This is a genomic window from Sporosarcina sp. SAFN-010 (assembly GCF_059415065.1).
Genome location: NZ_JBPFDS010000016.1, coordinates 1 through 57,671, shown reverse-complemented (window position 1 = coordinate 57,671; position 57,671 = coordinate 1). Strand labels below are relative to the sequence as shown.

Sequence of the window (57,671 nt, the reverse complement as noted above, 5' to 3'; positions counted from 1 at the left end):
ATCGGAAATCAGTGGTAATTGCGATAAATAGTTATCTTGTCTATATCGTAATCGAGTCATGATATTGCAATAGTTAAAATTTCAAATAAGTAATAAAAAATGAGGAGGACATAAAATGAAGCGAATGCCATTTGAACGTTCAACTAACCATTATGAAGAACATCTTTTACCTATTGATGAACAGATTTGTGCTTTATTAAAAAAACGTAAGGATTTGTCAAACAACAATCCAGGTTTTCCATCTGATGATGCTATCTCTAACTGGGCTATAAAGTACGATCTTTATGAAGATTATTTAAGTTCATTCTTCCAGACACTGAGAATGGAAGATTTTTTTAAACCACGTGTTGAACCGACTGGATTTAGAAAGCATTTACCTGTTTTAAAATCAGTTGAAATAGATGAACGTTTATATTCGATCACGTTTATACGACAGTACGAAAATGCTAGCGTTATAAATCTTAATGTCGATTGGGATGGTACAAATGATTCGCCACACCTACATGAACACTGTGATTTTGGGTTGTTTATAGGAGATGAGTACGATTGTCGGCAGGATGGTGGTGGGGGTTCTACAGGGTATTTCAAGTACAACTACATTGTTTCACCACCGCTACCTGACGATTTTTCAGGACTGGATTTAGTTGTTAGAGAATATAGTGACCACTTTAGGGAGGAGCCAACAGGTATCGAATTTGTAATACATTTATAATGATTTTAACTAACGGAGGCAATTTTGATAGATTTGGTTATTCAGAATTGAAGTCAATATTTTTGTATTAGCTGTTATCAATCTACAAAGGTGGTATAATTAAATAAGCAGTTACGTGAGCGGATTGGCAGTTTGGAACTCTCTTGAGAAGTAAGGCAGACTAAGAACGCCGCCGTCCTGCGGCAACGACTTCATGACCCACTTACTGTGAAATTGTGATTTCATGGTGACATACAATGCAATAATCATGTTATACTAAGTTGGATTTTTCCTCGTAGCAACAGCCGTCGCTGCGAGGATTGCTCGTTTTATCAACAGAAAAAAGTAACCACTCCGCTATTGCTAGGAAGCGGAGTGGTTACTTCTTGTAACACCTGATGTCTTTTACTGGCCAACCGCATTTCATGCGGATGACAGCTGTCTGAGCTAGGTGTTAGCGAATCTGGTATTTTTTGGTGTATTCTTAATTTATCATAGTTAGACTAAAAATACACATTTTGAAAAAAACCGGTAAGAATGAATATATTTATTATAAAGGTGTTTCATAATTAGGCACATTGCTTCAATATCACAATCATGCCAAATAGATTCTCTTTTAAAGATAAGAAAAGGAGGCGAATAGCATGGGGAAATATCAATTGGATTACAAAGGCATGCAAGCTGTGTCAAAGTATCATGAAAAACTCAAGCCTGCCAAATTTGATAAAAAGCAGCAACTTGAAAAAATTCGTACGGCGTATTTGGAAAAAAAGCAAAAACAAACAGATAAATCGTCTGAATGAAAAAAAGATTATATGTGAGCATGCTGTTTTCAAGTTATTTTTAACTTTGTGCATAAGTATAGTAGGGATTTTATCGGTTTGGGTATTACGAGAAATAAAAGATGAAAGTCCTGACTTATAATTAGGAGACTATTCTTTAATTAGACCTGGCGTCAGTATTATACATAATAGCCATTGTTAGAAAACAGAGGTGATCGCTTATGGGAATTATCTTGTTTGTTGTATCTTACATTTTGTTGAGTATGATTTGTTCAGCGCTATACGTTGGATTCTTACTTTTGTTGTTTAAAGTCATGAAAAAGACTTTAAATATGAATGAAGAAAAATGGACAGGACTTTTTAAATATAAAGAAGGTCAAGGGTTGCGTTTTATGATGATATTTCCTTTCCTAATTACAAGCGCTGTAATGTTTCCAGTAAGTATATATTCGTTTAACTTAATAAACTTTGAGTATACGGTTTTAGGATATTTAGCTGTCATCATATTGCCAGCGACTATTCTGACCTTTAATTTACCTAAGCTAAAAAGCATAGAAAATACCTTTTAGAAAAGTTATTAAGCAAACAGATAGATCAGCACAAATTTTGCATCGAATTGTAAAACTATTTTATTGGGAAAATTCGTTCCTCGAATGTTTATGGGGAAGATGGTATTCGATACCCGATTTGTTCTTTACAGATAAAAAATGAGATTCTTATATACGAAAAAGACCATTCATTGTTGAATGGTCTTTTTCGTATATTTTTATTTACACATTGCGGCTCGTTTTCTCAATGATTAGTAAAAACGGAGGATGATTTTGTTGGTTGACGACTTCATGCCGAACGACCTGATACCTTTTTGCATCTAGCTGTTGAACGAATCCTACCACAGCATCTCGTTCTTCAGGTCCGCCCGGATGACCATCATACACCGCGATCGTTATCATCCCCCCAGGCTTTAGCAACGTAAGTGTTTCTTTAAGCGCTTGTACAGTAGTTTCGGGATGAGTAATAACGGCGTGGTCTCTTTGGTTAGGTAAAAACCCTAAGTTGAAGACAGCAGCCGTTATTCCTTGAGGAACGTATTTATGAATAGTTGAATGACTGTCTAGGATTAATTCGGTCCGGGTGTAGAGATTGCCAAGACGTTCTTTTGTAGCCTCGAGTGCTTGTTGTTGAATATCGAATGCGTATACTTTTCCAGTTGGACCTACGGCTTGTGCTAGAAAAACCGTATCATTGCCATTACCCATTGTGGCATCGACCACAATGTCTCCTTCTGAAATCACTTCTTTCAGCAGCTCTTTGGAGTGTGGCAAAATGCGCCGCAATCGGAAGCCGCCGCCCTTCACAGGGGAGCGACCACTTTCTGATAATGCTTACCTTGCCAGCTGTTCCGACGTTCCAGTTCACGTGTGATGTCGTTCAATACATCCCATTTCGTGACACTCCACATTGGACCAATAAGTAAGTCGATCGGACCGTCACCCGTGATGCGATGAACAATCATTTCAGGTGGCAACATTTCGAGCTGATCCACTACCAAATTAACATATGTCTCTTGGTCCAGGAACTCGAGCATCCCTTTTTCATACTGCTTGACCATCGGTGTGCCTTTTAATAAATGAAGCAAGTGTATCTTAATGCCTTGTACATCCAGTTTAGCCACTTCACTCGCAGTTTCTTTCATCATATCCAAATCTTCACCAGGCAGTCCGTTAATAATGTGTGTGCATACGTTGATGTTATGGTTGCGCAACTTTTGGACGCCTTCTTTATAAAGTTCGAAGTCATGGGCACGATTGACAAGTTTTGCTGTTTTCTCATGGACCGTTTGCAATCCAAGCTCGACCCATAAATACGTACGCTCATTTAGCTCTGCCAGATATTCAACAACATCGTCAGGTAAACAATCTGGACGTGTTGCGATGGACAAAGCAACTACGCCTTCTTGTGCGAGGGCAGCTTCAAATTTCTCTTTTAACTTTTCAAGAGGTGCATGTGTATTCGTGTAGGCTTGGAAATAGGCCATATACTTACCGCTCTTCCATTTCTTATGCATACGATCACGGATTTCGGCAAATTGAACATCAATCGGATCCACGCGATCTCCTGCGAAATCACCAGATCCAGCAGCGCTGCAAAACGTGCAACCGCCGAACGCTACGGTGCCATCACGGTTCGGACAATCGAATCCTGCATCGAGTGCGACTTTAAATACTTTGAAACCGAATCGATCTTTTAGGTGACGTGACCATGTATGATAGCGTGTCCCGTCAGACGGAAACGGATAGTTGTTTTCTTCCATTGAAACCACTCCTTAAAGTGATAGTGTACCATCTTTTTACGGACAATCGTCATCTGAATAATTGAACATCATTTTTCATCTTGTCATTTAGCAAAGATAGGCATAAAATCATACTGAGCTTGTAAGATAGGAGGCGAATATTCTTTGCCTAGGAAAGTATGGCTTTTAATCATTGGGATGTTTGTAAATGTAATCGGTAACTCATTTTTGTGGCCGTTAAATACAATCTATATGCACGATTATTTAGGAAAGACTTTGTCCGTTGCGGGTTTAGTATTGATGGCGAATGCGGGAGCAGGAGTCGTTGGTAATTTACTTGGCGGTTTTTTCTTTGACAAAATTGGCGGTTATAAGTCGATCATGGCGGGGATTCTCATTTCAATTGCTGCATTAATCGGATTGGTAATTGACCATTCGTGGGGACCATATGTCGTTTTGTTAACCGTTTTAGGATTCAGTGGTGGGATTATTTTCCCGAGTTTTTATGCGATGGTCGGAACTGTGTGGCCGGAAGGCGGGAGACGGTCATTTAACTCGATTTACTTGGCGCAAAACGTCGGGGTTGCAATTGGACCTGCACTTGCTGGATTTGTCGCTTCAGTCAATATCGACTTTATCTTCACTGCAAACTTAGCTTTTTATGTACTTTTCTTCTTTATTGCGTTTTTCTTCTATAAGCAGATGAGTATAGATCCAGAAGTTCATACGTCGATTTTAAAAGAAAATACAGGTATTAAGAAAAAGGCTCCGTTCATTGCGTTATTGATTGTTATGATCGGTTATTTGCTGACATGGCTCGTGTACTCTCAGTGGGCAACCACAATTTCGACTCATGCTACATCTGTCGGGGTCACTTTGACGCAGTATAGCTTCATATGGACAATTAATGGATTGCTGATTGTAGTAGGACAACCGTTCATTAAACCAATCATCACGCGTCTCGAAAACAAAGTAAAGACGCAAATCTTGTTAGGACTCTCTATTTTGTTAGTATCGTTTTTCGTAGTCAGCTTCGCTAACACTTTTAACGTATTTATCATTGCGATGATTATTTTGACGTTTGGTGAAATGATTGCATGGCCGGCATTCCCGACGCTTGCAGATCAGCTTGCGCCGAGAGGAAAGGAAGGATTCTATCAAGGGATTGTCAATTCGGCAGCAACTGTTGGTAAAATGATTGGGCCAATTGCTGGTGGTATTCTTGCGGACTTATATGGTGTGCAAATTGCGCTTTGGATTTTGACAGGACTGATGAGTTTAGCAGTCATCCCGACACTTCTATATGACGTCCCACTGAAACGCAGTGGTTATGTACCGAAAAGCCGATGATGCTTTTCGGTTTTTCTAGTTAGTTTAATTGCAAAATACGAAATGGTCTGATTAAATAAAGAGAGAGATTCGTAGCAAAATTGTATGTGTACAGGAGGTCTGTCAGATGAAAACGATTTATAAATCGGCACAAGAAGCTGTCGAACCCATTCAAGATGGAATGACACTAATGGTTGGCGGATTCGGTCTTGTTGGGATTCCGGAGCAGCTCATTTTAGCGCTTGTTGAAAAAGGCGTCAAAGACTTAACGATTATTTCTAACAACTGCGGCATCGATGAATGGGGACTCGGTCTTCTATTAAAAGAGAAGCAGATTAAGAAAATGATTGCTTCGTATGTAGGTGAGAACAAAGAATTTGAACGCCAAGCGCTGTCTGGCGAACTAGAAGTGGAATTGACTCCTCAAGGAACACTCGCTGAAAAAATCAGAGCAGGTGGAGCAGGTATTCCCGCATTCTTCACTCCCGCTGGCGTAGGTACTGAAATTGCTGAAGGCAAAGAGATTCGGATATTTAACGGTAAAGAATACGTACTAGAAGAATCATTAACTGCGGACTTTTCACTTGTACGCGCGCTGAAAGCGGATACATTCGGGAACTTGGTTTATAACAAAACGGCGATGAACTTCAATCCAATGATGGCAGCTGCAGGGAATGTAACGATTGCGGAAGCTGAAGAGATTGTAGAGGTTGGGCAGCTTGACCCAGGGTTCATCCACACACCGAGCATTTACGTTCAAGGACTTTTGCAAGCGGAGCAGGAAAAACGTATTGAACGATTGACGACACGATAAGGGAAGGGGACGAAAGATAATGACAACAGCGAATTCCAGAGAACTAATTGCACGACGAGCAGAAAAGGAAATAGCAAATGGAGACTATGTCAATCTCGGAATCGGCATGCCGACTCTCGTTGCTAATTACATATCCCCAGACAAGACGGTCGTGTTGCAGTCGGAGAATGGGTTGCTAGGGATTGGACCATTTCCAACAGAAGACGAAGTGGATCCGGATCTTATTAATGCGGGTAAAGAGACGGTGACTGCGAGTATAGGCGCGGCTTACTTTAACAGTGCGGAATCGTTTGCGATGATTCGTGGTGGACATATCGATGTTGCCATTCTCGGTGGCATGGAAGTTTCTGAAAAAGGGGACCTTGCGAACTGGATGATCCCCGGTAAGGTGATTAAAGGGATGGGCGGGGCAATGGACCTTGTTCACGGTGCAAAGAAAATCATCGTGATTATGGACCACGTGTCTAAAAAAGGCGAGCCGAAAATAAAAAAACAGTGTGATTTGCCGTTGACCGGTAAACAAGTTGTGAATAAGATAATTACAGAGCGTGGGCTAATTGAAGTGACACCTGACGGACTGGTTTTAAAAGAGGTGTTTGAAGGCTATACTGTCCAAGAGGTCGTAGATTCCACAGGAGCGGACTTGAAGATTGATGTTAAAGCATGAGGTCTCCTCATGAAAAGCTTGTCATTACCCATTCATTCCAGTAAAATGAATTTCAATAGAGTTTGACGTTGACGGAGAGTAGTAGGCAGGAATGACCTTTTCAGAGAGCTGACGATGGCTGCGAGTCAGTAGGGTGTCCTGGTGAACTCAACTTCCTGAGTCTGCACGTGAATGATCGTGCCGTTTTTTCCGCGTTAAGGAGTCAAGTTGGGCGGTGTATACCGTCAATTTGGGTGGTACCGCGGGAACCTGTCTTCACTCTCGTCCCTTGTTTAGTGGGGACGGGAGTTTTTTTATTTTGAATAGGAGGAACTGAATTATGAGCTACAAGCATCTTCAGATCGAACAAAAATGGCGTGACTATTGGAAAGAAAACCAAACTTATAAAATGACGGATGATCCGTCAAAACCGAAATTTTACGCATTGGATATGTTCCCGTATCCGTCGGGTGCTGGACTTCACGTCGGTCACCCACTTGGTTATATTGCTACAGATATTTTGAGTCAGTTTAAGCGCAAGCAAGGTTACAATGTATTGCATCCAATGGGGTGGGATGCGTTCGGTCTTCCAGCTGAGCAATACGCACTTGATACAGGAAACGATCCTGCTGAATTCACAGCGAAAAACATTGCGACATTCAAGCGTCAAATGGATGAGCTTGGATTCTCATATGACTGGGATCGTGAAGTGAATACGACAGATCCAAAGTATTACAAGTGGACACAGTGGATCTTTATCCAACTGTATAAGCGCGGACTTGCGTATATGGACGAAGTGGCAGTGAACTGGTGTCCTGCACTTGGTACAGTACTAGCGAACGAAGAAGTTATCGATGGTAAATCAGAACGTGGCGGACATCCTGTAGAACGTCGTCCGATGCGCCAATGGGTGCTTCGTATTACGGAATATGCGGATCGCTTGCTTGAAGATTTGGATGATCTTGATTGGCCAGAAAGCTTGAAAGATATGCAGCGCAACTGGATCGGCCGTTCTGAAGGTGCACAATTGACGTTTGCTGTTGATGGTAGCGAGCAGTCATTTGATGTCTTTACAACACGTCCAGATACAATTTTCGGTGCAACATATGCCGTACTTGCACCTGAGCACAAATTGGTAGATAAAATCACGACTCCCGAGCAAAAAGACGCGGTTGCTGCGTATTTGGATAAAGTGAAGTTGAAAAGTGATCTCGAGCGCACAGATCTTGCGAAAGAGAAAACAGGTGTATTCACAGGTGCGTATGCGGTGAACCCAGCTAGTGGCGAGAAGATGCCGATCTGGATCGCAGATTATGTTCTTGTTTCTTACGGAACAGGCGCAATTATGGCGGTTCCAGCTCACGATGAGCGCGATTACGAGTTTGCGAAAGAATTCGGCTTGACGATTACAGAAGTGGTTGCTGGCGGAGATATCGAGAGTGAAGCTTATACAGGCGAAGGCACTCATGTGAACTCAGGTTTCCTAGATGGCCTAGGGAAAGATGAAGCAATTGAAAAGGCGATTGCATGGCTTGTTGAAGAAAGAAAAGGCGAGAAGAAAATCACGTATCGTTTGCGCGATTGGTTGTTCTCTCGCCAACGTTATTGGGGCGAGCCAATTCCAATTATCCACTGGGAAGATGGCACAATGACTGCTGTTGACGAGTCAGAATTGCCACTTGAACTTCCTGTAACGGGCGATATCCGACCAAGTGGAACTGGTGAATCTCCACTTGCCAATATTACGGAGTGGGTCAACGTAGTCGATCCGAAGACGGGCATGAAAGGCCGTCGCGAAACGAATACAATGCCACAATGGGCAGGCAGCTGCTGGTATTACTTGCGCTATATCGATCCGAAAAATGATGACATGCTGATTGATCCTGAATTAGCTGAACGTTGGTTGCCGGTAGATATCTATGTAGGTGGAGCAGAACACGCAGTTCTTCACTTGCTCTATGCACGTTTCTGGCACAAAGTGTTGTACGATATCGGTGTAGTTAAAACGAAAGAGCCATTCCAGAAGTTGTTCAACCAAGGAATGATTCTAGGTGAAGGTAACGTGAAAATGTCGAAATCACTAGGCAACGTTATTAATCCGGATGATATCGTTCACTCTCATGGCGCAGATACATTGCGTATTTATGAAATGTTCATGGGGCCGTTGGAAGCTTCTAAAGAATGGTCTACCAATGGATTAGATGGTTCAAGGAAGTTCCTCGATCGCATTTGGCGCTTGTTCGTCAATGAAGACGGAACTCTTGGAAGCAAAATTGGTGGAGAATCCGATGGAACACTCGACAAAGTGTACAACCAGACGGTTAAAAAGGTTACAGAAGACTTCGAGAGCATGCACAATAACACTGCAATTTCCCAGCTAATGGTATTCATCAATGAATGCTATAAAGCAGACCGCGTGCCGACTGAATATGCTAAAGGATTCGTATTGCTTATGTCACCGATTACTCCTCACTTGGCTGAAGAGCTTTGGGAGAAGTTGGGTCATGAAGGGTCGATCACTTATGTTCCTTGGCCAACATATGACGCGGAAAAGTTAGTGGATGATACAGTGGAAATCGCTGTTCAAATTAACGGTAAAGTTCGTGCGAAGTTAGAAGTCGATAAAGACATTACAAAAGAAGAGTTGGAAAAAGCAGCACTTTCCAATGAAGAAGTTCAAAAATGGATTGATGGCAAAGAGTTGAAGAAAGTCATCGCGATTCCAGGACGCTTGGTTAATATTGTAGCGGTTGGATAATAAATGTGGCACGGAAGAGGGGCTGATCTCTCTTCCGTGTTTTTTTTGTGGGGATTTTTGGGGTGAGTTTGTGGGGAATCGGAAAGATGTGGAGTGTTATCGGCATCATGGCGTGGGGAATCGGTAACATCCAAGCATGAATCGGAACTTCGGTGTAAAGAATCGGCAAGAAGGATGAATTAATCGGCAACGAGACACAATTCAAGTGCTTAAAGGGATTAATTGGTAGCGCTATGCTTGTTAAAGAAGGGTGAGTGATGTGGCGAAAGGGAATCGGAAAGATGTGGAGTGTTATCGGCATCATGGCGTGGGGAATCGGTAACATCTAATCTTGAATCGGAACTTTCGTGAGAAGAATCAGCAAGAAGGATGAATTAATCGGCATCGATATACAATTCAAAAGCATAAAGGGATAATTGGTAGCGCTTCGCTTGTTTAAAAATGGGTGCGTGATGTGGCGAATGGGAATCGGAAAGATGTGGAGTGTTATCAGCATTATGGCGTGGAGAATCGGTAACATCTAAGCATGAATCGGAACTTCGGCGTAAAGAATCGGCAAGAAGGATGGATTAATCGGCAACGAGACACAATTCAAGAGCTTGAAGGGATTAATTGGTAGCGCTTCGCTTGTTTAAAGATGGGTGGGTGATGTTGGCGAAAGGGAATCGGAAATATGTGGAGTGTTATCGGCATTATAGCGAGGAAAATCGGCACTATCCAAGGATGAATCAGCACTTTCGTTAGAAGAATCGGCAAGAAGGAGGAATTAATCGGCATCCAGACACAATTCAAGTGCTTGAAGGGATTAATTGGTAGCGCTTCGCTTGTTTAAAGAAACCGCTGTAAATGAAAAAAGGACTATCCAAAGCAGTCATGAATATGACGTTTTGGATAGTCTCTTTCTAATTAGCCGTTCACTTTTTCAGTAGCACGCAAGCTCGCATTCATGCCAGCGAGCCGTCCAGTAACAAGCGCAGAAGTGATATTATAACCACCTGTATAGCCATGTATATCAAGAATCTCACCGCAGAAATACAAGCCATCTTTTTTACGCGAAGCCATCGTTTTAGGCTCGATTTCTTTCACCGACACACCGCCGCCTGTAACAAAAGCTTTTTCAATCGGTTGTGTGCCGTTCACCTTCATCTGGAAAGTCTTCAGCAGGTTAGCGAGTTTTCGAATCTTTTCGGAAGAGAACGTATTCGCAGGTTCGTTCGCATCCATGTCGGCTTGTTCGAACAAGAACAATAACCAACGCTCAGGTGCGATTCCTTTCAATGCATTCTTCAATGCTTTTTTAGGATCTTCTTTCAACGTCGCTGTTAGCTGCTGGAAAACTTGTTCTTCATTGTCGTCAGGCAAGACATCGATTTTAATGACAACTGGCTGATCTCCGTTTTTCATACGCTCTTTCACGACGTATTGACTGCAACGTAAAATAGCTGGACCACTGAGTCCGAAATGGGTGAACAGCATGTCCATCTGATGTGTTACAAGCGTTTTGCCTTTCGCGTTCAAGACAGATACTGCTGCGTCGCGAAGCGCGAGACCCTGAAGTTCTTTTGCCACAATGAATTTTTCATTGGATAATAAGGGAACTTCAGTTGGGTATAACGTGGTCACGGTATGTCCAGCTTGTTCAGCCCATGGATAGCCGTCTCCAGTGCTGCCTGTATGAGGGACGGCCTTTCCGCCAACTGCGACGACGACGGATTTCGCAAGGATTTCTTCACCATCCAATAAACGGACTCCAAGTATTTCGTCTTCATTCATGAGCAACTTTTTCACTTTCGTTTCCGTCCTGATTTCAACGCCCAATCTTGCCATTTCGCTAAGCAACGCATTGACCACGTCTTTTGCCTTGTTGGAAACTGGGAACATGCGACCGTGATCTTCTTCTTTTAACGCCACACCAAGACCTTCGAAAAATGAAATAATGTCTTCGTTATTAAATACCGAAAACGGTCCATATAAAAATCGTCCGTTGCCGGGGATATGTTTTACAATTTCTTCAACAGTTAGACGGTTTGTTACGTTGCAACGACCGCCACCTGAAATGGCTAGCTTATTGCCAAGTTTTTTTCCTTTATCGAGCAAGAGCACGCGGTTCCCGGATTCTGCAGCAGCTATTGAAGCCATCAATCCTGAAGGACCCCCGCCAATAATAATTACGTCTACCATATAAATCACACTTTCAGTTTTTCTACAGTATACAACACTAATGGCGATAAAACATTGTGAAATATGTTCCTGCGGAGTAAACTGTAAAGTAGTTTGACTGAACTTAGAAAAAGCCTAGAGCGAATGTGACGGATTTTGAAAAGTCTGTACTTAATAGCGCTTAGGTGTAATTGAAAGATGGGAAGGAATAAATTAATGGCATCTAATCTTGTTAAAGGCACTGCGATTTTAACGATCGGCCTATTTTTATCGAAAGCACTCGGGCTGTTGTATGTAATTCCTTTTTACAGCATCGTCGGAGAGAAAAATGTGGGTCTTTATCAATACGCATATATTCCCTATAATATTGCACTCTCTATTGCAATCTCCGGTGCTCCACTTGCGGTTTCTAAATTTGTCTCCAAGTACAATGCGTTAGGGGACTACGCTACAGGTAGGAAGTTAATGAAGTCGAGTATTGGCGTTATGGCGGTGACGGGTGTTCTAGCCTTTTTAGCACTTTACTTTATGGCGGAACCGATTGCTCATATGGTCATTAAAGATGACGAGCAACAGTTCACAGTCCAAGATATTGCATCTGTCATACGTTGGGTCAGCTATGCGTTATTGGCTGTTCCGATAATGAGTGTGATTCGAGGGTTTTTACAGGGATACCAGAAGTTCGAACCAACGTCGGTCTCTCAACTGGTTGAGCAGATTGTCCGAATAGCCGTAGTCTTAATTGGGGCATATCTCGTAGTTGACGTGCTTGGTGGTTCACCTAAGACAGCTGTTAAATTTGCCGTGTTCGCTGCATTTATTGGCGCGCTCGCAAGTTTGGCTACTTTAATGCTTTACTGGAAGAAGTATAAACCCGAATTGAATGGGTTACTTCAGAATAGTCCTCCAGCTGGAGAAATTCCTGTTTCAACCATCTACAAAGAAGTCATTACGTATATTTTGCCATTTGTATTAGTAGGTGTTATCAACCCTCTGTACCAGTTTGTAGATATGATTACGTTTAATGGCACGATGTCTTCTATCGGGTTAGCTAAAGTGACGGATATGTATTTAACGATGCTCAATTTCTTGACTCACAAAATCGTTATGATTCCTGTAATGGTGGCAACTGGATTTTCCATGGCGCTGATTCCAGTGATGACGACTTATTATGCAAAGGGTGACCAAAAAGGAATAACCCGGTCGCTCGATCAAACCTATCAGATTATGTTGTTCTTAACGATTCCTATGGTAGTAGGCATTATGGCGTTATCCAGTGAAACGTATCAAATCTTATATCAACAAAACGCGATCGGGGCTGATGTGCTAAGAAGTTATGCTCCTGCAGCAATCCTATTCGGTTTGTATACAGTAACCGCTGCCATTTTGCAGGGAATCGATAAGCATAAGTGGATTGTCTTTACATCACTTCTTGGATTACTTTTCAAACTCATTTTGAATGTACCGCTTATCAAAATGTTTGAAGTGAATGGTGCCATTGCTGCAACTATTATCGGATATGCAATCGCTGTCGGTGTGAATATTTTTGTTATCAAGAAAGAATTGAATTACCAATCAAAATTGGTCGTTCGTCGTACGATCTTGATTCTGTTCTTCAATGTAATTATGCTGGCTGCTGTATTACTGACGCGATTCGGTCTATATGCAATCCATGTACCAACAGGGAAACTTCAAGCATTGCTCTACCTGATGATTTGTAGTGGAGTCGGTGTGGTCGTTTACGGATTCTTATCTTTCAGAAGTGGACTTGCACAAAAGTTACTTGGCGATCGAATTACAAGAATTACAAAGAAATTCGGCTTGGGGAGATCATGAATGAGACTCGATAAATTGCTTGGAAATAATGGATTTGGTACACGGAAAGATGTGAAACAACTTGTTCGAAAAGGGACAGTAAGTGTGAATGGGGTGACTGAGAAAGATCCTGGCGCCCATGTAGATCCTGAAAAGGATTCGGTGGATGTGTTAGGGGAACCGGTTATTCATCAGGAATTTGTCTATATCATGATGAACAAACCACCTGGAGTTATTTCTGCAACTGAGGACAAATGGGACCAAACTGTAATAGACTTACTTTCTGAGAACGAACAACGATTTGAGCCATTTCCTGTTGGGCGTCTTGATAAAGATACAGAAGGACTACTGCTCATCACAAATGATGGTAAGCTTACACACGAGCTGTTGTCACCTAAAAAGGACATTCCGAAAACGTACTATGCGAAGATTGATGGAAGAGTAACGGAAGAGGATACGCTTGCTTTTTCAAAAGGCGTCACGCTTGAAGATGGTTTCCATACGAAACCAGGAATTTTGAACATAATCCTTTCTGATTCCGTCTCCGAAATTGAACTGACGATTACGGAAGGGAAGTTTCATCAAGTAAAGCGGATGTTTGAAGCGGTCGATAAAAAAGTGGTCTATCTGAAGAGGTTGTCGATGGGAAATTTGTTGCTGGATGAGTCACTTCCGTTAGGACATTATCGTGAGCTGACACAACAAGAATTGAACGAAGTAGATCCACGAAAAAAGGGCTGAATTGCTTGAGGCAATTCAGCCCTTTTTTTGAGGCTGGGCGGCCTTAGATAAGCGTTAAGAAGGCAATTTCACTTTTCTTGCTGTCGTTGTCCATTGGCCACGAACCGGACTCGTAATGAGGTCATTATACTCCAGGACATTTAAATCCCGTTGTGCGGTACGCGCCGTGATGCTAAATTCTTGGACTACATTCTCTGTGGTGACAGTACCATTACCATAGATGTACAAATAGACATCTTTAATACGGGTCAGCATTCGGTCTGTAGCAGGATTCAACTGTGAACCACTCCTTCATCATCAATTTCCAATCGACTTGGTTTGAGACGTGGAAATGTTACGTTAGCTCTTCGAAATCGCCTTTGCCCCGCACATCCTCTCCAGCAAATTTTAGTCAGACTGTTTGTTCTGACAATATCAGTATAACGTATATTTTCGAAAAAGTAAGCTATAATCGCTTATGATTTTATCATTCCAACAGCAAGTGGAAAGTTCTTTATTTTCTTTTAAGAACGTGGGAAAATGGAGAGAACTGTTTTGACAGCAAACAAACGCTCGCCAAATTAACTGAACTCACATAGACTGTATGTAAACAGTCACAATTCAACGGGAACTGAGAGGAGCACAATGATGACAATTTACTTTAATAATGGGGTATACGCAGATAAAGAAACGATGAAGGTATCAATTGATGATCGGGGTTACTATTTCGGTGATGGTGTGTATGAAGTCGTTAAAGTATATGATGGAAAGCTTTATACCGCACAAGAACACTTTACTCGGTTTTTGCAAAGTGCAAGAAAAATCCGCCTAGACCTTCCTTATACAATTGAGGAGTTTACGGAAATTGCAAAAAAATTAGCTACTGATAATGGTATAGTAGAAGGACACGTCTATATTCAAGCGACTCGTGGTGCTGCTCCACGGATGCATAACTTCCCTGGTGAAGATGTCGAGCCCATGATTACGGCGTATGCCATTCAAAATCCACGCCCGCTTTCTAAGATGAAAGAAGGGGTTGCCGTTAAAACAACAGATGATATCCGTTGGTTACGCTGTGACATTAAGAGCTTGAATTTATTAGGAAATGTATTGGCGAAGCAAGAAGCATACGAATCTGGATGCGCAGAAGCAGTATTTGTTCGGGATGGAATCGTTACGGAAGGTTCATCTTCAAATATGTTTGGTGTGAAAGATGGGATCCTTTATACACACCCTGCAACTAATTTGATCTTAAATGGGATTACACGTAGAGTCGTGCTGAAATTGTGTGCGAAGCATAGTATCGGAGTCATGGAAGAGCCATTCACACTGGAGCAATTCAAAGAAATGGATGAACTTTTCCTAACTTCTACAACATCAGAAATCACACCGATTGTTTCCATTGACGGGAATTCTGTCGGAGATGGTGCACCAGGTAGAGTGACGGAACGATTACAGCAAGTGTTTGAGGAAACAATCCACGAACTAAAAATGGAAATTAACTGAATTAGAAAGCGCAGGTGAGTCGAAAGATGGCCCAGCTTGTCAAAATGCTCGATTACGTCTCGCGTTATGAACATGACTTGTCTCGTTATACGAACCAGTTCATCCGCTTGAAAAGATCTCAATGGGAACGGATGAAACGGCAATGGGACAACGGAGTCGATTTAGCCAGTTGGCAAATTGCTGCGGGTGAGGAAACGTTAGAAAAGAAAGTAGAGAAGGACATTGGTTCTCAAGAGGAAGTGGGGAAAAAACGTTTTGCCTCTTTATCTCGCTTCCTTCCTTTTCGAAAAGAAGAGCAAATGGAAACTATTGGCGCAGAACCTTCAATAGAAGAGGGTGAGTTACAGTTCACTCCAAATATTATCCAAGACCCACGATCGCTCCAACAGTTACGCAAGTTGTATATCGATCAGCTTTTTCACTTTCAGTTAAAATGGGCGAGTTCCACGCTGACAGAACGATCTCGAATAGACGGAAAATTCATGAGGGACAAGCTGCTTCATGATTTTTTAGAGAGTTTGCCAGATAGCTATTTGCTTTTCTATTATCCTGTTTTGAAAGTGAAAAAAGCACCTGTCGAATTGGAAGTTGTCCTCATGACACCCGTTGAATGTATTTGTATGACAATTCTACAAGCAGAGGAAGGTTCCGTATTAGTAGGAAGTGGAGAAAGATTTTGGACCAAAAAGCTGGGTGAAAAAGAATCCAAATTACTGAATCCAACAATTGGCTTAAATCGGATGGGGAAAATTGTGTCCAGTCTGTTTACGTCTGCTGAAGTGGACTTTCCAATTCGTAAGATCTTACTTTCCAGAGAGAGCTACATTGACTTTCCAGGAGTTGCACATGACATACAAATCATTGATCGAAGAGATTACCCTAAATGGTTAGAAAAAGAGAAGAAGTCTAGTATTCCAATGAAATCTAAGCAGTTTAAGGCTGCGCAAGTACTACTAGACCTTTGTCAAACTACTGCAGCGAGTCGATTGTTTGAAGCAGAAGACGAACAATTAGAAACCGAACAGGAATAAATAAGAATAATTCAGAAGAGAGTTGTTGAACAATGAGATTACGTCATAAACCTTGGGCGAAAGATTATTTAGATGAGCATGCGGGAATTGTCATAAAAGAACCAGAAACGAAAAGTGGGAAATGGTCCACAATATTCGGAAATGACAACCCGGTCCATATAGAAGTAGGTACTGGGAAAGGTCAGTTTGTTGTTGGCATGGCACTTGCAAATCCCGACATTAACTACATCGGAATCGAGCATTTTGATAGTATCATCGTATCTGCAGTTGAAAAAGTGGTCGATTCAGGAATCCCTGCAAATTTACGTTTACTTCGCGCAAATGGTAAAGAGCTTACCGATATTTTTGAAAAGGGAGAAGTTGCACGTGTTTATTTGAATTTCTCGGATCCTTGGCCGAAATCGAGACATGCTAAGCGTCGTTTAACTCATGGTGAGTTTTTAAGTTTGTATCAATCAGTAATGCCGAAAGATGGAGAAATCCATTTCAAAACCGATAACCGTGGATTATTCGAGTACTCTCTCGTCGCGATGTCTGAATACGGAATGCGTTTGTTGGATGTATCACTGGACTTGCATGCGCAAATGCCTGAAGATAACGTCATGACAGAGTATGAAGAGAAGTTTTCAGCTAAAGGACAACCAATCTATCGTCTAGAAGCAAGGTTCATGAGCAAAGCATAATTCATACAAAAGGGGATGTTTGAATGGATACATACAAATTTCACGATATGAAACTTACTTGGCTGGACGGCGGTGTCAACTATCTAGATGGGGGAACGATGTTTGGCGTTGTACCGAAAGCAATGTGGGCTAAAAAGTATGCACCTGATGAGAACAACTTGATTGAATTGCGAACTGATCCAATCTTACTTCAATTTAATGGGAAGAATATGCTAATAGATTCTGGCATTGGCAAAGGGAAGTTGGATGAAAAGAAAAAACGTAACTTGGGAATCCGTGCGGAAACGCGAGTTGCAGAGAGTCTTTCAGAGCTCAACTTAACTGTTGAAGACGTCGACATGGTGCTCATGACGCATTTGCATAACGATCATGCGGCTGGCTTAACAGAATGGCAAGGAGACAAACTTGTTTCTGTTTTTCCAAATGCTGAAATTTATGTTTCTCAGATTGAATGGGATGAAATGCGTAACCCAAACATCCGCTCAAGAAATACTTATTTCAAAGAAAACTGGGAGCCAATCCAAGACCAGGTGAAGCCTTTCGAGAAAGAGTTTTCTCCTATGCAAGGTGTTACAATGGTTCACACGGGCGGTCACAGTGATGGTCATAGCATTATTCGTCTCGAGCAAAACGGAGAGACGATGATCCACATGGCTGACATCATGCCTACACATGCACACAGCAACCCGCTATGGGTACTAGCGTTTGATGACTACCCAATGGACTCCATCTTTGCTAAAGAAAAGCTCATGAAAGAAGCTCGCCAAGAAGGCCATCGTTTCTTCTTCTACCACGACGCCGTTTACCGAATCGTTCGTTTCGACGAGACTGGTAAAAAAATCGTTGAGTCACTCGAGAGAACTCGTTGATAGACGGTTGAATGGACGTAACAGATGCAGGATTCGGTGAAAGAGCATTGACATGGATATAAATCATGCTTCGCTGATTGTAGTGAAAGGCGGCGACTAAGCGAAGATCGAAGACCCCGCAAGGAAGCGAAACGTCTGAGGAGGCTGAAATCAAGCCCCTCGGAAAGCGTCCGCCTTTAACGAAATTCAACACTGTTTACGCTCTAATTTATTTTAAGCAGATTTAAAGGGACTGACCCAAGTAGTCATTTTACATGACCTCGTGGGACAGTCCCTTTTTCATTGTTGGATAGGACTTTAGTGATTAATTTTTAACAAGCTCGACAACAGTACCTGTTTTAGCGTCTGCTGCGAATTCATATTGTTCCAACACACCATCTTTAATGCGAGAAACGCCACCTCTGTAGACGTTCATGGAAATCACGTTATTTGTAAACGGTTCAGTTTTCATCACAATCCATGAACCGTCAATCGGACCTTCTTTTTTAAATGCATCTTTTACAGTCTTTAATACTTGCTCAGCTGGAACAGCAGAGTTTGCACGATCTACGGCTTCTTTGACGACCAATCCTGCAGCTGCACCGGTAAGAACTCCGGCAGCAAATTCTTTTAACTTCATATGGACAGCACTCCTTAGTAGTCGTTTTAATAAGTGTATCATACCACTTTCAATTTGAATAAGCGAGACTACTCACTCTATTCTTTCGAGTATCGAATTAGACAATTGGTAATTTCGACTGAATTGTTCTACAATACGTAGTGTACATAATTTAAAGTGGAGGTAATCCTTTTATGAATAACGAAACTCTTGCAATGTTTAAAACGCTTACAGAATTACCAGGTGCACCCGGAAATGAGCATGCCGTACGAAAATATTTACGGGGCGAACTTGAAAAATATTCGGATGAAATGATTCAAGACAACTTGGGAGGCATCTTTGGTGTTCGTAAAGGACCTGAGAATAGCCCTAAAATAATGGTAGCTGGACATATGGATGAAGTCGGGTTCATGATTTCAGGAATTACGGAAAATGGAATGCTCCGTTTCCAAACATTAGGTGGCTGGTGGAACCAAGTCATGCTTGCACAACGTGTGGAAATTATTACGGATAAAGGTGTAATTCCAGGCGTTATCGGATCCATACCTCCACATCTTTTGACAGACGAACAACGCGCTAAGCCTATGGACGTGAAAAACATGCTGATTGACATCGGTGCTGATGATTTGGAAGATGCTAAGCGCATCGGAATTCGGCCCGGTCAACAGGCTTTGCCGGTTTGCCCATTCACTCCGATGGCAAACGAAAAAAAGATTATGGCAAAAGCATGGGATAACCGATATGGTTGCGGTCTTGCACTAGAGTTGCTGAAGGAAGTAAAAGACGTAGACCTTCCAAACCAGCTTTTCTCTGGAGCGACTGTAATGGAAGAGGTCGGACTACGTGGTGCTCAAACTGCTGCAAATATGATCAACCCTGATTTGTTCTTCGGACTTGACGCTAGTCCTGCAAATGATATGTCCGGCAGCAAGACCGAGTTCGGTCAGCTAGGTAAAGGAACACTACTGCGTATTTTGGATAGAACGATGATTACTCACCGTGGGCTTCGTGAATTCATCCTCGATACGGCGGAAACCAATAACATTCCTTACCAGTATTTCGTCTCCCAAGGTGGAACGGATGCAGGTAAAGTCCATATATCAAACGATGGTGTACCAAGTGCTATAATCGGTATCTGTTCCCGTTACATTCACACATCCTCATCAATCATTCATACGGATGATTATGCGGCTGCGAAAGAACTTCTTGTGAAATTAGTGACAACATGTGACAAAACAACTCTTGAAACAATTAAGCAAAACGTTTAAGTTCCAATTGAGATGCAACGATATAAAAGCAGTCGGTAACAGAGATTAATCTGTAACCGACTGTTTTTTAATGTGTATTCTAGTGACTTGCGGTTCTGATGGTTGCGCGGATAAGTACTGACAGCTAAACTAAACATACTGTACTGAAACGGAGGCGAAGACGTGATCAGGAAATACACCTACTTCTTAACAGCGGCACTATTAGTGCTTGTCCTATCAGGATGTGGTCGATCTGTTGAAGAAAGAACAGATGAAGCAATGCAATCAGCACGTGATGCATTTGAGTTGAACCGTAAACAACCTACAGAAGCTATTGATGGAGTAGAATTCTATATGCCGGTTGGCTGGACAGCGGATGTGATGAAAGCAGAGCGCTCAATGGTGATTTCAAAAGGTAGTCAAACCTATACAGCGCAGTATGATCCGAATGCTAAGCAAGACTCACATGCGTATTATGAGTTGTTAATGGCGGATAAGAGTAAAGAATTCATCCAGCAACAAACCTTTTCGGATGCAGGGGTATTTGGATTTGCGGCAATTAGCGCTCATGGAGATTCTTCGGTTGAAGTTGTGACGGGATCTGGTCCCGTTCAAGTGACTGCCATTGTGCAAAAAGAAGATCTTGTTGCAGCAATCAAGCGTATGATGGAAATCGCTCGATCTGTACAAATAGATTCGTAAAACAGTAACATTTTAGGAGAGGTGAAAACATTGAAATCAGAACAACTAGTGGAAGAACTGAAAAAACGCCTTTCTTCCCAAAACTTTGAATGGAAGTTTGATAAAAAAGCGGATCGAGTACGTCTCGATCATAAAGGGCTTCATAGGGGGATGGACATTTCCCTGCCTGAAATACTTGCAAAATATGAACTAAAATCAGACGCAGCGATTGAAGAAGTCGTCTACACCATTCAAGAAACATTTAATGCAATGGAGGCTGAACAGCAACAAGGATTCAATGAAAATGCCATCATTCTTCCTGTGATCCGTTCTACTTCGTTCCCGAAAGAATCTAAAGCGGGTAGCCCATTCCTTGTGAAACCTCATACGGCAGAAACAGCGATCTACTATGCTTTGGACCAAGGGAAAACTTATCGCTTGATTGACGAAAGTATGCTGTCGTCACTTGGCAAGACAGAGAAAGAAATTACTGAAGCTGCATTATTTAATGCCCGAAAACTGCCGACAGGTGTTAAAGTAGATGAAGTAGCGGGCAATAAATATTATTTCCTCAACATAAATGATGGATATGATGCAAGCCGTATTTTAAATGCTGCATTTTTAAAGGACATGGCTTCCCGCATTGACGGTCATATGACGGTCTCTGTGCCCCACCAAGATGTATTGATCATTGGAGATATCCAAAATGATACAGGATATGATGTACTTGCTCAAATGACTATGCACTTCTTCACTGTAGGGACAGTACCGATTACGTCTTTGTCGTTCCTATATAACGATGGGGAGCTGGAACCTATTTTCATCATGGCTAAAAATCGTGTCGCAGAAAAAGGAGAGAAAAAGAAATGAACGTCTTTATTAACAAACATGGTGTCGGTGACGTGTTGATGGTACAACTGACAACTGAGCGTCCTGAGCAAACAGAAATTGAATCAAAAGGTGATATTACACTTATTAAATCCTCACAAGACGGCAATCCGGTAGCATTCAACGTTTTTCACGCAACTCAATACGTTGGAGAGCATGCGGATGGTTCTATAGAATTGACACCTGAACTCGTAGCGAAAATTCAAGAAGCACTTGAAAAGAACAGTGTCTCACTTGAGCTAAATGTAGATTTTAGTCCGAAATTCGTTGTAGGGCACGTTGTTTCAAAAGAGAAGCACCCAAATGCGGACAAGCTCAATATTTGTACGGTGAACGTTGGAGATGAAACGTTACAAATCGTCTGTGGAGCACCGAATGTTGAAAGTGACCAAAAAGTAGTCGTTGCAAAAGTAGGAGCTGTGATGCCATCTGGCATGATCATTCGCGACGCAGAACTACGTGGAGTTCCATCTTCAGGAATGATTTGTTCTGCAAAAGAATTAGCGTTACCCGATGCACCAGCTGAAAAAGGTATCCTTGTATTAGCAGCAGATGCAGAAGTTGGAAGTGCGTTTACAAACTGAAAATAGTATTATTAACAGAGAAGCTAGTTGAGTTCTCTGTTTTTTTTGATGAAAAATTCATCAGCCTGTGTGTTGTTTTTATCAAAAAAAGATAGTTGAAGTGACCTATGATACCGTTTTGTTTCCCACATAGCACACGACTATTTGATTTTATCCTTGTTTTTCTGTTAAAATAGGTTGATTGAAATGAAAAGAGTGATAGAGTGAGTTGGATTAAAAAAACTATGGGTCGCATGTTCGGCTCGCAATCTGATGAGACAATTGAAGACTTGAACACAGAATCACCTGAGCTAGAACAACCGCAAGAACCAAACCCGCCGCAGCGGCCGGCATTTAGATTTCCTATGATTACTGATGCTGAAATTTATGGATGGGATGAAGATCCCGATGAACCTGTACAAATAAAGCAACAAGTAGCACCTTTAGTAGAAAAAGATGCCCCATCTGAATCGATACCGTTATACAAGAATAACAGATGGCCTGCAGAACCACCTATAGGAGAAATCCATAGAGCAGGTAATAGAACGAAATATAAAGAACTTACAGAAAAAAATAGAACCGTAAAACCTGAATTGGAAAAAACAGTTAAACGTAAAACGGAAATTGTGAAACAACGCACTAACAAACCGTTTACACCAACGGAAGTGCCTTCACCTGTATATGGATTTTCACAACAAAAACGAACCAGTGTGAAAATTGAACATGAGATCACATCTAATAATGGGAATGAACCAATTACTAGAGTGGAACGACCGTCGAATCTCTTCTTGCCGAAAGAAGTGTTGCCTTCTGGCAGAAAAATTGGGGCACCATCTATTGGGGCTCTGAAAACGAACCAGTACACTGAGTCCGAAAATGAAGTTGACGAAGTAATAGATATACCACATGAACCATCTTTGCCAGAATCAGTAAAATCGGGTCGGGAGTTTGTTACGGCGGAAGAAATCATTCCGTTGACTTCGTCTACAGATCAGACAGACTCTGAATCGTATTCTGCTGAGAAACTAGAAGTAGAAACAGTACAAGAGAGTGTACAGATTGCAGTTTTAGAACCTGAACTTGAAGAGGTTAGTCAAGAGAGTTCAGTGCAGGAAGATCCAGTAGATGAAGCACCTGAAGAACTGTACGTAGAAGAGAATATTGAAGAGTTTACTGAGCCAGTAAGTGATGTTTTTGAAGAACTATACGTAGAACAGACGGAAGAAGGGGACGACAGTGTTCCATTTGTTGAGGAATCCACTACTACCCCTGAACTAGATAGAAGCAAAAATGAAAAAATTGTTCCTTTTAATGTCGTCATGTTGAAAACTGATAAAGAGAAGCAGCAGTTACGTTCTCTTGCTGTTTCCAATGCTCCGACAATCAAAGAACCTGCACCATTGCCTGTGAACAACGAGCAACTGTCTGCTGTTAACGAGGAGATTCAACCAGCAAAGCCGGAATCTCAGAATCAGCCTGGAATGAGGCAGAACAGTCAGCATGTTGAAGAGGTTCAACCAGCACCACTTACGAGTATAGCAACGTTATCAGAGGGATCAGAGGATGAGCAGGAAGTGCTTCCTCATTATGTTTTCCCTTCAATTGAAGATTTACTACCAGCTGAAGCGCAGCAAGAAGATACCGAATGGCTAACTTCACAATCTGAGAAACTAGTCGAAGCACTTTCTCATTTTTCTGTGGAAGCAGACATATTAGAAGCGGTTCAAGGCCCTACAGTTACGCGATTTGAGTTGACAGTCGGATTTGGAACTAAAGTTAGCAAAGTCCGTAATTTAACAGATGATCTGAAATTAGCTCTAGCGGCAGAAGATATCCGTATTCAGGCTCCAATCCCTGGTACAAGCTCGATCGGGATTGAAATACCGAATCGGACAACACGTCCTGTCCGAATTTCAGAAGTCATTGATACTGATAAGTTCACGAGTTCTGATTCACCACTCGAAGCGGTACTTGGATTGAGTTTAACAGGTGAACCGGTAACAATCGACTTGCGTAAAATGCCACATGGAATGATTGCAGGTGCAACGGGTTCAGGGAAATCGGTCTGCATTAACTCGATTCTCGTGAGTCTTTTGTACAAAGCTTCGCCAACAGAGCTAAAAATGATGTTGATTGACCCTAAAATGGTGGAATTAGCGCCATTCAATGGAATTCCACATCTTATTAGCCCTGTCATCACTGATGTCAAGGCTGCGACAGCCGCTTTAAAATGGGCAGTCGACGAGATGGAGCGACGCTATGAGCTATTTGCGCATGCAGGTGCCCGGAATATTGAACGATATAACCAAATGGCAGAAGCGAATCGCCAATTTGCACAAAAAATGCCGTATTTACTAATTGTCATCGATGAGCTCGCGGATCTGATGATGGTTGCGCCGAATGATGTCGAAGTATCGATCAGTCGAATTGCTCAAAAAGCAAGAGCATGTGGTATTCACTTGATTATTGCAACGCAGCGCCCATCCGTCGATGTTATTACTGGCATCATCAAGGCTAATATACCAACGCGCATTGCATTTGCTGTGTCTTCTCAGATCGATTCTCGAACGATTATCGATGGTGCTGGAGCAGAGCGACTTCTCGGTAGGGGAGATATGCTGTATATCGGAAATGGACAATCTTCACCTATCCGCTTGCAGGGCACATTTGTAACGGATGATGAAATTGAAGACATAATTGAACACGTTAAAAGTGAAGCCTCGCCAGAATACTTATTCGGTCAGGAAGATTTACTCGCTGCTGTTGTTGAAGAAGAGGAATCAGATCCGTTGTTCACACAAGCCTGTGCATTCATCATTGAACAGGGGAGTGCATCGACATCACTTATGCAGCGCCATTTTAGTATTGGATACAATCGAGCTGCGAAAATTATGGATCGCATGGAAGCGCATGGCTTCATATCAGAACAACGGGGAAGTCGTTCGCGGGATGTCTATTTAACAGAAGCAGACTTGGAGTCATTTCTGAATCCTGATCATGAAGCATAAGATTAAGAATATGAACTTACATTACGAATTATCAATGAGAGATTTTAGGGAACAGGTTGGTCCCAGGAGGTTGCACAATGACGAAATTTCACTTTACAGGTATTAAAGGATCAGGAATGAGTTCACTCGCTCAAATCCTTCACGATTCATCAAACGAAGTTCAAGGTTCAGATGTGGAAAAGCACTTTTTCACCGAGGAACCACTTCATGAACGTTCTATAACCGTACTTCCTTTCAGTGAAGACAATATTACTGAAGGACTTACAATAATTGCGGGTAATGCGTTTCCGGATACACATCCAGAATTAGTGAAAGCTAAAGAACTAGGACTGGACGTAATTCGCTATCATGACTTTTTGGCGGAATACATGAAACAATCCGTTTCTGTAGCAATTACAGGTACCCATGGAAAAACATCGACGACGGGTCTTCTTGCTCATGTCCTTACTGGCTTTGCACCAATTTCATACTTAATTGGAGATGGTACAGGAAAAGGAGTTCAGGACAGTGACTTTTTTGTATTTGAGTCATGCGAATACAAGCGGCATTTCCTAGCGTACGAACCTGATTACGCAATTATCACGAATATCGATTTCGATCACCCTGACTATTTTAAAGACATGGAAGATGTATTGAATGCATTTGGTGATATGGCTTTGAATGTTAAAAAAGCGATTATCGCATGTGGGGATGACCCGAACTGTTTAGCGATTCAAGCAAATGTACCAGTCGTACTCTATGGTCTTGGCGAAGGAAATGATTTTAGTGCTTCTAATATCGTAAAAAGCGCTGAAGGTACTTCTTTTGATGTATTTGTTCGTAACGAATTTTATCATTCGTTTACAATTCCGATGCCTGGCGACCATGCGATTAAAAACGCATTGGCAGTTATTGCGCTTTGTCAGTATGAAGGATTGGAACCAACCGTTGTCGCAGAACGTCTTAAGAGTTTTAACGGGGTAAAGCGGAGGTTCACTGAAGTTCAAGCCGATGGTGCAATTCTAATCGATGATTATGCACATCATCCAACTGAAATCCGCGCAACTCTTCAGTCTGCAAGACAGAAGTATCCTGAGCGTGAAATCGTCGCGGTTTTCCAACCGCATACATTTTCAAGAACTGCGGCACTAATGGATGAATTTGCAGAAAGCCTTTCTGAAGCTGACCAGGTTTATCTGTGTGATATATTTGGATCCGCTCGTGAAAAATCAGGTACGTTGACGGTGAATGATCTTGCCGAGAAAATTCCTGGTTCCGCACATTTAACACTAGATGCTATTGAAGCGCTTGATGGACATGAAGATGCTGTCTTTTTGTTCATGGGGGCAGGGGACGTACAAAAGTATTTGAGCGCCTATCAGCAACATATCGCTGAACAGAAAACAGTCTGATTGAATTAATCAGGCTGTTTTCTTTTTTTTGATGAAATCTTGATTTATTTTAAAGGAAATAATCACTCGTTGTCGAAAGTGGAAAGATGGTCAAAGTTTAGCCTGTAGAGTGACAGGGTAAAAGTACTCATAAGAACGTGGACAGGGAGGAGTGAACTGCTTCCATCTGTTGTACATAGCGGATAGTCGTTGAAAGTTAGTGTTCAGCGAAATTACCAACCGTATCGACAGACGAAAAAAGCCAAGGGATTACAGACCAACACCTGAACACCATTTTAAGGAGGAGATCGCATGAGCGAAAACTATAACAAACCAAACCAAACTAACGAATTTACCTCGAATGATATGTATGAAAACTCTTACGGAGAGCCATCTCAATTACCGATGAACTATAATTATTTCCCTACGGATACAGACAGTTTCTATGAAGAGGATAGTTCTGGATCTGGAAGCTTTTTAGTAGGAGCACTAGTAGGGGGAGTCATAGGAGCTGCAGCAGCACTTTTCCTAGCACCGAAAACAGGTAAAGAAATGCGCGATGATTTTTCAACTCAAGCCGTACAATTTAAAAACAAGAGTATTGAGTTAAGCTCTACAGCCAAAGATAAAGCAGTTGACCTAACTGCGACTGCCAAAGATAAGGCAGCTGATCTGTCTAGTACTGCTAAAGAAAAAGCGACACAGATTTCTGCAGTGGCAAAAGAAAAGTCTGAAGACCTTAAGAAAAATGTCCAGGACCAAACTGGAAAAGTAAAATCGATGACTTCAAAAAAGACTGCCCCAATGGATGATGGTACTGCTTCATCTGAAGGTGAAGAGCCTATTGTTAACAAAGAGGACAAAGGTGCTTCCAAAATGTCTGAAGAGAAAAAAGAAGCTAGCAATCAGACTACTAAAAATAGTGATGTAGCCTATGACAATTCAGAAAACATCGGAAAAGATAAGAATATCAATCAAAATGCAGTTTCTAACGAAAAGCCTAAAAGTAATTGACTAAAATAGCCATTCAGCCTTTGGGCTGAATGGCTATTTTTAAGTAATCAAAATTTCTAATTCGTCTCCTCCGAACAGCTGATCGTAAAATTGGATTGGCTGTTGGTTGCGCAGTAGTTTATAAGATGTTGCTGAACCGGTTGGGAGCTGATAATCGACAAACGCGAAAACATCACTAAATGTAATTGGCTGTCCAGTTAAAGGTGTAACCTTCAACTGGTCTTCTTCTGTAACTTGTGCAGTGGGTTCAACGGATTTATTATTCACCGTGACCAAGAAGCGAGGTTTTGTAATAGTTACTTGCATACTGTTGAATGAAACGGTTAGCTGCTCTGTCAATTGAACACCTAATTCATTGGCAACATCAGCAACGGTCGTAAGTGAATTTTGCTCACTAGTAATGTGATCTCCATCCTCCAACTGTGAAGTTAGTGAAATCGGCAGTCCGTTCCGGGAGTAGACGATAGGTTTGGGTTTAAGATGAACCCGTTTTCCATTAAGAATAACTGACTGTAGTGAACTCTGATTGCTACTGTCTGAATTCAGTACAGCAAAGGCATCTCGTAATGTCTTGGCTTGGTGAACTTTGATATCATCTCGATCTTGAATTGTAGTTTGTATATCCTGGCGCTCGTTATTCACGATCACTTCGGTTTTCAAGACAACTCGACGCTCGTTGATGGTCACGGAAATAGAATCTGAATCCAGTTCCGTCACATCTGCAATCACAGCTTGTGCTGAACGTCCATCTTCACCTAATATGAGTTGAATGGAATCTCCATTCCGAATTGGATCTTTCGTACTGACTGTTTCTCCATTTTTATAAATTGCAGAAGGAGTACCGTGGCTTCCGGGTAACGTGATTTCTTGACCGTTAAGTGAAAATCGTAAAGCGAGACCTGGTTTACCATATAAATGTTTGGCTTTAATACCAGCTGCTAAGAGAGCATCTCCGACAGTCATTTCTTTCAGTTCAAAGAGCCGGATAGTTTTCTCATTCACCGTCACGGACATATAATGTATTGGTGCGCGTTTGGCCGCAATTGCAATTCCAATTGGTGTAACGAGCGCTGGTGAAGAACTGATATGTTCGGCTAGTGTCACCTCTGACAGCGCATCGAGACCACGAACAGCAACCCGTTGCAAAGGAAGTTCCAGAGCAGCGCTGAGTTTACTCGTTAACGCAGGGGTTAAACTACCGCCACCAACAAGCATGACAGCTTGAGGAGAAGTGTTATTAAGACGCAAAATCTCACTTGCAATGGAGTCTGCAAGGCGGTCAATGGATGAGTAAATTGTCTCCACAACTTCATGAGCAGGAAATTGTTGTTCAAAGCCCAGAATATCCTTGAAGACAACGGATTCTTCTCCGTTAAGGGCTCGTTTGACGCGTTCTGCTTCTGGGAAGTCCAATAAATAGCTGGAACTCAGTGCTTCAGTTATTTCATCGCCAGCGATAGGGACCATACCGAAGGCAGAAACCGTATTATTATTTGTTAGTGCAATATCTGAAGTCCCGGCACCAATATCCACCAAAGCTACATTTAAACGTCTCATCGATTGTGGAATGAGGACATTGATTGCAGCGATTGGCTCAAGGGTGAGAGCTTCCATTTCAAGATCGGCTCTTTTAAGTGCAGATAACAGGGACTCCACAACGACCCGAGGCAAGAAAGTGGAGATGACTTCAACACTGGCAGAACGGCCAGTTTGGTCTATAAGACTCCCTATCTCTTCATCATCCAATAAGTAGTGAAGTACAGAGTAACCAACACAATAATACGGGTTCTCTGAAGTAATAGAGTCAGAAGATAGCAACTCCTGTTGGGCTTTTTGGACTGCACCGAGTTCTAAACGATTAATATCTTCTGTATTGATCAATGCGTGTTCTGTGATGTCCACTGACATTTTTCCAGTGGCAGTTTTTAACGCTCGTCCAGCAGCTGCTACGCTTACTTTCTTCAAAGGGCCGTGGCGTTCTTCAAGTAAGGTTTTCATTTCCCCAATCACTGAAGCTACACTGACGATGTTATGTATTTGTCCATCTAACATGGAGCGCTCTTTGTGCTCGATTACTTCAAGATCGACTACGTGATACCTTGAATTGACTTCTTCCAATATAATTCCGACAACGGAACGTGTTCCAATATCCAGTGCAAATAAAGGCGTCACATTAGTACCTCCTAAGTCTTTACAATATATTATATATGACGATTTAGCGAAATAGCGTGACTTTTCAACTGAGGTTCATTATACTAGGTCTATTATTATAAAATGTACCATACATTCTCCGATGCGAAAAGGGAATGCTATGAATGGGGAGGAGAATGATTATGCGCCAAAATAATTTGGAAGAGCTTCGGTCTCAGGTAACTGAACTGAATGTGAAGATTTTAGAACTCATTAACGATCGTACGGCTGTAGTGCAAGAAATCGGTAAGGTAAAAGAAAAACAAGGTGTAAATCGTTTTGATCCGGTTCGAGAGAGAGAAATGTTAGATTTCTTGAAAGACGCGAACAAGGGACCCATTCCAAATGGTATTCTTGAACAAGTGTTTAAAGGAATTTTCATGTCCGCGCTTGAAATTCAAGAAGACGAACAAAAGAAGGCACTACTTGTTTCACGTAAACGAAAAGCTGAGGACACAATCGTCGACATTAATGGCGAAAAAATAGGAGATGGAACACCTTCATTTGTTTTCGGACCATGTGCAGTTGAGTCGTATGAACAAGTGTTGGCAGTTGCCCAGTCCATTAAGGCAAAAGGACTGACGATGATGCGAGGCGGTGCATATAAGCCACGTACATCACCTTATGACTTCCAAGGGTTAGGACTGGAAGGATTAAAGATTTTAAAGCGTGTTTCTGATGAGACTGGCTTGTCCATAGTGACAGAGATTATTACACCATCTCACTTAGAAGAGGCGCTAGACTATATAGATGTCATTCAAATTGGTGCGCGTAATATGCAAAACTTCGAGCTTCTAAAAGAAGCAGGTAAAGCAAACAAACCAGTGTTGTTAAAACGTGGCTTGGCTGCAACGATCGATGAATTCATTCACGCGGCAGAATACATCATGTCAAAAGGGAATACGCAGATCATGCTTTGTGAGCGAGGCATTCGGACGTATGAGCGTGCCACTCGAAATACACTAGATATTTCTGCTGTTCCAATTTTAAAGCAAGAAACCCACCTTCCTGTATTTGTTGACGTTACACACTCAACAGGTAGAAAGGATCTTCTGATTCCAACTGCTAAAGCAGCGATTGCTGTAGGTGCAGATGGCGTCATGGCTGAGGTACATCCAGACCCAGCAGTTGCTTTGTCTGATTCGGCACAACAAATGAACATCGAACAATTTGACGAATTTTACGAAGAGATGCAACGTTTCATGAATACACATCAAATCGTATAATTTCCCGCCGGAGCTTACATTGCTCCGGCGTTTTGGTATACTAGGAAAGAAAGAAAAAAAGACAGAGAAAGGGGAGGTCAGTATGGCGGTAACAATTTATGACGTGGCTCGAGAAGCGAACGTCTCAATGGCTACTGTATCACGGGTGGTCAACGGTAACCCCAACGTGAAACCAGCAACGCGTAAGAAGGTAACAGCATGCATTGAACGGCTCGGCTATCGGCCCAATGCCGTAGCACGCGGCCTCGCCAGCAGAAAAACGACAACAATAGGTGTGATCGTGCCGGATATTTCCAAAAGTTATTACGCAGAACTTTCTAGAGGGATTGCAGATGTTGCGACGATGTATGAGTACAACATCATCTTGTCCAATTCAGACAAACGTCCTCTTCGAGAAATGGAATTAATTGAAGATCATCTTGGGAAGCAAGTGGATGGACTAATTTTCATGAGCGATTCAATCTCAGATGATGTTCGTAAGGAAATGAAGTCTGCAAACATTCCCATTGTGTTGGCAGGAACATTGGATTCCGAACTAGAATTTCCGACTGTCAATATTGAAAACAAAGAAGCAGCATATTCAGCAGTGAAAGAGTTGATCGAAAACGATCACAAGCACATTGCATTCATTTCAGGACCATTCAGTAGGGATATCAATCGGCTTTCTAAAAAGACAGGCTATGAAGACGCGATGTCAGAAGCAGGATTATCCATTCCTGATGGATATATCGTGGAAACGGACAATACATACGATGATGCATATGAAGTATGGAACCGTTTAAAAAAGCTGCCTGAACCACCTACAGCTATATTCGCGGGCAATGATGAAATTGCTGTCGGGTTATTGAATGGAATAAGAGATGCAGGTCTTACCGTTCCCGATGATTTGGAGCTGATTTGTTTCCAACACTCGATTCTTGCTCGTGCGGTCCGTCCTCAGTTAACGGCAATCCGAGTGCCGTTATATGATTTAGGAGCCGTATCGATGAGGCTCTTAACCAAGTTGATGAACGGAGAAGAAGTTAATCAGCAACAAGTGATTCTTCCATACCAATTGGAGTATCGAGATTCTGTAAGAGGCAAATAATCCTCAATACAATTAAATTTCAAATGCAAAAAGCAGAGATGCGTAAGCTCTCTGCTTTTTTGTGCTTTATAAATCGAATAATTATCCAAACTACCTTGGTTGTTGCTCACTTCGTATGTAGTGTAGTGAACGATCCATGACTTGTGCATTCTTTTCTTCAATTTCCGCTTTTCGTGGAATCGGTTTGTATAACGGATTTGGATCTTCCCATGTTTCAATGAATGGAACAGGGGACTCTGGTTGCCAACGGCTAAGCCATTCTTCTGGGAGAGGTCCATTCGGTGCAGGGAGTTTCTTCATCGTATACCAGATATGTGACCAAGCACGAGGAACGACCCTCCATATATCATAACCACCACCACCTACAGCGATCCATCGTCCTTCGCAATACTCATCTGCAAGTTCACGGGCGATCCTTGGAATTTCTTTATAAATCTCCATAGTGCCATACAAATGTGTTAAAGGGTCAAAAAAGTGAGCATCGGCACCATTTTGAGTCAGAATTACGTCTGGTTTGAACCATTCCACAACTTCGCGGAAAGCGGTTTCATAGACTTCTAGAAAAGAGTCGTCTTCTGTGAAAGCATCGATGGGGAAGTTGAACGATGTCCCGTAGCCTTTACCGTTCCCGCGTTCTGTTACGTGCCCAGTGCCGGGGAATAGATAACGTCCTGTTTCGTGGATGGACAAGGTACATACATCAGGGTCATCGTAGAAAGTCCATTGGACCCCATCGCCATGATGAGCATCTGTATCGATATAAAGGACTCGTGCGTCATAATTTTTCTGTAAATAACGAATGGCGACAGAGCTATCATTGTAGACACAAAATCCCGAAGCTTTCCCTTGGAATCCATGATGGAGTCCGCCGCCAAGATTTAACGCATAACAGGCGCGGTTATTCATCACTTCATCGACAGCTGTCAGTGTACCGCCTACAAGCATTGCACTAGCTTCATGCATATTCGGGAAAATTGGTGTATCCTCTGTACCTATCCCATACACACTACCGATTTCAGGTCCCACTTCACCTTTTCCTGCCTTTTTTACCATCTCGACAAACTTAGGTTCATGGACTAACAGTAATTCTTCATCCGTTGCTATACGTGGTGCGATGATATCTTCATCCGTAATCGCATGCGTTTTTTTCAGTAAATCCAGTGTTAACACAATTCTCTTTTGATTAAATGGATGTGTGTCAGAAAATGAGTATCCTAGCTGATCTTCCGAAAAAATGAATACAGCGTCCTTTTTCATACTTCCGTCCCAGGGAAGTTCGGCCAAAGAACGTCAAATCCACGTCCTTTAAGTCCTTCAATAATCGAAATGGGATTCATCGTCTTGATACGGATCACTAGAATTTTATTAGCCTCATTTTCTTTGTCTGGATAGACTAGGACACTCTGAACGTTTGTTTGAAATTCATTGAACACTTTAGTCACTTCATGTAGAATTCCAGGAATATTAGGCACACGAACTTCAATTTGCGAACCAGGCTGATGTGCCCCCGTCAGTTCAATGTATTTATACAATAAATCAGTTTCTGTAATAATTCCGATGAGCTGCTGATTGGAAACGATGGGCAGACAACCAATCTGATTATGATAAAACACTAAAGCAGATTCCTCCACGAAATCCATGGGGTGTCCTGTAATCGGCTTCTTTACCATGCATTCAGAAAGTAGCATGTCATACACAGAAGCAATATTCTCTGTCTGCTGATCTCCGTAAGGTAAGATTTCTTTTAGGTCCCGATCGGTGACAATACCAACGAGTTGATTGTCCTGAATAACGATTGGGAGATGCCGGATATGGTGAGACCTCATTAAATCTGCAGCTTCTTTTACTGTATGATCGGGTGTTAATGTAATGACTTCAGTTTTCATGATTTCTTCTATTAACATAGTATCCCTTCTTTCTTAGTACAGAAATCTGTTTTTAAATCGTAAGCTATCAAATCGTTGGACATCCTCTTGCTTGATGCGTTTACCTATTCTGGCCATTAAACAATTAGCGGGATGCGAACAAATTTCAGGATCGTCCGTTGCAAAATACTCGAGTCCTCCATGTTGCATCATTTTTTCCATGACTTTTCGGTATTCCCATACATTCAGCTTTGTCTCTTTCAAGTCCCAATGCCAATAGTATTCGGTTGTAATGACAATATAGTCTTCCATCGCATCATCCATCATGGAGACTTCCAGTAGCGCCTTACCGACACCGCCTCCCCGATATTTTGCAATGACCTCAATCGCACCTAATTCAATCAAGTTTTCAATATTACCCTCAGACCATCGTTCAAGTGGATCGGGATATAAATAAGTGACGTACCCTACGATTTGGTCTCGTTCTCTAGCAACAATAATTCTCCCTTCAGGCAATTTTGAAATACCGATGAGTGCTTTTTGTTGCTGTGCAGGTGCTCTAAATGCCACTAATCCTTCATGGAAAGCATAACTTTCAAGATCAGACGTCCGAATAGGACCTTCAATAATAAGATCTCCATTTTTATGCTTCAATTCTAACGCATTATAGGTTTTAACATGTTCCAACCACTTCACCGCCTTATGCTGATAATCCATCTGCTTACAGTATACATGAAAGCTATGAGCGTTTTGATGAAATTTCTTACAAAATGAAGAACTGTCGGAAAAATATTATTTGTTTGCTAATTCAAGAGGGATTCAGGTAGAATAATAGTGTTGGTACATATTTAAGGGGGTTCTGTTATGGTTTTAAAAACAATTCCGGCTCAACAGTCTGATTATCAAATGCAAGACTATGACAAATTGGCGGCTACTTTCGACTGGAAAGAAGCTGAAAAAGCCTTTAGCTGGTATGAAACGGGAAAAGTGAATATTGCGCACGAAGCGGTAGATCGACATGCCGATTCATTCCGCAAAAACAAGGTTGCGCTCTACTATAAAGACGGTTCACGCAACGAGACTTATACATTTGGAGATTTGAAGAAAAATTCGAACAAAGCTGCAAATGTATTGAAAAACTGTTCAACTTTAGAAAAAGGGGATCGAATCTTTGTCTTCATGCCGCGTTCCCCAGAATTATACTTTGCTCTCTTAGGTGCTTTGAAAATCGGTGCAATAGTAGGACCGCTATTCGAAGCGTTCATGGAAGGTGCGGTATATGATCGATTGGATGACAGCGATGCGAAAGCAATAGTGACAACACCAGAACTGGTTGACCGTATTCCTGTTGACCGTTTGCCAAATCTTGAAACTGTCTTCGTCGTGGGGGACGATGTAACAGAAGAAGGAAAAATAATCAGTTTCAGTAAACATTTTGAGAAAGCATCCAAAGATTTTGATGTGGAATGGTTAGAACGTGAATCACCTACATTGTTGCACTATACATCAGGTTCTACAGGTAAACCTAAAGGTGTTCTCCATGTACAGGAAGCGATGATTCAACAACTTCAAACTTCAAAATGGGTACTGGATCTTCGTGAAGACGACGTATTTTGGTGTACTGCTGATCCAGGTTGGGTAACAGGCACAGCTTATGGAATTTTTGGCCCGTTATTGGCGGGAACAACAAATCTGATTGTCGGTGGACGTTTCTCAACTGATAGCTGGTATGGTGCTATTGAAGAATTTGGTGTATCTGTCTGGTACAGCGCACCGACTGCGTTCCGTATGCTGATGGGAGCAGGAAGCGCTGCTATGGAAGGGCATGATCTCTCTTCGCTCCGTCACATCTTGTCAGTTGGTGAGCCGTTAAACCCTGAAGTTGTTCGTTGGGGAATGGAGACATTCAACATGCGAATTCATGATACGTGGTGGATGACAGAAACAGGTGCCCAGATGATTTGTAACTTTGGCTCACTTCCACTGAAGCCGGGTTCGATGGGGAAGCCGGTTCCAGGAATTGAAGCAGCCATTGTCGATGACCAAGGGAATGTATTACCACCAAATCGAATGGGGAACCTAGCGTTGAAAAAAGGATGGCCAGCAATGATGAGAGCCGTCTGGAATAACCCGGAAAAGTACGATTCCTACTTCTTGAATGGAGAATGGTACGTATCAGGGGATTCTGCCTATATGGACGAGGACGGTTATTTCTTCTTCCAAGGTCGTGTAGATGATGTCATCATGACGAGTGGAGAGCGCGTCGGTCCATTTGAAATTGAAAGTAAATTAATTGAACATCCAGCGATTGTAGAAGCTGGTGTCATCGGAAAACCTGATCCAGTCCGTGGTGAAATCATTAAGGCGTTCATCGCATTACATGATGGATACGAACCGACGGATGAATTGAAAGAAGAGATACGACAGTTTGTGAAAAAAGAGCTTGCTGGTCATGCAGCTCCTAGAGAAATTGAGTTCAAGGACAAACTTCCGAAGACTCGAAGCGGTAAAATCATGAGACGTGTTCTAAAAGCATGGGAACTCGATTTACCGACGGGCGATCTATCGACAATGGAAGACTAAAAACGAAAAGAAGGCTGGACAGTAACCCGCATTGGGGACTGTCCAGCCTTTTCTTTAAGTTTTTTTAAAATGAAGGAGAGGGACGGCAATGATTATTCGCCGCCTGTATCGCCATCTCCGTCACCATCCCCACCGTTAGCAGGAGGTTTCGGTTTCCCGTCATCCCCGCCATTACCAGGAGGTTTCGGTTTCCCGTCATCCCCACCATTACCAGGAGGTTTCGGTTTTCCATCGCCACCACCATTACCGGGAGGCTTAGGTTTGGTGCCTGTATCAGTGTTTGAATCAGGTGGTGTCGTTCCCGTATCGCCACCACTATCGCCTGATCCATTAGTTGAGTCGTCAGGAGTTTCCGATTCAGGTGCTTCTGCCACGGTCTTAACTGCATTGGAAGGGGCGGAAGTTAATCCTGTAATATCCACAGCTCGAACCGTATAGTTTCCACTTCCTATAGGGAAAGAGAGTGACTGACCATCTATGATTGTCCCTACACGCGTTCCGCCATTGTAGACATAATAGCCAATGACATCGTTTGATGGAGACGCACTCCATGTCAATACAGAGCCATTTTGCGAAGCCGTCACACCTGCAGGCGCTACGCCATCCGCAGGGAAGATTGCGCCGGATACGACGCGAGACGCAAAGGATGATCGTGCTGGGAACAACTTGGATGCATCTCCACCTAAAGGTCCAAGCATCCGTTTGATGAATTCCTCATTGACACCTACGCCACCAGCAGTAATGAATTCAGAAGGGGTCGAAGGCAATGCTGCATATCTCTTTCCTTTAACAGATACAGAAGATGATGAAATGATGCTGTCATCCGCTTTGTTAGGAAGCATGACATTCGCATTAAAGAGATCTGAACGGACTAATCCTGCAGCTGAGCATGCAGCTGACGGAGCAAGACCCGAAATACCACAGAATGAGCGATTCACAACACCATTAGGTCGTTGGAAACGAACATTTTGACCAACCGTTTCAGGTCGTGCTTGGTTGATGGCATTCATGAGTTTTGCATATAAAGCGTTCGTACGTGAACTTGCGGTTCCATATTGGGCGTTTCCTCGACCTTCAAGAGATTTGGTTTGGTATTTATAACCCAGCCATACGCCAAGGGAAACGTTAGGATTGTAACCAAGTAGCCAAGCATCACTGAATGAGTTTGTCGTACCACTTTTTGCTGCGATGTCTACGTTGAAATTCAGTTTGCTTTTCATCACTTTTGCAGTACCGCTAGAAGCGACATCCCGAAGCATATCAGTCACAATGTATGCGGTTTGCGGGCTGAAGACCTGTACAGGCTCAACTTTATGTTGGTAGACGACGTTGCCGTTTCTATCTTCTATTTTTTCGATAATATAAGGGTCTACATGTTGCCCACCATTTGCAAGTGTGGAATAGGCACTTGTGTTTTCTTGGACCGTGCCACCATACCTCAAACCACCTAATGAAGCAGAAAGGTTTTCGTAATCAGATTCCACTAGGCTTGTGTAACCCATTTTCTTTAGAAATTCTGCTGGTCGTCTATCAAGAATCTGATTATAAAGACGAAGTGCCGCTAAGTTTTGTGAAGTAGTAAGAGCTTGGCGAGCAGAAATAATTCCTAACTCTTGAGTCGGTATGAAGTTGGCTGGAGTATAACTTCCTCTTCTGAATTTCACATCGACTACCGGGCTACCAGCACCGATGACACCATACTCAATGGCTGGTGCATAAACGAGCAATGGCTTGATAGTAGAACCAGGCTGTCGAGTAGTTTGTGTTGCGTGATTTGTTGCTTCCAATTCATGATCGCGTCCACCGACAAATGCTAAAATCTTACCAGTCTTATTGTCCAATAATGTCGCACCGACTTGAACTGGCAACTTCTCTGTTACCTTCTCTCCGGTTTGTTTATTGGTGGAGTTTAATGCGGTAGTGAATCCATATTGTGAAAAGTTCTCCGAAACATCGTTCATCGCATTATACAAGGCTAAGTCAACAGTCGAATGAATTCGGAAACCATCATTTCTCATGGAACGTTCTGCTAAAATACTATATTTCTCATTAAGTTTTTTATCTTCTTTTAATCGATCAGCGTCAATTCCATCTTCTTCTGCAATCATATCAGCTAGAATGGCGATTGTACTACGCTGTATTTCATCTGTTAAGAATTCATCTCTACTTTTAGGTGCAGGAGCAGCAGTTCTGAAATCCTTTGTAATATCGTAAGCAATCGCTTCATTGTATTCCTTCTCGGTGATATATTCCGTTTCTTTCATGCGGAATAAAACAGTTTTCATACGATTGATGCCGGGCTTCAATCCTTTTTCATCTTTCAACCCATTGGTTCCGTTATAAAACGGAGTATAGGCGAAAGGAGCTTGGGGAATCCCAGCGATATATGCAGATTGAGCGAGATTCAACTCTTTTGCGGTCTTATTGAAAATTCCTTCCGCAGCAGCTTCGATTCCAGCAATGTTTCCACCGTTAGAATTACGTCCGTATGGAATGATATTAAGATAGGATTCCAAAATTTCATCCTTGGTCATGAAATGCTCTAACCGCATTGCAAGCAAGAGTTCTTTCGCTTTACGCTCATAAGAGACTTCGTTCGTTAAAATTTGGTTTTTAATCAGTTGTTGTGTAAGCGTAGATCCACCAGTTTGATTGTCAGAATTAGTGACATCTTGGAAAAGTCCACGGAAAACCGCTTTAGGGACAATCCCGTTATGTGTGTTAAAGTATTCATCTTCCGTCGCGTAAACGGCGTTGATGACGTAAGGGGAGACATCCTCGAGTTTGACTTCTTTCCGGTCTATGTCAGCTCGTACTTTTCTTAAGTACTTTCCGTTCGTATAGATTTCGGATGTTTCTTCATAACTTAAGATTTCACTGCGCATTTCCTGTTTTGAACGAAGTGGTTCTTTTTCAACAAGCGAGGCGAAATAACCTGCCCCTACGGAAGCGCCGAAAACCGTTAACGTCAAACCGATAACTAAGAAAAGCAAAAAGAGATTCCAGATGACGCCTGAGGTAATCCGGGTATTTTTTGCCCATTTGGTTTTCTTCATCGCTTCGAATTTATCTTCAAGTTCATCAACACGTTTTTTGTCCTGTTTTGTCAATTCGTTCCCTCCTAAAAATCATATTAATTATAGCATATTCTAACAGTAGTGGACTGAATTTGTTTGACAAATTTCCATTTTCGACTACAATATGATGTAGTTACTCTTCACAGTGAAAAAGCCGCAGTAGTGGCAGGCGATCCGTATAGAGAGGCAGCGGTAGGTGGAAGCTGCTCGGTACCTTGTTCACGAATTACAGCTTTGGAGTGTTGCGCGGATAGCGGCGTTATTGCTAATAAAGCGGAGATAATTATCTCAAGCTGGGTGGTACCGCGCTTACATGTACAATTGGCGTCCCTGCATGATCTTTTTAGATCGTGTAGGGATTTTTTGTGTTTGTGAAGCAAAAATGGAGGAGGAAGTTATATGACTGAGAATTTATTAGATGATTTAAAATGGAGAGGGTTGCTTTACCAACAAACGGATGAGGAAGGAATGGCGAAGCTGCTCGACGAACAAAAAGTATCGCTCTATTGCGGTGTCGATCCGACGGCAGACAGCATGCATATCGGACACATTGTTCCGCTTCTAACTCTTCGACGATTCCAACTACACGGTCATCGCCCTATTTTACTTATCGGTGGAGCGACTGGGATGATCGGGGATCCATCATTCCGTGCGGATGAACGACAACTTCAAACGGAAGCGCAAGTTGATGAAAATGTAAAAGGATTGAAAGTCCAACTTGAGCGTTTGTTCGATTTTGCAGATAAAAATGGAGCACGTCTCGTAAACAATAAAGACTGGATGGGTCCGATGAGTGCGATTGGATTCTTGCGTGACTACGGTAAATTGTTGAATATTAACTACATGTTAGGGAAAGAAAACGTAGCATCCCGTTTAGAAACAGGACTTTCGTTTACAGAATTCACTTACATGCTTATTCAAGGAATCGACTTTAACCACTTGTATAATCACTACGGATGCCGCGTGCAAATCGGAGGATCTGACCAGTGGGGGAACATTACAACGGGACTCGAAATCATTCGCAAGACTCACGAGGAAGAAGCTAAGGCATTCGGAATCACGATTCCACTTGTTACGAAATCCGATGGCACAAAGTTTGGTAAAACAGCTGGTGGCGCTGTCTGGTTGGATGCTGCCAAGACATCTCCTTATGAGTTCTATCAATTTTGGATCAATGCAGCGGATGCAGATGTTGTACACTACCTGAAGATATTTACATTCTTGGATCGTTCTGAAATTGAAGAACTGGAGCGTTCGGTTGCGGATGAACCTCACTTGCGCAAAGCGCAGAAGACGCTGGCAGAAGAAATGACTCGCCTAATTCACGGTCAAGAGTCACTCGATCAAGCGATCCGTATTTCTGCAGCACTTTTCAGTGGAGACTTGAAGAAATTGACGACTTCTGAAATGAAGGATGCTTTCAAAGATGTCCCTACATTCGAGATGGCGAAAGAAGATCACAATATCGTTGAGTTGCTAGTGGAAGCTGGGATATCCCCTTCTAAACGTCAAGCTCGTGAGGATGTGACAAACGGTGCAATCTCATTGAACGGCGACAAAGTAACGGATACAGCGCATGATGTTAACGCGGCTGACCGTTTAGAAGATGCATTTACGATTGTCCGTCGTGGTAAGAAGAAGTATACAATGGTTATGTTTAAATAAGATGAACAATCAATCAGAGAGAAAGGTTAAAACCTTTCTCTCTGATTTTTTTATGGAATTTGTGCGTGGAGCCGTTAGGAGGCGCGTGAAAGGGGATTTGTGCGCGGAGAAGCGATGTTCACGCTCGGAAGAACGGGAGAAGCGCACGAAAGGGAAATTCCGCGCGGAGCAGAACGAAATACGCGCGGAAGGCAGAGGATTGTGCGCGGAGGAGTTATGTTTACGCGCGGAAGGACTGGAGATACGCGCGAGAGGGAAATTGCGCGCGGAGCAGACCGGAATGCGCGCGAAAGGTAGAGGGTTGTGCGCGAAAGAGCGGTGTTTACGCGCGGAAGGACTGGAGAAGCGCGCGAGAGGGAAATTCCGCGCGGAGCAGGACCAAATGCGGGCGGAATGTGGAGGGGTGTGCGCGGAGGAGCGATGTTTACGCGCGGAAGAACTGGAGAATCGCACGAGAGGGAAATAGCTCGCGAGCCAGACCGGAATGCGCGCGGAAGGCGGAGGATTGTGCGCGGAGGAGTGGTGTTTACGCGCGGAAGAACGTGAGAAACGCGCGAACGAGAAATTGCGCGCGAGCCAGACCGGAATGCTCGCGAAAGGCAGAGGATTGTGCGTCGAAGAACTGGAGAAGCGCGATAAAGGGAAATTCCGCGCGGAGCAGAAAGAAATGCGAGCGAACGTAAGAGGATTGTGCGCGGAGGAGCGGTGTTTACGCGCGAAAGAACTGGAAAAACGCGCGAACGAGAAATTCCGCGCGGCCCAGACCGGAATGCGCTCGAAAGGTAGAGGAATGTGCGCGGAAGAACGCTATTTACGCGCGAAAGAAAGAAACACACACGCCATAAGAAAATGCCCCATCAAATATCTATGCCTTCTCCCCACAAAACAAAAAACCCTTCCGGAAAATCCGGAAGGGAAGTGTACTCATTATTAACGTGAGTAGAATTCAACGATAAGAGCTTCGTTGATTTCAGCAGAAAGTTCGCTGCGCTCTGGAAGACGTACGAAACTACCGACTTTAGTGTCAGCGTTGAACGTTACGAACTCAGGTACGTAGCTGTTGATTTCGATTGATTCGTTAACGATGTCAAGGTTTTGTGATTTTTCACGAAGAGAAATCTCTTGACCTGGCTTCACGCTGTAAGATGGGATATCTACGCGCTTACCATCAACAAGGATGTGACCGTGGTTAACGAGTTGGCGTGCAGCACGACGTGTGCGAGCAAGACCAAGACGGTAAACGATGTTGTCCAGGCGAGTTTCAAGAAGGATCATGAAGTTAGCGCCGTGAAGACCTTGCATTTTACCTGCTTTGTTGAACAATGTGCGGAACTGACGCTCATTCACACCGTACATGAAGCGAAGTTTTTGTTTCTCTTGTTGTTGAAGACCGTATTCAGAAAGTTTTTTACGCTGGTTCGGGCCGTGTTGACCTGGAGCGTAAGGACGCTTTTCGATTTCTTTACCAGTGCCGCTTAGTGAGATACCAAGACGACGAGATTGTTTCCAAGATGGACCTGTATAACGAGCCATGAATGACTCCTCCTCTGTTGGTTTTATTTTGTTGTAAAATAAGACCAGATGCGTTCAAACCCTACGACATTCTGTTTTCATGTATCTTCACCTCTGCAGCCAAGGGTTACAGGATACACCTCAAATTGAGGAACAGACTGAGCAATAGAGAACACACAACTGCTGCAATTATTTTACACAACGACTATCATACCAATAATGGACAAACTCGTCAAGTGATTTCAAAAGAGACTTCTGTCCTTCTAGAATAAATCATTCGAAATGGATATATTGTACTAGTCATAAAGTTGCATTTTGAATCTTGATACTATAAAATGAAAGTAAGTTATCGATGCTTTTACTGAATGATAGAGGGTGTCTATATGAAAACAAATGAGCAAATGTATGAATCGATTAAGAGTAACTTACTGGATTTAATGGTAGGCGTGATGAAGAACGTAAAAGAAAGTGAATTCATTCGCCTCTTTGAAGAGTTGTTCACAACCCATTTCAATGTCACGAAAATAGAGTTCTTTCTATATGAAGAGAACCAATTCTATCCTGCCGCATCCTTGGTGAAAGAAAATAGCCGGAGCAGTGTTGGCGTAGTAGAAACCTTAACGTCACCTATGCAATCCGGAACTTATTCAGAAACAGACGATCCGTTAGATTTTGCCGATGATACCCTAATGATTAGAAATGAGAAACGGGAACCCGTTGCAATGGTACTTGTGAAGTCGACAGATGAATGGCATGCGTTTGCATCATCTGAATTCTTCAAGAAGTTCCAACTTTTGCTTGGTAGGCTAATTGAAACTATTAAAGGATATCAATCACTCTACAAACATTCCCAAAATTATCAAAGCCTACTTGAAGCAACTAAGACGTTTAACTCTACTATGGAATTAGGAGTAATCCAGTCAGAACTTGTATCTACGGTTTCTGAAAAATTCGAATCAATTCAAGTGGAACTCATACTTTCCCAAGAACAGCTGGCCTCTTCTTGCCCCTATAGGTTATTCGATTATTCCAATGAACTTCCATCAACTGTTGAAGCTTTTCTTTCTGGGGAATTGACGCTTGGAAAAGACGCTGAACATGATGCTGAAATCCTAAGTGCTCCGGTAAAAGGTATGCAAGGTACGTACGGGATTCTACAGCTTTCTGCACCTTGTAATTATATATTTTCTCCTATGCAAAAAGAATTCGTCCGTAATATTTCAGAAAGTGCAGGGCATGCAATCGAAAATACGAGCTTGTACGACCAATCCCACCGGTTGATCCATGAATTACAATTGGTGAATGAAGTTTCTAAAAAGCTCACGGAACGACTCACGTTCGAGGAAATGATTACGTATATTTACAGTCGACTTAAAGAAACCTTTGAACCTGAAGAGGTAGCAATTGTCTATTTTAGGGATCAGGAACCTCCTGTTTTATCGAAAGAAACGACTTCGTACTTTCTAACGCAGGCTGGAGGCCGCTATTTGGATTATGCCGAGAACCGTGTGAGAAAAGAAAATGGAGCGGTTTTTATTGCGGATTTGAAGAACGATGACATTGAAGGATTCACTCCTTATCGTTCACTAATGATTGCTCCAATAGTCATTTCTGAAAAAATTGCAGGGTATACATTGCTTATTCACACAGAGAAGTATCATTTTACTTTTGAAGACTTCAAACTAGTGAAGGCGATTATTAGCCATTCATCTCTAGCGCTATCCAATTCTGCGCTCCGTGAAAAATTGCAAGACCTTGCGAACAAAGATCAGATGACTGGTTTATATGCGAGAGGGTACTTAGATCGACATATGTCCTCTGCGTTTAAAAAAGGCATCGGCGGTGCTTTTCTTCTACTAGACGTGGATGATTTTAAACAAGTGAACGATCAATTTGGTCATGCCATCGGGGATTCTGTACTAAAACAAACCGCGGACCTTCTGAAATCGAGCATTACGGATCATGATATCGCGGGACGGTGGGGTGGAGAAGAATTTGCGGTTTATTTGCCGGGAGCAACCCTTGTAGAAGGAAAGCAGCTTGCAAAACAACTGCTGCTTAAAATGCCACAACTTACGAAACCTTCCGTTACCGTTTCCATCGGAGTGAGCGTGTGGGCACCTTCGACAAACCAGGAAACCTACCAGCAATTATTTCAAAACACCGATGAAGCGCTTTACTCAGCAAAATCGGGCGGTAAAAATCGAATTATCGTTAGTGAATCGGTACTTGCAGAATAATGGGCAAGGACCGATTTCCTTTGAGTTTTACAACGGGTAAGCATACAATGAATGTAAGCGTTTACTTCATTAGTGGAAGGCGGATGATTCAGGGTGAATGAAAAAATTCATAAAGATACGGCAACGGTTCACACAGGCTATGACAGTAGTTCGCATCATGGGAGTTTAGCAGTCCCTTTATATCAAACATCAACGTATGCTTTTGACACAGCAGAACAAGGGGCAAGGCGATTTGCAGGGGAAGAAGAAGGTGGTATCTATTCAAGATTAGGCAATCCAACAGTACGAGTGTTGGAAGAACGAATGACCATGCTTGAAAACGGGGCTGGGTCCCTTGCATTCGGTTCCGGAATGGCTGCTGTTAGTGCCATCCTGACTCATCTGACGAAAACGGGAGATCACATCGTTTGTTCACGTGGGATTTACGGGTGTACTTTTGGTCTACTTGGAATTATGGAAAAGAAATACAACATTACCCATAGCCTGACTCCAATGGGCACAGAAGAAGAAATTGAAGCGGCTATTACACCTGACACTGTATGTATCTACATCGAATCACCGATTAACCCTACAATGGAACTCGCTGATCTTCGAGCGGTTGAAGCAGTTGCGAAACGACACAAGCTGAAAATCGTCGTTGATAATACATTCGCATCCCCATATTTGCAAAACCCGATTGATTTTGGAGCAGATTTTGTCTTGCATAGTGCCACAAAATATATAAATGGGCATGGAGATGTCATTGCTGGCTTGCTAACGGGTAAAGACAAAGAGGAAATTGATAGCATCCGCGGAAGTGTACAAAAAGATTACGGGGGCATCATATCCCCGTTCGATGCCTGGTTACTTATCCGTGGGCTGAAAACACTTTCTGTACGAATGCAAAGGCATAGCGAAAATGCAACCCGATTGATGGAGTATTTGAAAGCTCAAGACCTGGTGGAAACGGTCTATTATCCGTTTGATGAAAACAATCCACAAGTCGAAATCGCAAAGAACCAAATGTCTGCAGGAGGTGGCCTAGTTTCCTTTACGATAAAAGGAGGTCAACCTGTAGCGCAAGCATTCATGAATCATCTGAAACTGATCAAAATTGCGGTTAGCTTGGGCGACGCAGAAACTCTGATCCAGCATCCTACAACAATGACACATTCAGGAGTTCCAGCAGAGGATCGTGAAAAGATGGGAATCAGTGATGGACTCCTGCGATTGTCAGCAGGATTAGAGTACGCTGATGACCTCATCGCAGACTTAGAGCAAGCGTTTCTGCAAGTGTCTAAAGAGCAGCAAACCCTTTCTAATTAAGAATATTGAGGCAAACAAAAAGCAGCGAAGTGAATGCACTCAGCTGCTTTTTGTTTGGATGAGTCAAACTTAAATGTGTCGTAAAAGAACTTCTACAAACTGTTCAAGGCCTATCCGATCCTCTTCAGAAAAACGACCGATTTCCGGACTATCAATATCTAATACTCCGATGAGCTCATCATTCTTCACGAGTGGTAGCACGATTTCAGATTGGGAAGCGGAGTCACATGCGATGTGTCCTTCGAATGAATGTACGTCTTCTACAACTAGGGTCTCTCTATTTTTTGCGGAAGTTCCGCATACACCTCTTCCCATTGGAATTCGAATACAAGCAGGAAGCCCTTGGAACGGTCCAAGGACAAGTTCTCCCTCTTCCATTAGATAAAAACCAGTCCAATTGGTACGCTCCAAGAAATTACTTAGTAAGGCAGAGGCGTTACTTAAATTTGCAATGCGATTCTTTTCCCCATCTAACAAAAGTTGAAGCTGGTCAGCAAGTTGGCGATAACTTTCTGTTGAATCCTTCGAATACTCGATCCCCATGAACATAAAAGCTCCCTCATTTCCGTGTAATTAGTTCCTAAAAATAGTAGGATATCTAATAGAATCATACATTTTTCGAGGTGTTTCACACAAGTAAACAAATTTTCGACGAAGATTCGCCCTTTTTCAACACGAAAATTCTTTAAACGTGTTACTATATAAGGTATTATCAATTGTAGAGTCGTTGCGGAATAGGGGGATGGACAATGGTGAACTACTTCATCATTCCAATCATCATAGTGATTGTGCTGGCTGTTGCAATGTTTTTGTTGAGACGAAAGCATATCCAGGAAATCAGCAAGTTGGAGCATGAAAAGCTTCAAATCCAGCATGAACCGATATTTGAGGAAATGACAAAAGTCAAACAGCTGAATATGACAGGTCAAACAGAGGAGAAATTTGAACGTTGGCGCAACGAATGGACAGAAGTCGTCGATGTGCTCGTTCCTAAAATTGATTCCTTACTATTTGATACCGAAGAAATGGTCGATCGATTCCGCTTTAAAAAAGCAACTGGAATTGAAAAAGACATTGAACAACAACTAACTGTGTGTGAAGAACGTAAAAATTCAATTTTACAGGAATTGAATGAACTGATTGGCAGTGAAGAAAAAAACAGAGTAGAGATGGAATCCTTAAGAGAAGAATTCAGGGAAGCCCGGAAATCTGTGTTAGCCCATCAGCATTCTTATGGAAGAACTGTTCCGGCATTAGAAAAGGAACTTGAATATTTCCAACCTGCATTTGAAGAATACGATGATTTAACAGATAACGGAAATTACTTGCAAGCAAGGGAAAATGTAATTGCAGTTGCATCCAAAGCGAATGAGTTGTTCCCATTGATACGAGAAATCCCTTCAGTACTTAGCGAGTTGCAAAGTAAACTCCCAGCTTCGATTCGGGAACTCCGAAATGGTGTAGCTGAAATGATAGAAGACGGTTACTACTTAGAACACTTAAGTTTAAAATCATCGTTATCAGCAATTGAGCGTGAATCAGAAGAATTACTTGGTAAAGTGGAGATTCTTGATGTTGAACCCGTTCAAAAACGTTTAGCTGAAATTGATGAAAGCTTGGACTCCTTCTATGATGCACTCGAAGAAGAAGTGAAAGAACGACAGTATATGGAACAGAATTATGCAGAAGTTGCAAATAAGCTTGTGTCAGTTAAGTCGTTTTCTAAGGAAATTGCAGATGAAGCATTATTCGTTCAACAAAGTTACCGATTAGATGAGAAAGAAGCGGCGATTCCTAAAGGCTTCCTCATTGAGCTCTCAGAAGCTACTAAGCGGTTTGAACTGCTAACTAGTCAAGGTGAGAATGGAGAGTCAGCTTACTCTGGACTTGCACTAGACTTACGTACAGTCGCTGAAACGTTAGAGCGCGTCGAAATGGAAACAATTGCTTTCCAGGAACGTATTAAGAGTCTACGTACCGATGAAATAACTGTTAGAACACGCCTGGAAGAGCTCGCGAGGACATTACAAGAAGCTGAACGAAAACTTCTGAAAGCCAATATTCCTGGAGTGCCAGATGATATCGAGGTCCGGTTAGAAGAAGCGGATGAACAACTCTTTATTGTTAAAAATGGTTTAGAAGAAGTTCCACTCAATATGGCACTTGTTGAAGGATATATAGACAACGCAGAAAAAGAAGTTCATGAAGTCGTGTTGAAAATTGATGAAATGTTAGAAAATGCATTGTTGACTGAACAAATCATTCAATATGGAAACCGATATCGAGCATCTCATCCGGCCATGCATGCCCGATTGCTGGAGGCGGAAATGGCTTTCAGACAATTCCGTTATGCAAAAGCTCTGGAAGAAGCAGCTACGGCTGTTGAAGAAGTGGAACCTGGTGCAATGAAGCGAATTGAAGAGTTAATACAAGAACACGTACAGTAAGCGTACTATCAGCCACCCGCACATTGAGTGCAGGTGGCTTTGTGCCGCTTAAGTTGCATGAAAGGACGAGTTCATGATGATTTATCTGGATAATAGTGCAACAACGATCCCAGAAGAGGAAGTTCTTCAGACATTTACACAAGTGAACCGCACGTATTATGCGAACCCTGCTTCACTTCATCAAGCTGGGAACAAAGCTGAACAGCTTTTAGCATCTGCCAGGAAGCAAATTGCCACCCTTGCTGGAGACTCCGAAAGTACTGTGATTTTTACTTCTGGCGGTACCGAAGCCAATAATTTGGCTGTTGTCGGATATGCAAACAGCCTCAAGCACCGTGGAAACCATATTATTACAACCGAGATCGAGCATGATTCAGTTCGGAATGCATGTCTCCATTTGCAACAAGAAGGATTTGAAATTGACTTCCTTACTGTCAATGAATCAGGTGAAGTATCTCCGGAAGAACTGAAGCAGAAGATTAGGAAAGATACCATTTTAGTGAGTATCATGCACGTAAATAATGAAATTGGGACCATCCAACCAATTGAAGCATGTTCGAAAGTAATCCGTGAACATTCCCGAGCAATATTCCATTCGGATTGTGTACAGAGCCTCGGGAAACTTCCATTGCCATATCCTGAATGGGTGGATGCCGTAACACTATCTGCGCATAAGATCCATGGGTTGAAAGGGACTGGCTGCTTAATAACAAAGAAATTTAAAGAGCCTGAAGCAATCACTTTTGGAGGTGGTCAGGAGCTAGGTTTTAGAAGTGGGACCGCCAATGTAGCTGGAGCTGTGGCATTTGCTAAAGCGGTTAGAATAGTGATCGAACAAAATAACCTACCTAACTATAAGCGATGGAGTGAACGGCTGCGGAACCTTTTAGATGCTGAAAAACTTGTTAGGATCTGTTCACCTGAAGAGGGTGCTCCACATATTTTTACAGTTGCATTCAAAGGGATCACTGGCGAAGTTGCTGTTAATTATTTTCAAGCACATGGCATCATGGTTTCCACTTCCAGTGCGTGTTCTTCAAAAACAAACAAAGTAAGTCACGTTATCCAAGCGATCCATGTACCGGACGATTACCGTAAAGGTGTAATTCGAATTAGCTTCGGTAAAATGAATACAGAAGAAGATATCGACACGCTCGTACAAGTGATTAAAGAATTTTTAAAGATGATCAAGAAAGGGATGAAACTGCATGATATGGAATGAACTTCTCATAAGGTACGGAGAAATGTCCTTAAAAGGGCGAAATCGAAAAGTATTTATACAAAAGCTGACCACGAATATTAAGCAAGTTCTCCATGATTTACAATCGGTTAAACTAAAAGCTGAACGCGATCGCATGTTTTTATATGCAACTACTGAGGACCTGGAACAAGCGATAGAGCGGTTAGCCGACGTTGCGGGCATTCAATCTTATAGCCCGATTGCAAAATGTGAGTCCACTGTTGAAGCGATTCAACAAACAGCACTAGCGATTTTTGAAACCGAAGATACTGATGAGAAAACATTCAAAGTCGAAGTACGAAGAACGGACAAATCATTTCCGTTAGTAACAGGCGAATTGCAAAGAGAAATAGGCGGCACAGTTTTAAAAGCCCATTCCAATCTAAGCGTGAACGTAAAAAAACCGGATATTTTACTTCATATCGATATAAGAGAAGGTGGTTCATTCCTATCTTCTAAAGTATTTAAAGGTGCAGGTGGCATGCCTGTAGGTTCCAACGGAAAATCATTACTTATGTTGTCTGGTGGAATTGACAGTCCTGTTGCCGGTTACTTAATGATGAAACGTGGCGTCACTATAGAAGCAATCCATTTCGCAAGCCCTCCATTCACAAGTGAGCAAGCGCAAGAAAAAGTAGTTGAGCTAGGACGTAAGATTAGTGCGTATGGCGGAAAGATAAAATTGCATGTCATTCCATTCACTGAAATTCAACAGGCGATTGTCAAACAAGTCCCTGAGAACGTATCCATCACGTCTACAAGAAGAATTATGCTACGTATTGCAGATCAGCTACGTAAGGAAATTGATGCACTTGCTATCGTAACTGGAGAAAGCTTAGGACAAGTGGCGAGTCAAACACTCGAAAGTTTTACAGCAATTAACGCAGTTACTTCGACCCCAATATTACGTCCGCTTATCGCAACGGACAAATTGGAAATCATCGAAATGGCTAAAAAAATCGGTACGTATGAAACATCTATTCAACCGTTTGAAGACTGCTGTACTGTTTTCACGCCATCAAGCCCTAAAACGAAACCGCGTTTAGAAAAAGTCGAGTACTACGAAAGCTTCATCGACTTCGAACCAATGATCAATGAAGCGATTCAAAATCGCAAAATCATCGACTGTTTCCTTGAAGAAAAGACGGATGAGTTCTGTGACCTGTTGTGAAAAAAATTGGTTGAATGTGTGCCCGAGCAGTTAACAAGCGCTTTTATAGTAGCGAATGGGCAGGCTCAATTCATAATTCATTAACTGTTTTTCGATTTATATAAGGTGCAACATACACTGTAAGTACTGATTTGAAGCGCTTAAGAGCGCCTTCAATTAGACCATTTCATAATATGAAAAAGTTACCATTTCCTTTCTGTGCATGAATTTACCCAAACGGTACATTCTATGTTCACAAGGGAGGTGACATCAACATGACAAACTCAAACAGCGGCAATTCAAACCAACTTCTTGTACCAGGTGTACAACAAGCGCTTGACCAAATGAAAAACGAAATCGCATCAGAATTTGGAGTTCAGCTTGGAGCAGACGCTTCATCGCGTGCCAACGGTTCCGTAGGCGGAGAAATTACAAAGCGATTGGTACGTCAAGCTCAACAACAAATGAACGGTTACCAAAAATAAGTAACTGATTGGACTGTCCCCAAAAGTGGGGACAGTTTTTTTAGTATGTGAAGAAACTTTTTTATCATTACTCTTTATTTATTTTTGAATTGAATAAATTTTAGATGTATACTGACTATACTGTTTAAAGGGGGAGTCTTCATGAAGAGAGAAGAATTGTTAGCACCAGAGAGCTATAACATCGTATCTGAAATTGAAAAGTACGCAGATGGAACAAATAAGAGAGCATTAATTTACGTTGACTCTGAAGGAAATCAAAAACACTATACATATGACGAGTTAATGGAAGACGCAAATCGTGCTGCTTCTGTTTATGAAGCGAATGGGTTGAAAAAGGGAGACATCCTATTAGTGATGGTTCCAAGGTTAATTGAAGCGTATGTTGCCTATATTGGAGCTTTAAAAGCAGGAATTGCGGTCATTCCTTCATCAGAAATGTTACGCGCATCAGACATTGAATATCGGCTAGAACATAGTGGAGCCAAAGCGATTGTTGCGTATGAAGCCTTTACAAGTCAATTGAGTGAAGTGCGTGGCATCGAAGACGTCACTTTGTTTGTAGTAGGAAAAGCAAAAGAAGATGGCATTTCTTTAACGGAAGAAATGAAAAATGTATCAGCTCAATATGAGGCAGCACCAACAAAAGCCAGTGATATGGCTTTCTTATCTTATACATCTGGAACAACAGGTAAGCCAAAAGGCGTTGTGCATACACACGGATGGGGATACGCTCACCTTAGAACGACTGGTGAAAACTGGCTTGGTATTAAAGAGGGAGATATGGTGTGGGCTACAGCGGCGCCAGGTTGGCAAAAGTGGATTTGGACACCTTTTCTTGCTGTTTTAGGAAGTGGTGCCACAGGACTCGTTTACAATGGGAAGTTTGACGTGAAAACTTACATGGATATGATTACAACACATCAAGTGAGTGTATTGTGTTGTACCCCTACAGAATACCGATTCATGGCGAAAGCAGAAGAGTTGAGCAGTTATGATTTGTCCTCATTGCGCAGTGCTGTATCTGCAGGAGAGCCGTTGAACAAAGAAGTCATCGATATATTTGAAAACATATTTTCTCTTCAAGTGAGAGATGGTTATGGTCAAACCGAAAACACATTATTAGTTGGAACCATGGTAGGAATGGATGCAAGACCAGGATCTATGGGAAAACCGACGCCAGGAAATCGTGTGGAAATCGTTAATGATGATGGTGAACTTGCTCAAGTGGGAGAAGTTGGAGATATCGCTGTTCACGTTTCTACACCCGCGTTGTTCAAAGAGTACCTACTAGATCCAGAACGTACCTCCATGCAGTTCCGAGGTGATTATTACATTACAGGTGATCGGGCTAAGAAAGATGAAGACGGTTATTTCTGGTTTGAAGGCCGCGGAGATGACATTATTATTAGTTCTGGTTATACAATAGGACCATTTGAAGTCGAGGATGCCCTTACGAATCATCCTGCTGTTAAGGAATGTGCAGTCATCGGAAGTCCAGATGAGGTTCGGGGAACTGTCGTCAAAGCTTTCGTCGTCCTAAGGGATTCCTCTCAAAAAGACGATAATGCACTTGTGAAGGAACTTCAAGATCATGTAAAACAACTTACTGCACCATACAAGTATCCCAGAAAAATTGAATTTGTCGATGAATTGCCGAAGACTGCATCAGGGAAAATCATGCGTGTCCAGCTTCGAAAACAAGAGACAATGTAATAATCAGGACTGGGATTTTAATGATCTCAGTCCTTTTCTTTGCTAAAGACTTTACCTTGCTAACATGCCCCCGTATAATTGAGAGATATTTCGTGCAGCTAAATGCTGACAAAAGGGGTGAAACAATTGCAAACTCAACAACAAGGAGCACTTTGGGTGTTCACTGCATATGTATTGTGGGGATTCATGCCGATTTACTGGAAAAGTCTTCACCACGTGAGTAGCGGAGAAATTTTAGTGAACCGAATCATCTGGGCATTCCTCTTAACCGTTCTGGCAATCCTAATTATGGGGCAAGGTAAAAAGTTATTTATTGACTTTCAAGCACTTTGGAAGACGCAAAAGCAATTTTGGAGTCTATGTGCCGCTTCGTTTCTCGTTACAATCAATTGGTTTACGTATATTTGGTCGGTAAATCATGACTTTATCGTGCAAGCGAGCCTTGGTTATTACATAAATCCGTTAGTTTCAGTGTTGTTAGGAATTATATTCTTAAAAGAGGCGTTAAATCGTAACCAAAAGGCGGCTTTCGTACTGGCAGCAGTGGGAGTAACGATTCTGACTATTCATTATGGTGTTTTCCCGTGGATTTCATTTGTACTTGCGTTCACTTTCGCTTTGTATGGCCTTATTAAAAAACATATTAAATTAGATGCAACGAGAGGACTTGCTATTGAAACGGCGTTTACAGTTCCAATCGCACTTCTAGCGTATGGCTGGATTTTTTCAACTGGAGATGCTGTTATAATGGACACTGATCCGTTGACGGTTGTCCTGCTCATTTTAACAGGCATTGCAACAGCTTTACCGTTAGTATTTTTTGCGAAAGGAGTACCATCCATACCGCTCTACGTCACGGGTTTCCTTCAATATATCGCTCCAACGATGATGCTTATCATCGGAGTTGCTATTTACGGAGAATCGTTTGGTAAGTTTGAATGGCTCAGTTTTGCATTCATATGGATAGCGCTATTAGTGTTCACAGTACCTGAAATACTTCGTTATGTAAGAAACAAACGAGCGCTGATTCGTCTGCAAAAACAGGAATCTTCACACCAATCTTAAACTGGATGAAACATTCTGTATGGTGGAACGTACACGTAGTATGAACTAAAGGAGGAATTTGAAATGTCAACGAAACGATGGATTGCACTAATTTCGGCTGCAGCTTTAGTCGTTGTTTCAATCGGAGTTAACTCGCTATCGTACATATTCACTAGAGATTTTAACGCTCTTTTTGAAGATAGCTTTGCAATGACAGGAGCGACATACGAGGAAACGGTATTGGACCAAGGTGATTCGAATGAACGCATTGCGGTATTAGACGTAAGTGGAGTGATTCAAGACACTGGACCTGCATCTCCATTTGCAGCAGCAGGATACAATCACCAAAGTCTCTTGAATCAGTTAGCTGATATTCAGGAAGATCAAACAATAAAAGGAATTGTTTTGCACGTAGACTCTCCTGGTGGAGGAGTAGTGGAGTCATCTGATATTTATGATGAAATCGTCGCGATCCAGAAAAATCGAGATATTCCAATCTACGTATCGATGGGGTCAATGGCAGCTTCTGGAGGCTATTACATTTCAGCCCCTGCTGATAAAATCTTTGTTCACCCAGAGACTATTACAGGTTCAATCGGTGTGATTATGGAAAGTTTGAATTATGCGGAGCTTGCTGACAAAATCGGTATTGACTTCAACACGATCAAAACAGGGCCCTACAAAGATATGATGAGTCCTAACCGTGAAATGACAAAAGCAGAACGGGATATGCTACAAGAAATGATCAACGATTCCTATGAGCGGTTTGTGGGTATCGTAGCAGATGGCCGCGATATGTCAGTTGCAGATGTCAAAAAAGTAGCAGATGGAAGGATTATGAATGGCCGTCAAGCGATTGAGTCTGGTCTTGCAGATGACTATGGAAAATTACCGGATGTCGTAGATGCATTAATCACAGAACAAGGGTTTAAAAATCCTACTGTATTTGAATATACTCCTGCAGATAGCTTTTCGTCTTTATTCGGAACGAGTGTCTCTGGATTGTTTAAGAAAAATGCGGAAACAGAGTTGATCCAAAAACTTCTGACTGACTATCAAGCACCGCGCATGATGTATTTGTATGGTGAACGTTAAGGGGAGGTGTTGACACAATGTCTGAACAAATGGAACAGCCGGTAGAGGAAGTTAAAGAAACTCAAGTTCAAGAAGAACCGATAGAACAGCGATCCTTAGTGACGCAAAAACAAGAATTCATAAAGAAACCAGCGGGGTTTTGGATTCGTTTTTGGGCGTATCTGATTGATATCATTATTGTTGGTGCAATCAGCGGTTTGTTAGTAAAACCAATCTTTCGGGTTGTCGACTACCCGATAAAGGATCCGATTTTTTTGTTATACAGCCCATACAAACTCATTTTACTAGTATTATTTCTTGCGTACTTCTTGCTCATGACAAAGTATTTCAGTCAAACAGCAGGGAAAATGATTATGGGAATCCGAGTCGTCAAAAAATCTGGAGAGCCGCTTGGTTGGGGAACACTTCTGTTCCGTGAAGTCATCGGCCGTTATATTTCAAAAACGTTGCTGATTCCGTATTTACTTGTTATCTTCATGCCCCGTAAAGAAGCGTTGCATGACTTGTTTGCGGATACAGAAGTCGTTCACGAGCAAATTTATGAGAAATTGAATACAGCTAAAACCGTACACGTAGATGAGAGTCGCCAGTTGCAAGGCGATCAGTCTATCTAGTAAGATAGATGGATACTGAAAGGAGAATCTTAATGACTTCAATTACATTCAAGAATAATCCTGTTACATTGGTCGGAAAACAATTGAAAGCGGGCGACAAAGCTCCAAACTTCACAGTATTAGCGAATGATCTTCAACCTGTGTCGCTTGATGATTCAAAAGGGAAGATTCGTTTAATTAGCGTTGTTCCTTCAATTGATACGGGTGTGTGTTCTAAACAAACACATAGATTCAATGAAGAAGCTGGAAAGTTTGGAGACACTGTGGAAGTAATGACGATTTCCGTTGACCTTCCATTCGCTCAAGCACGCTATCGTTCTACGGAAGAAATCGGGAATATCCAAATTCTATCGGATCACCGAGAACTTTCATTTGGAGAGGCATATGGAGTGGCTATACAAGAACTTCGTCTGCTTGCTCGTTCGATTTTTGTTATTGATAAAGATGACACAATTACTTACTCAGAATACGTGAGTGAAGTAACCGATCACCCGGACTACCAAGAGGCTTTGGAAGCTGTTGAGAAATTGAAGGTGTGATTGTAAGGTAGCTGTAGCCCGCAGAAAACCCATCCGGCTGTCGGATGGGTTTTTCATGGCGGCTGTTGAGTAGGTTGATGGATCGAAAAGAAGGAAGTAGAGGGATTAGGATGAAAACAAATACAGAACAGATATTTACTTATTTAGATGAGGCAGCTAGTAAAGATGAGTCGCTTTACTTAGAGCAGCTCATCGTAGCTTGTCAAAATTGGACAGAAGGGACGGCTAGTCCTGAACTGCAAGGGGATGTCACCAAAGAGGAAATCCGACGTGGATTGCAACTTGCAATTTTAAAAGGTATGAGACAAAACGTGCAGGCTCACCATCAGATGACTCCAGATGCGATAGGGATGCTAATTGCGCGTATATCGAGTTTCCTACTACCGCAAAAAGAAATGGTGCAATTGCTAGATCCAGCAGCGGGTACCGGTAATTTACTGCTAACCGTAATGAACTCACTGGAAGTGCCAGCTTCTTCAGTCGCTGTGGAAATCGATGAGTTATTAGCGAGATTGATCGTAGCAGGTGCTGATCTTATGGAACAAACCATTCGCATTTATGTACAAGATGCACTGCGACCATTACTTGTCGATCCAGTTGACTTAGCGGTATGTGATTTACCCGTCGGTTATTATCCGGATGATGAAAACGCATTGAATTTTGAAATGATGCCTGCTGATGGACATGCTTACGCTCATCATTTATTCATTGAACAAACGATTCATCATCTAAAGCCAGAAGGATACGGCATATTCATTGTTCCATCTTCGTTATTCGAGTCTGCTCAAGCGGGTGAATTGCACACGTATTTGAAAAAGCACACGATTATTCGTGGGATTTTACAATTGCCACAAACACTTTTCAAAAATGCTGCTCAGTCAAAAAGTTTACTGATTTTGCAAAAACCATCAGAACGAGCGATGCCAACACCAGATGTATTACTCGCTACCGTTCCAGATATGACTGACAAGCAAGCGATGATTTCTTTCTTCAACAAGATGGAAGATTGGGCAAAAGAAAGTACGAAGTAAGTAAAAAGCGTCCTTCTCATGATTGATATGCTCCCCATAAGGTAGACAGATTAAAAAATAAAATCTGTTGACCTAAGGGGAGTATTTTTTATGGCCAGAA

Annotated in this window: 49 protein-coding genes and 2 other annotated features; of the genes, 37 read left to right on the top strand and 12 right to left on the bottom strand. The window is 42.2% G+C overall.

All coding sequences use genetic code 11. The features are described from left to right. Positions 1-115 precede the first annotated feature (115 nt). The 3 genes from ACR65F_RS15545 (at position 116) to ACR65F_RS15535 (ending at position 2,042) form a co-directional block, all read left to right on the top strand. Positions 116-712 (top strand): hypothetical protein, encoded by a 597-nt coding sequence (locus tag ACR65F_RS15545; protein ID WP_440504951.1) that lies wholly within the window; start codon positions 116-118, stop codon positions 710-712. 623 nt (positions 713-1,335) lie between these two features. Beyond that, on the top strand, positions 1,336-1,494 hold the full coding sequence (locus ACR65F_RS15540; protein ID WP_039043911.1) for a hypothetical protein: 159 nt from the start codon (positions 1,336-1,338) through the stop codon (positions 1,492-1,494). A 200-nt stretch (positions 1,495-1,694) separates the two neighbouring features. Further along, positions 1,695-2,042, top strand: coding sequence for a hypothetical protein (locus ACR65F_RS15535; protein ID WP_440504950.1), 348 nt, complete (start codon positions 1,695-1,697; stop codon positions 2,040-2,042). Between the two features lie 201 nt (positions 2,043-2,243). Here the strand turns inward: ACR65F_RS15535 and mnmM are convergent, their stop codons facing one another. Both mnmM and mnmL read right to left on the bottom strand, forming a co-directional pair. Continuing rightward, positions 2,244-2,807, bottom strand: coding sequence for a tRNA 5-(aminomethyl)-2-thiouridylate-methyltransferase MnmM (mnmM, locus tag ACR65F_RS15530; protein ID WP_440504949.1), 564 nt, complete (start codon positions 2,805-2,807; stop codon positions 2,244-2,246). Positions 2,808-2,824: 17 nt separating this feature from the next. After that, positions 2,825-3,784 carry a tRNA modification radical SAM protein MnmL/YtqA gene (mnmL, locus tag ACR65F_RS15525; RefSeq protein ID WP_440504948.1) on the bottom strand — a complete coding sequence of 320 codons (960 nt, stop codon included), beginning with the start codon at positions 3,782-3,784 and terminating at the stop codon, positions 2,825-2,827. 144 nt (positions 3,785-3,928) lie between these two features. On the opposite strand from mnmL, the gene ACR65F_RS15520 reads away from it, so the two are divergent. The 4 genes from ACR65F_RS15520 to leuS all read left to right on the top strand — a co-directional run bounded on the left by ACR65F_RS15520 (position 3,929) and on the right by leuS (position 9,310). After that, on the top strand, positions 3,929-5,113 hold the full coding sequence (locus ACR65F_RS15520; RefSeq protein WP_440504947.1) for an MDR family MFS transporter: 1,185 nt from the start codon (positions 3,929-3,931) through the stop codon (positions 5,111-5,113). Positions 5,114-5,219: 106 nt separating this feature from the next. Then, complete coding sequence (locus ACR65F_RS15515; protein WP_440504946.1) at positions 5,220-5,906, top strand: CoA transferase subunit A; 687 nt, start codon at positions 5,220-5,222, stop codon at positions 5,904-5,906. Between the two features lie 19 nt (positions 5,907-5,925). Further along, complete coding sequence (locus ACR65F_RS15510; protein WP_039043914.1) at positions 5,926-6,573, top strand: 3-oxoacid CoA-transferase subunit B; 648 nt, start codon at positions 5,926-5,928, stop codon at positions 6,571-6,573. A 59-nt stretch (positions 6,574-6,632) separates the two neighbouring features. Beyond that, positions 6,633-6,845: a binding site (T-box leader), on the top strand. A gap of 47 nt (positions 6,846-6,892) precedes the next feature. Continuing rightward, positions 6,893-9,310 carry a leucine--tRNA ligase gene (leuS, locus tag ACR65F_RS15505; protein ID WP_440504945.1) on the top strand — a complete coding sequence of 806 codons (2,418 nt, stop codon included), beginning with the start codon at positions 6,893-6,895 and terminating at the stop codon, positions 9,308-9,310. A gap of 906 nt (positions 9,311-10,216) precedes the next feature. Here the strand turns inward: leuS and ACR65F_RS15500 are convergent. Then, the gene (locus tag ACR65F_RS15500; RefSeq protein ID WP_039043916.1) at positions 10,217-11,491 is read right to left on the bottom strand and encodes a BaiN/RdsA family NAD(P)/FAD-dependent oxidoreductase; all 1,275 of its coding nucleotides are present in this window, start codon (positions 11,489-11,491) and stop codon (positions 10,217-10,219) included. 195 nt (positions 11,492-11,686) lie between these two features. On the opposite strand from ACR65F_RS15500, the gene ACR65F_RS15495 reads away from it, so the two are divergent. Next, a complete protein-coding gene (locus ACR65F_RS15495) occupies positions 11,687-13,306 on the top strand; it encodes a putative polysaccharide biosynthesis protein (RefSeq protein ID WP_440504962.1) in 1,620 nt (539 codons plus the stop codon). Continuing rightward, positions 13,307-14,026 carry a pseudouridine synthase gene (locus ACR65F_RS15490; protein ID WP_440504944.1) on the top strand — a complete coding sequence of 240 codons (720 nt, stop codon included), beginning with the start codon at positions 13,307-13,309 and terminating at the stop codon, positions 14,024-14,026. It abuts the gene before it with no gap. Positions 14,027-14,080: 54 nt separating this feature from the next. Here the strand turns inward: ACR65F_RS15490 and ACR65F_RS15485 are convergent, their stop codons facing one another. Then, on the bottom strand, positions 14,081-14,302 hold the full coding sequence (locus ACR65F_RS15485; protein ID WP_025786120.1) for a DeoR family transcriptional regulator: 222 nt from the start codon (positions 14,300-14,302) through the stop codon (positions 14,081-14,083). A gap of 351 nt (positions 14,303-14,653) precedes the next feature. Between ACR65F_RS15485 and dat the strand changes: the two genes are divergently transcribed. Genes dat through ACR65F_RS15465 form a run of 4 tightly spaced genes read left to right on the top strand, consistent with a single transcriptional unit; the run spans position 14,654 to position 18,094 of the window. Beyond that, complete coding sequence (dat, locus tag ACR65F_RS15480) at positions 14,654-15,511, top strand: D-amino-acid transaminase (protein ID WP_440504961.1); 858 nt, start codon at positions 14,654-14,656, stop codon at positions 15,509-15,511. Between the two features lie 26 nt (positions 15,512-15,537). Then, positions 15,538-16,542: a hypothetical protein gene (locus tag ACR65F_RS15475; protein ID WP_039043920.1), complete on the top strand. Its 1,005-nt coding sequence runs from the start codon at positions 15,538-15,540 to the stop codon at positions 16,540-16,542. Between the two features lie 32 nt (positions 16,543-16,574). Then, the gene (trmB, locus tag ACR65F_RS15470; RefSeq protein ID WP_440504943.1) at positions 16,575-17,225 is read left to right on the top strand and encodes a tRNA (guanosine(46)-N7)-methyltransferase TrmB; all 651 of its coding nucleotides are present in this window, start codon (positions 16,575-16,577) and stop codon (positions 17,223-17,225) included. 23 nt (positions 17,226-17,248) lie between these two features. Next, positions 17,249-18,094, top strand: coding sequence for a YtnP family quorum-quenching lactonase (locus ACR65F_RS15465; protein WP_039043922.1), 846 nt, complete (start codon positions 17,249-17,251; stop codon positions 18,092-18,094). A 304-nt stretch (positions 18,095-18,398) separates the two neighbouring features. Here the strand turns inward: ACR65F_RS15465 and ACR65F_RS15460 are convergent, their stop codons facing one another. Beyond that, positions 18,399-18,713, bottom strand: a complete 315-nt coding sequence (locus ACR65F_RS15460; protein WP_039043923.1) for a PepSY domain-containing protein — start codon at positions 18,711-18,713, stop codon at positions 18,399-18,401. 173 nt (positions 18,714-18,886) lie between these two features. On the opposite strand from ACR65F_RS15460, the gene ACR65F_RS15455 reads away from it, so the two are divergent. From ACR65F_RS15455 to ACR65F_RS15425, 7 genes are all read left to right on the top strand, one after another. Continuing rightward, positions 18,887-19,960, top strand: coding sequence for a M42 family metallopeptidase (locus ACR65F_RS15455; protein ID WP_039043924.1), 1,074 nt, complete (start codon positions 18,887-18,889; stop codon positions 19,958-19,960). Between the two features lie 162 nt (positions 19,961-20,122). Next, on the top strand, positions 20,123-20,641 hold the full coding sequence (locus ACR65F_RS15450; protein ID WP_039043925.1) for a hypothetical protein: 519 nt from the start codon (positions 20,123-20,125) through the stop codon (positions 20,639-20,641). 30 nt (positions 20,642-20,671) lie between these two features. Continuing rightward, positions 20,672-21,490 carry a DUF1444 domain-containing protein gene (locus ACR65F_RS15445; RefSeq protein WP_039043926.1) on the top strand — a complete coding sequence of 273 codons (819 nt, stop codon included), beginning with the start codon at positions 20,672-20,674 and terminating at the stop codon, positions 21,488-21,490. After that, a complete protein-coding gene (gene ytpR, locus ACR65F_RS15440; protein WP_125103274.1) occupies positions 21,487-22,092 on the top strand; it encodes a YtpR family tRNA-binding protein in 606 nt (201 codons plus the stop codon). The genes ACR65F_RS15445 and ytpR overlap by 4 nt, the downstream gene beginning before the upstream one ends. 203 nt (positions 22,093-22,295) lie before the next feature. Then, a complete protein-coding gene (locus ACR65F_RS15435; protein WP_440504942.1) occupies positions 22,296-25,079 on the top strand; it encodes a DNA translocase FtsK in 2,784 nt (927 codons plus the stop codon). Positions 25,080-25,156: 77 nt separating this feature from the next. After that, the gene (gene murC / locus ACR65F_RS15430) at positions 25,157-26,470 is read left to right on the top strand and encodes a UDP-N-acetylmuramate--L-alanine ligase (RefSeq protein ID WP_440504941.1); all 1,314 of its coding nucleotides are present in this window, start codon (positions 25,157-25,159) and stop codon (positions 26,468-26,470) included. A gap of 291 nt (positions 26,471-26,761) precedes the next feature. Continuing rightward, the gene (locus ACR65F_RS15425; protein ID WP_440504940.1) at positions 26,762-27,463 is read left to right on the top strand and encodes a YtxH domain-containing protein; all 702 of its coding nucleotides are present in this window, start codon (positions 26,762-26,764) and stop codon (positions 27,461-27,463) included. A 39-nt stretch (positions 27,464-27,502) separates the two neighbouring features. Here ACR65F_RS15425 and ACR65F_RS15420 read toward each other — a convergent pair whose 3' ends face one another. Further along, positions 27,503-29,635, bottom strand: coding sequence for a cell division protein FtsA (locus ACR65F_RS15420; RefSeq protein ID WP_440504939.1), 2,133 nt, complete (start codon positions 29,633-29,635; stop codon positions 27,503-27,505). A 161-nt stretch (positions 29,636-29,796) separates the two neighbouring features. On the opposite strand from ACR65F_RS15420, the gene ACR65F_RS15415 reads away from it, so the two are divergent. Beyond that, positions 29,797-30,879 (top strand): bifunctional 3-deoxy-7-phosphoheptulonate synthase/chorismate mutase, encoded by a 1,083-nt coding sequence (locus ACR65F_RS15415; protein ID WP_039043930.1) that lies wholly within the window; start codon positions 29,797-29,799, stop codon positions 30,877-30,879. Between the two features lie 82 nt (positions 30,880-30,961). After that, on the top strand, positions 30,962-31,966 hold the full coding sequence (gene ccpA, locus ACR65F_RS15410; RefSeq protein ID WP_039043931.1) for a catabolite control protein A: 1,005 nt from the start codon (positions 30,962-30,964) through the stop codon (positions 31,964-31,966). A gap of 90 nt (positions 31,967-32,056) precedes the next feature. Here the strand turns inward: ccpA and ACR65F_RS15405 are convergent, their stop codons facing one another. The 3 genes from ACR65F_RS15405 to ACR65F_RS15395 are packed head-to-tail and all read right to left on the bottom strand — an operon-like array spanning position 32,057 to position 34,518. Further along, positions 32,057-33,223 (bottom strand): acetoin utilization protein AcuC, encoded by a 1,167-nt coding sequence (locus tag ACR65F_RS15405; protein WP_440504938.1) that lies wholly within the window; start codon positions 33,221-33,223, stop codon positions 32,057-32,059. Then, positions 33,220-33,870: an acetoin utilization AcuB family protein gene (locus ACR65F_RS15400; RefSeq protein WP_440504937.1), complete on the bottom strand. Its 651-nt coding sequence runs from the start codon at positions 33,868-33,870 to the stop codon at positions 33,220-33,222. Before ACR65F_RS15400 ends, ACR65F_RS15405 begins: the two co-directional genes overlap by 4 nt. A gap of 15 nt (positions 33,871-33,885) precedes the next feature. Then, a complete protein-coding gene (locus ACR65F_RS15395) occupies positions 33,886-34,518 on the bottom strand; it encodes a GNAT family N-acetyltransferase (protein ID WP_440504936.1) in 633 nt (210 codons plus the stop codon). Positions 34,519-34,695: 177 nt separating this feature from the next. Here ACR65F_RS15395 and acsA point away from each other — a divergent pair, with 177 nt between their 5' ends. Beyond that, positions 34,696-36,414, top strand: a complete 1,719-nt coding sequence (acsA, locus tag ACR65F_RS15390) for an acetate--CoA ligase (RefSeq protein ID WP_440504935.1) — start codon at positions 34,696-34,698, stop codon at positions 36,412-36,414. A gap of 92 nt (positions 36,415-36,506) precedes the next feature. On the opposite strand, the gene ACR65F_RS15385 is transcribed toward acsA, so the two are convergent. Next, entirely contained in the window at positions 36,507-39,524 is a 3,018-nt protein-coding gene (locus tag ACR65F_RS15385) for a transglycosylase domain-containing protein (protein ID WP_440504934.1), read from the bottom strand. Positions 39,525-39,627: 103 nt separating this feature from the next. Then, positions 39,628-39,826 (top strand) — a binding site (T-box leader). A 64-nt stretch (positions 39,827-39,890) separates the two neighbouring features. Here ACR65F_RS15385 and tyrS point away from each other — a divergent pair. After that, positions 39,891-41,156: a tyrosine--tRNA ligase gene (gene tyrS / locus ACR65F_RS15380; protein WP_440504933.1), complete on the top strand. Its 1,266-nt coding sequence runs from the start codon at positions 39,891-39,893 to the stop codon at positions 41,154-41,156. Positions 41,157-41,640: 484 nt separating this feature from the next. Further along, positions 41,641-42,090, top strand: a complete 450-nt coding sequence (locus ACR65F_RS15375) for a hypothetical protein (protein WP_440504932.1) — start codon at positions 41,641-41,643, stop codon at positions 42,088-42,090. Here ACR65F_RS15375 and rpsD read toward each other — a convergent pair. Then, positions 42,087-42,689, bottom strand: a complete 603-nt coding sequence (gene rpsD / locus ACR65F_RS15370) for a 30S ribosomal protein S4 (RefSeq protein WP_039043939.1) — start codon at positions 42,687-42,689, stop codon at positions 42,087-42,089. The genes ACR65F_RS15375 and rpsD overlap by 4 nt on opposite strands. 362 nt (positions 42,690-43,051) lie before the next feature. Between rpsD and ACR65F_RS15365 the strand changes: the two genes are divergently transcribed. Both ACR65F_RS15365 and megL read left to right on the top strand, forming a co-directional pair. After that, positions 43,052-44,908, top strand: coding sequence for a sensor domain-containing diguanylate cyclase (locus ACR65F_RS15365; protein ID WP_185737022.1), 1,857 nt, complete (start codon positions 43,052-43,054; stop codon positions 44,906-44,908). Positions 44,909-45,001: 93 nt separating this feature from the next. Beyond that, positions 45,002-46,213 carry a methionine gamma-lyase gene (gene megL / locus ACR65F_RS15360; RefSeq protein ID WP_039043941.1) on the top strand — a complete coding sequence of 404 codons (1,212 nt, stop codon included), beginning with the start codon at positions 45,002-45,004 and terminating at the stop codon, positions 46,211-46,213. A 69-nt stretch (positions 46,214-46,282) separates the two neighbouring features. Here megL and ACR65F_RS15355 read toward each other — a convergent pair whose 3' ends face one another. Beyond that, positions 46,283-46,762, bottom strand: a complete 480-nt coding sequence (locus tag ACR65F_RS15355; protein WP_039043942.1) for a GAF domain-containing protein — start codon at positions 46,760-46,762, stop codon at positions 46,283-46,285. A gap of 200 nt (positions 46,763-46,962) precedes the next feature. On the opposite strand from ACR65F_RS15355, the gene ezrA reads away from it, so the two are divergent. The 10 genes from ezrA to ACR65F_RS15305 all read left to right on the top strand — a co-directional run bounded on the left by ezrA (position 46,963) and on the right by ACR65F_RS15305 (position 57,571). After that, positions 46,963-48,660 carry a septation ring formation regulator EzrA gene (ezrA, locus tag ACR65F_RS15350; protein ID WP_440504931.1) on the top strand — a complete coding sequence of 566 codons (1,698 nt, stop codon included), beginning with the start codon at positions 46,963-46,965 and terminating at the stop codon, positions 48,658-48,660. A gap of 73 nt (positions 48,661-48,733) precedes the next feature. Continuing rightward, complete coding sequence (locus ACR65F_RS15345; protein ID WP_440504930.1) at positions 48,734-49,882, top strand: cysteine desulfurase family protein; 1,149 nt, start codon at positions 48,734-48,736, stop codon at positions 49,880-49,882. Beyond that, entirely contained in the window at positions 49,869-51,071 is a 1,203-nt protein-coding gene (gene thiI, locus ACR65F_RS15340) for a tRNA uracil 4-sulfurtransferase ThiI (protein ID WP_039043945.1), read from the top strand. The genes ACR65F_RS15345 and thiI overlap by 14 nt, the downstream gene beginning before the upstream one ends. A gap of 254 nt (positions 51,072-51,325) precedes the next feature. Further along, entirely contained in the window at positions 51,326-51,535 is a 210-nt protein-coding gene (locus ACR65F_RS15335) for an alpha/beta-type small acid-soluble spore protein (protein WP_039043946.1), read from the top strand. Positions 51,536-51,676: 141 nt separating this feature from the next. Then, the gene (gene mbcS, locus ACR65F_RS15330) at positions 51,677-53,248 is read left to right on the top strand and encodes an acyl-CoA synthetase MbcS (protein WP_440504929.1); all 1,572 of its coding nucleotides are present in this window, start codon (positions 51,677-51,679) and stop codon (positions 53,246-53,248) included. A gap of 117 nt (positions 53,249-53,365) precedes the next feature. Then, positions 53,366-54,313, top strand: a complete 948-nt coding sequence (rarD, locus tag ACR65F_RS15325) for an EamA family transporter RarD (protein WP_440504928.1) — start codon at positions 53,366-53,368, stop codon at positions 54,311-54,313. A gap of 63 nt (positions 54,314-54,376) precedes the next feature. Beyond that, a complete protein-coding gene (gene sppA / locus ACR65F_RS15320) occupies positions 54,377-55,387 on the top strand; it encodes a signal peptide peptidase SppA (RefSeq protein ID WP_440504927.1) in 1,011 nt (336 codons plus the stop codon). 17 nt (positions 55,388-55,404) lie between these two features. Continuing rightward, positions 55,405-56,001 (top strand): RDD family protein, encoded by a 597-nt coding sequence (locus ACR65F_RS15315; RefSeq protein WP_231567279.1) that lies wholly within the window; start codon positions 55,405-55,407, stop codon positions 55,999-56,001. Between the two features lie 32 nt (positions 56,002-56,033). After that, the gene (gene tpx / locus ACR65F_RS15310; protein ID WP_440504926.1) at positions 56,034-56,540 is read left to right on the top strand and encodes a thiol peroxidase; all 507 of its coding nucleotides are present in this window, start codon (positions 56,034-56,036) and stop codon (positions 56,538-56,540) included. 110 nt (positions 56,541-56,650) lie between these two features. Further along, positions 56,651-57,571, top strand: a complete 921-nt coding sequence (locus ACR65F_RS15305) for a class I SAM-dependent methyltransferase (RefSeq protein ID WP_440504925.1) — start codon at positions 56,651-56,653, stop codon at positions 57,569-57,571. Positions 57,572-57,671 lie beyond the last annotated feature (100 nt).

Bases quoted from the DNA above. Each gene is read 5' to 3' on its own strand.
- ACR65F_RS15545 (WP_440504951.1), top strand. From the start codon at position 116: ATGAAGCGAATGCCATTTGAACGTTCAACTAACCATTATGAAGAACAT.
- ACR65F_RS15540 (WP_039043911.1), top strand. From the start codon at position 1,336: ATGGGGAAATATCAATTGGATTACAAAGGCATGCAAGCTGTGTCAAAG.
- ACR65F_RS15535 (WP_440504950.1), top strand. From the start codon at position 1,695: ATGGGAATTATCTTGTTTGTTGTATCTTACATTTTGTTGAGTATGATT.
- mnmL (WP_440504948.1), bottom strand. From the start codon at position 3,784: ATGGAAGAAAACAACTATCCGTTTCCGTCTGACGGGACACGCTATCAT.
- ACR65F_RS15515 (WP_440504946.1), top strand. From the start codon at position 5,220: ATGAAAACGATTTATAAATCGGCACAAGAAGCTGTCGAACCCATTCAA.
- ACR65F_RS15510 (WP_039043914.1), top strand. From the start codon at position 5,926: ATGACAACAGCGAATTCCAGAGAACTAATTGCACGACGAGCAGAAAAG.
- leuS (WP_440504945.1), top strand. From the start codon at position 6,893: ATGAGCTACAAGCATCTTCAGATCGAACAAAAATGGCGTGACTATTGG.
- ACR65F_RS15500 (WP_039043916.1), bottom strand. From the start codon at position 11,491: ATGGTAGACGTAATTATTATTGGCGGGGGTCCTTCAGGATTGATGGCT.
- ACR65F_RS15495 (WP_440504962.1), top strand. From the start codon at position 11,687: ATGGCATCTAATCTTGTTAAAGGCACTGCGATTTTAACGATCGGCCTA.
- ACR65F_RS15490 (WP_440504944.1), top strand. From the start codon at position 13,307: ATGAGACTCGATAAATTGCTTGGAAATAATGGATTTGGTACACGGAAA.
- dat (WP_440504961.1), top strand. From the start codon at position 14,654: ATGACAATTTACTTTAATAATGGGGTATACGCAGATAAAGAAACGATG.
- ACR65F_RS15475 (WP_039043920.1), top strand. From the start codon at position 15,538: ATGGCCCAGCTTGTCAAAATGCTCGATTACGTCTCGCGTTATGAACAT.
- trmB (WP_440504943.1), top strand. From the start codon at position 16,575: ATGAGATTACGTCATAAACCTTGGGCGAAAGATTATTTAGATGAGCAT.
- ACR65F_RS15465 (WP_039043922.1), top strand. From the start codon at position 17,249: ATGGATACATACAAATTTCACGATATGAAACTTACTTGGCTGGACGGC.
- ACR65F_RS15460 (WP_039043923.1), bottom strand. From the start codon at position 18,713: ATGAAGTTAAAAGAATTTGCTGCCGGAGTTCTTACCGGTGCAGCTGCA.
- ACR65F_RS15455 (WP_039043924.1), top strand. From the start codon at position 18,887: ATGAATAACGAAACTCTTGCAATGTTTAAAACGCTTACAGAATTACCA.
- ytpR (WP_125103274.1), top strand. From the start codon at position 21,487: ATGAACGTCTTTATTAACAAACATGGTGTCGGTGACGTGTTGATGGTA.
- murC (WP_440504941.1), top strand. From the start codon at position 25,157: ATGACGAAATTTCACTTTACAGGTATTAAAGGATCAGGAATGAGTTCA.
- ACR65F_RS15425 (WP_440504940.1), top strand. From the start codon at position 26,762: ATGAGCGAAAACTATAACAAACCAAACCAAACTAACGAATTTACCTCG.
- ACR65F_RS15415 (WP_039043930.1), top strand. From the start codon at position 29,797: ATGCGCCAAAATAATTTGGAAGAGCTTCGGTCTCAGGTAACTGAACTG.
- ccpA (WP_039043931.1), top strand. From the start codon at position 30,962: ATGGCGGTAACAATTTATGACGTGGCTCGAGAAGCGAACGTCTCAATG.
- ACR65F_RS15405 (WP_440504938.1), bottom strand. From the start codon at position 33,223: ATGAAAAAGGACGCTGTATTCATTTTTTCGGAAGATCAGCTAGGATAC.
- ACR65F_RS15400 (WP_440504937.1), bottom strand. From the start codon at position 33,870: ATGTTAATAGAAGAAATCATGAAAACTGAAGTCATTACATTAACACCC.
- acsA (WP_440504935.1), top strand. From the start codon at position 34,696: ATGGTTTTAAAAACAATTCCGGCTCAACAGTCTGATTATCAAATGCAA.
- tyrS (WP_440504933.1), top strand. From the start codon at position 39,891: ATGACTGAGAATTTATTAGATGATTTAAAATGGAGAGGGTTGCTTTAC.
- ACR65F_RS15375 (WP_440504932.1), top strand. From the start codon at position 41,641: ATGCGCGCGGAAGGCGGAGGATTGTGCGCGGAGGAGTGGTGTTTACGC.
- rpsD (WP_039043939.1), bottom strand. From the start codon at position 42,689: ATGGCTCGTTATACAGGTCCATCTTGGAAACAATCTCGTCGTCTTGGT.
- ACR65F_RS15365 (WP_185737022.1), top strand. From the start codon at position 43,052: ATGAAAACAAATGAGCAAATGTATGAATCGATTAAGAGTAACTTACTG.
- ACR65F_RS15355 (WP_039043942.1), bottom strand. From the start codon at position 46,762: ATGTTCATGGGGATCGAGTATTCGAAGGATTCAACAGAAAGTTATCGC.
- ezrA (WP_440504931.1), top strand. From the start codon at position 46,963: ATGGTGAACTACTTCATCATTCCAATCATCATAGTGATTGTGCTGGCT.
- ACR65F_RS15345 (WP_440504930.1), top strand. From the start codon at position 48,734: ATGATGATTTATCTGGATAATAGTGCAACAACGATCCCAGAAGAGGAA.
- thiI (WP_039043945.1), top strand. From the start codon at position 49,869: ATGATATGGAATGAACTTCTCATAAGGTACGGAGAAATGTCCTTAAAA.
- ACR65F_RS15335 (WP_039043946.1), top strand. From the start codon at position 51,326: ATGACAAACTCAAACAGCGGCAATTCAAACCAACTTCTTGTACCAGGT.
- mbcS (WP_440504929.1), top strand. From the start codon at position 51,677: ATGAAGAGAGAAGAATTGTTAGCACCAGAGAGCTATAACATCGTATCT.
- sppA (WP_440504927.1), top strand. From the start codon at position 54,377: ATGTCAACGAAACGATGGATTGCACTAATTTCGGCTGCAGCTTTAGTC.
- ACR65F_RS15315 (WP_231567279.1), top strand. From the start codon at position 55,405: ATGTCTGAACAAATGGAACAGCCGGTAGAGGAAGTTAAAGAAACTCAA.
- tpx (WP_440504926.1), top strand. From the start codon at position 56,034: ATGACTTCAATTACATTCAAGAATAATCCTGTTACATTGGTCGGAAAA.
- ACR65F_RS15305 (WP_440504925.1), top strand. From the start codon at position 56,651: ATGAAAACAAATACAGAACAGATATTTACTTATTTAGATGAGGCAGCT.